A 57,671-nucleotide genomic window follows, 5' to 3' on the forward strand; every position below is an offset into this window, starting at 1 on the left:
GCCAGATCAATGAACTCGTTGATTTTTCATTTATTATAGACGAATTAAAATCAAAATACTGTTTGGATAATGGTCGAAATGCGATTCCACCAATTTTCGCTGTCAATCTTAAGCGGATATTAAAACTACTAAATGAAAAAGAGTAAGAAATAGACAATGAAATAAGGCACTTTCTGTTCAAATCGAACAGAAAGTCCCTTATTTTTATCTAAAAAATCAACTCGTCATAAAAAACGTAAGTTTTTCAGTGCCCTCACTTTTTTGTAGGCCTATTTTTTTGTAGAAGTATATGGCGAAATAATAATAATATGAAAAAAATAATCATAAATATTATGAAGATGGTCAGCATATTCATAATGCCAGACTCCAAGGATAATAAGGATTGGGGTGTTGTGGACTTACTAAATAAAATACCATTTAAATAGTTTACTGTGTGACCATTACTACCGCCAGAAACAATCAATGTTAATAATTTTATTGTAATCAGCCAAATTGTACTAATTAAAGCAAGTGCAAAGCAATTTAATTTTGAATAGAATAATGTCATAAAGTGGAGCTCCTCTACTAGCGAAGGGAATTAGTCACGCATGTTTTTTTTCATTAATAAGGCAATTTGTTGTTCGTTGTCAAAAGGCGATTTACATAGTTCTTCAATGACATTTTGACGACGTAGTGCGCTATGATTTTGGCTAAGCTTATCGACACCAATCATTTGTGTAATCTGCAATTTAAAAGCAACGATTCCTTGGCTTAGGTTAGTCATCACTTTGTCAGTCAATGCCGTCAGTTTATAGGGACTATCCGCTGGCTCATATTTTTTAACGATGGTAGCCAACTCAGCATAAACATCTGTAGGTTTTTCAATGAGCTCTAGTTTACCATAGACATGAGCAGCAACATAATTCCATGTAGGAACTGCTTGAGATGTTTCGTACCAAGAAGGTGAAATATAGCAATGAGGTCCTTGAAAAATAGCGAGAAAAGTCTGACCAGCGGCATTTTCCCATTGATCATTTGCTAAAGCCATATGGCCAGTTAACGTATTTTCTTGACGATTTAGTAATAAAGGTAAATGCGTTGCAATCGGTAAATCTTGCTGTTGCGAAATAAGGGTAGCAAAACTATTTTCCTCAATAATAGCATAAATTCTTTCATTATTTGTAATCGTAAATTGTTGTGGTGTAAACATAATGTCTGTTCTCCTTCCTCTAGTAATAGCATCTATTAAATAATCAGAATAGTTGTTAAAAAACCCTTAGAGCATATGAAAAGCTACTAAGGGTTCTGTTCATCATTAAAGTTTTTTGACGTAAATCGATTTAATATAAATAACGCCATGACTATCTGTTTTACCTTCAATATCGTGACCAGCTACATCCACGAAGCGAATATTTTTGACTTTTGTACCCACTTTTAGATTGGACTGGGCACCTTTTAAATTCAAGTCCTTTGCGACGATAATTGTATCACCTTCTGCAAGAGGGTTACCAACGCTATCGCGAATAATACTTGCCTCAGCAGCTTCTTTTTCTTCGTGAGCTGTCCATTCATTGCCACATTCAGGGCAAACAAATACTGCACCATCCTCGTATGTATAGGCTGATTGACATTGTGGACAATTTGGGAATTGATCCATTTTTATTACCTCCAATTCAGTCGTAATCCTCTCTAGCTTGCCACAAATAGTCTATTAAATCAAACATCCAAATAAAATAGTGGGAATATGATATTAATAAAATACTTTAAGCTAAAACTGTTTTAGTTTAATGTAATCAAATAAGCAGCTGAGAATAAAGATATTAGCGAAAAATTTGTATATAAATGTCATTTATAGTATATTTTATACAATCATTTTTTTAGTAAAAAACAAAATAGAAAAATGAGAAGTCTACAAGAGGTTAGAGAGAGAAGAATAAATAATTTTGGCAGTAAAAAATGCCTCAAAATCTTGTGATGATGGATGATTTGATTGCTAATTGAAGAAATATTTGCAGGTATGGACTATAGGAAAAGACCCTTTTTTGACGCAGACAGCAGATCGTTATTTGGAACGTAAATTGTCGATGAATACTTGAAAATAGTAAATGTAAAGTTAAAAAGCGACTCATTGAAAAAACGATAAGTAAAAATATCTGAATATTCGGTTTAATTAATGAAAATAGAATAGAAAGGACAGTGGGAAATGGCTTTTATTTCAAAAGAAATGGCATATTGGCAAGCAGAAAAAGATTCTGCTATGCCTTTATTGACAATGTCGATTGGGGATTATTTTGATCAACAAGTAAACTTGTTTGCAAATGAGGTCGCAATTATTTTTGAAAAAAATGAGTTATTAAACATTGAGAAAACAAACTGGACATATGAAAGATATCATAGGGAGGTACAAACATTAGCTAAAGGGTTACTACATAAAGGGTTTATAAAAGGGCAACATATAGCAGTTTGGAGTATTAATAGACCGGAATGGATCATACTGCAATTTGCGTGTGCCAAAATAGGTCTCGTATTGATCACATTAAATCCAGCCTTACGAAGAGATGAAATAAAATATTTATTACAAAAAAGTGATGCTACAGCTATTTTTATTAATTCTTCTTTTGCCGGAAGGGATTTTTTAGAGGAGGCTCTCGTTATCCAACAGGAATTACCTACTCTAAAACAAATAATTACATTAGATAGAAAAGTAAATCCAGCTATTTATTGTATTGCTGATTATCAAAAAATAGGAAGTAATAACTTAGATAAAGAACTTTTAGCGGTACAACAAACAATTACTTCGCAGGCTATTTTTGAAATTCAATTTACATCAGGCACTACTGGTTTTCCGAAGGGTGCGTTATTAACGCATTTTAATGCAATTAATAATGCCTATTTATCTATGAATTACTGGCGTTTGAATGCTAAAGATGTTTTTTATTCTCCTCTTCCTTTATTCCACACGGCTGGAAGTATTCTTGGGTTAATAGGAGTGTTATCAAAAGGTGCTACCTACTTGTCTCAGCCATTTTTTCAAGCGACTGAGGCGATTGAGTTATTAGAAAAAAATAAGGCGACGATTATGTCGGGTGTGCCTACAATGTTGCAAGCCATTTTACAACAATTGCAGGCGATGAATAAAAAAATGAATATTCCATTGTTTATTAGTGGAGGTGCTCCTGTGCCGCAAGTATTGATGGAACAACTTGAGTTTCAGGTGAATTCAATTGGTGTTGTACTTATGGGTATGACAGAAACAAGTCCTGTATTTTCTGCTACATGCAAAGAAGATTCACAAGAAAAACGATATATTACGTCAGGAAAAGCCTTACCTTATACAAGTATTCGAATTGTAAATCCACAATCAGGTGAAGTGATAAAACAAAATGAAGTGGGAGAAATTGAAGTAAGTGGTTATATGGTGATGAAATCGTATTATCGTGATGTGGAGGAGACAAAGAAGGTACTGAGTGAGGATGGTTGGCTGAAAACAGGTGATTTAGGGATTTTGGATACAGATGGTTACTTGAATGTCATCGGACGATTGAAAGATTTAATTATTCGGGGAGGTGAGAATATATTTCCTAGAGAGGTTGAAGATTTTTTACTAACATGTACAAGTATTGAAGAAGTACAGGTTTTAGGAATACCTGATGAATATTATGGAGAGGTACTTGTAGCCTATATTAAAACATTTGATAAAACATTAAATGTACATAAAGTGAAAAAATATTGTGAAGAAAAGATAAGCCATCAAAAGATACCAACATACATATTTTTTATAGATGAATTTCCAAAAACCGCAAGTGGGAAAATAATGAAAAAAGTTTTACGGGATCAAGCTATCAAAAAAATAGCGGAAAATGAGGTAGAAAAAAATGACGTTTGAAACACTGTTATTTGAGGTGAATCATAGTGTAGCGACAATAACATTAAATAGACCTAAACTAAGCAATTCTTTGACTCGGGAGCTCTTATATGAATTAGAAAATGCAATAAAACTTGCGGATGATTCAGATGATGTAAAAGTAGTGTTATTAAAAGGTGCCGGTAAAAACTTTTGTTCTGGCTATGGATTAGATTGGTCGACTGCAGATGAAAAAAAAGCACAACAAGAAGCTGATGACGTTTGGGATCCTATTAAAGATTATAAAATGATTAATAAATATACCGGTGCGATGTTAAGTCTCTATAAATGTACAAAGCCAGTAATTGCTCAAGTGCATGGCTTTGCAGTTGGCGGGGGAGCAGATCTGGTATTATGTGCTGATATTATCATAGCATCAGATGATGCTCAGTTTGGTTATCCGCCATCGCGAGTTTGGGGAACGCCAACAACTGCAATGTGGGCAATTCGGTTAGGTATAGAAAAGGCAAAAAGATTTTTATTTACAGGAGATGCCATTACTGCTTCAAAAGCAGCGGAGATGGGGATGATTTTAGAAAGTGTGCCACCAGAAAAATTGAATGATACAGTGCAAGATTTAGTAAATAGAATTACCTTACTTCCAATGAATCAATTAATCATGATGAAACTCTTAATAAATCAAATGTATTCACATATAGGTATGGAGAATACAACTGTAATTGGAACTTTATTAGATGGTATTGCTCGCCATACTCCAGAGGGGGTCGCCTGGCGAGATGTGGCTGTTGAAAAAGGAGTGAAAGAAGCATTAAGGCAAAGAGATGAACCTTTTGGTGATTATAGTCAAAGACCACGTTAAGACCATTAAAAAGGAGTGAAGTTAATAACTATGCGTCTAAAAGATAAAGTAGCGATTATTACAGGGGGAACTGGGGGAATAGGGATTGCAACAGCGATTCGTTTTGTGGAAGAGGGGGCATCCGTGATATTAGCGGATCTTGATGAGGAGAAGGGCAAGCGCGTAATAGCTGAATTGGCATATGGTCAAGAAGTTATACAGTTTATGGCTGTTGATGTCACAAATGAAGAAGCAGTGGAAAAACTGATGGTGCAAACACTTAAATTATTCAATAAAATTGATATTATTGTGAACGGAGCGGGGATCAATCAACAAGAAATGCTCATAGAAAACCTGACATTTCCTAATTGGCAACATATCATAGCGGTGAACACGACGAGTATATTCTTTATGATGAAACATGCCTTACCTCATATGGAAGCAGGAAGTGCCATCGTAAATATTGCAAGTATCGCAGGCATGAAAGGCCAAAAACTTGTAGCAGCGTATACGGCATCAAAAAGTGCAGTGATTGGGCTGACGAAAGCGACGGCAACTGAATATGGGCGTAAAAATATTCGCATAAATGCTGTTGCACCTGGAGTGATTGACACGCCTATGGTTGATGAATGGAAGGCGACAGATAAATGGCCTATTTTATCAATTGCTAATGCGTTGAAACGACTCGGTAAACCGCGTGAAGTAGCCCACACAATTTTATTTTTGGCGAGTGAAGAAGCTTCATTTATTACTGGTGAAACAGTGGTGGTTGATGGTGGTACATTAAATATATAATACGATGGAACTGGAGAACTGAGGTACTCCAGTTTTTTATTTGGAAAAAAATAATAAACGTGTAAAATAACAGTTACAGGAGGTGCTATGATGACGTGGAATTATAAAGATGGGCTATGGATAGTCCTTTCAAGTATCATTTTAGTACTTGTAACGAAGCTAGGCGATTTAGTATTTTCAACGAACAATATGGTGTTACTATTAAATGTCGATTTCATCTTTGGTGCGCGCCCTATCTCTTTTGCAGAAGAATTTTTATATCACTTGCTGACATGTGTAATCCTCTATTATCTACTAAAATACATTGCTTATTATTGGCCAAAACTCTACAATGCTGCACTAATAAGTGTCCTTTTTATGACGAGTGCACTGTATTTTATACTGAGCAATAGCGCAAAATATACAGTAATTACACCAACTTTAAAAGGGTTTGTCCTATGGGTTATCGCACATATTATTTACATCATATCGGTGAATCGTATGTTGAAAAGACAATTGAAAGGAAGAACATAAGATGCCAATATATAATAAATTAGTGAGAGATCAAATAATAGAAATTATTGATAACACAGGAAAAAAATCAAACAGTATGATTTTATCATCGGAAGATCATTTGGATTTTATCAAAGAAAAATTATTCGAAGAAGTGGAAGAATACAAAGCAACGACTAATAAAGTTGATGCAATTGAGGAATTAGCTGATATCTTGGAGTTGATACACGCGGCTTTGCAGTGTGAAAATAGTAATTTTGAAGAATTAGATCAAGTGAGAATAATAAAAAAAGAAAAAAAGGGCGGTTTTAATAAGGGGATTTTCTTAATTGATGTAGTTGATTAGTCAAAAGGGGTGTATTATGAATCAATTTTTACATTATGATGAATCATTGGAGTCACAGTTTCGTGCTATCTTTCTGTTTGGACGCAATGAAGCGACTTATAAATTTGCTTTAGCCAAATCGATTCTCGAATTGAGTGCTGGCAAAAAGAGCTTTATTTCTTTGCAGGAGTTATCACCAATTTTCACAAAACATATGTTAGAGCATAGTAATTCAGGAAAAATCCAAACTAAAAGTAAATCATCACGTTATATTCAAGCACTACAACTTTATAATCAGCAGCAAATTACATATGATCAGCTTATGCATATTACAGAACATAATGCATTCGCAAGCGTAATTGATGCTTTTCACCGTATACCAAATAATGATTCGAACAAGCACTTTTTTGAAAAAGATGTAGTAGGAAGAAAAAATGGCATTCAATTGACCGATGAGCTATTCAATTTGAATTCGAGCGTCCAATTTCGCAATTTGAGTGACGAAGTCGAAGGACGTTGGAATTTAGTTGAAGCAGCTTGGTCAGAAAAAGATAGACATTTTGAAGTGCGTTATGATCATCAGTTAGATGAATTATTTTTATTTAGAAAAACGACAGCGCAATCCTATATGCAGTCACATTTGCGTACATCATTAACAGCGGTTCGCAAACCGTTAAATGGCTATCAAAAAGGAAAGTGTTTTTATTGCTATAAAGCGATATCTATCAACAGCCATGATCCAAATATATGTGATGTTGATCATTTTATTCCACTGTCAATCCAATATACAACGGAGAAAAATTTAGAACTGAACGGTGTGTGGAATTTAGTGTTGAGTTGCCAACAATGTAATCGTGGTGATGATAATGGCAAATTCGCTCGGCTACCATTAACCACATTTTTAGAAAGATTAGTAAAGAGAAATGAATATTATATAGAAAGTAATCATCCATTAAAGGAGATGATTATTGCTATTACTGGGCATACCGTTACGCGGCGTTTGGCCTATTTGAAGACTGTTTATGAATATGCACAGTCAGTAAGAGCCGCTAATTGGCAACCTAAAGAGCAATATGATAGCGGTTTTTAAAGAAAAGAGGCATTGTAGATGACACAGTGGAATCCGATGAAATATTTGCAATTTGAGCAGGAGCGTACGCAGCCGGCAATTGATTTGCTCCAACGGATTAGGGAACATCAACCACGGAAGATTATTGATCTTGGTTGTGGCCCAGGAAATAGTACAGCGATGTTAGCACAATTTTTTCCGCAAGCTACTATTGTGGGTGTAGACTATTCGGCGGAGATGATTGCCGAGGCACGAAAGGTTCACCCTGAATTAATTTTTCAACAATGTGATGTGAGCACGGAACTTGCAACATTGGATACGGATTATGATCTTGTTTTTTCGAATGCTTGCTTACAATGGATTCCCAGACATGAGGAGCTGATACCGCAGCTAATGGCTTGTTTGAATGTGGGTGGGGTATTGGCCGTGCAAATACCAAATAACCGACAATCGGCATTGTATCAAGCGATTGATAACATTGTTGCGCAACCTACTTGGGCTTTCCAACAGGATTATCTGGAAACCAATGAAATAGGCACAGTTGACCAGTACTTTGAGTTATTAAGTAAGTGTTCACAGCAATTTGATATTTGGCAACAGCTTTATTATCATCGTATGACGGATCCTATTGAACTGATAGAATGGGTAAAGTCAACGCGATTACGTCCTTTTCTCGCTCAATTAGCGAGTGAACGACATGAGGAGTTTATACATGCTATTTTGCAACAAGCTGCTAGTCATTACCCACCGCATACAAATGGGCAATTATTATTTGAATTCAAGCGTTTATTTTTTACGGCAATAAAATAAGTAGACCTAAAAAGGCGACCATTCTGTCGTCTTTTTTTTTGTTTCTTTTTTCACTATATATCCACTGGCGAGATATGTTTCATCGAAAAAAAAGATGTTTATGCTTATTTCATAACATTCTATGTTAGTTATCGATTTAGCCTTTAAAAGCTATTAAATAAAGTGTTTAAAGCGTTTTTTATATACAAATCACCTAACATGAAAATGTTTTCTCTTATTTTTCTTTATTATCTATATAGCAATGAGATAGTATAGATGCTGATTTGAGCTAATAACATACCATATATTCATATACAGCAAGTAATTTGATGTAATTATAAAAAAAATAAAAAAATTATTAATTATAAAAAAAGTGAGGTTTTATAAGGTTTTAACATTAAATGTAAGCGTTTTAAGGTGACGCAGATAATGAAATATTCAGAAAATAAAGTTGACGCCAGAAGAAAGTCATGTAAAAATATGAAATATAAGTTTTCGTGTTAGGAAATCTAACATGTTAAAAATGAACTAATGAAAAGGGGTTGTTAAAATGGATGTAGATATCATTTTTTTAATGAATAGTCTTTGGACGATGCTTGGAGCAATTTTAGTCATTTTTATGATTGCAGGTTTTATTATGTTGGAGGCAGGATCTACTCGAATGAAAAATGCAGGACATGTTGCTGGTAAAACGGTGTTCACATTTGGATTAGCTTCATTAGTTTACTGGGCCGTAGGGTATGGCTTCACATTTGGTTCAAATGCCAATTTCTTTGTGGGTATGACAGATTTCTTTTATGCAGGTGATCAAATAAAAGATGCGACTTTATCGACAACCGTTTTCTTTTTATTCCAATTAGCCTTCGCAGGAATTTCTGTAACTATCGCATTAGGCGGTTTTGCGGAACGAGCAAAATTTTCGGTGTATGTGTTATTCACAATATTATTCGGTGTATTAATCTATCCAGTTATCGCGCATTGGGTATGGGGTGGTGGTTGGTTGGCAGAGGATGGAGCACAGGATTTTGCTGGTTCCACAGTTGTTCATTTAACAGGAGCGATGGCTGCATTAGCGGCGACAATTCTTTTAAAACCACGTATTGGTAAATTCAATAAAGATGGTTCTTCCAATAATATTGCAGGACATAATCAGGTGTATACGACATTAGCGGTGTTAATATTATGGGTTGGGTGGTTTGGTTTTAACGCTGGTTCGACAGTATCAGTAGATGGCGCATTCTTTGGTTATGTGGCAATTAATACAAATTTAGGAGCGGCAGCTGGTGCAGTCGCAGCAACGTTAATATCATGGGTTGTTTTAGGTAAACCAGATATTCCAACTATTTTAAACGGTGCATTAGCAGGTTTGGTAGCTATCACAGCATCTTGTGCATTTGTTGATGTATGGGCAGCAGTTGTTATTGGTTTTGTAGCCGGAATCATTTGTTTCTATTCAGTGCGCTTCTTTGAAAAACGTCGTATTGATGATCCCATTTTTGCTTTATCAGTGCATGGTATGCCGGGGATTTGGGGTACAGTATCTACAGGATTCTTTGCGACAAGAGAATTGGCAACAGTCGGTAAACCAGGGTTGTTTTATGGTGGTGGTTTTGACCAACTTTTCGTCCAAATTATTAGTGTAGTGGCATGTGGTGCCTTTGCTTTTGTAGGTTCATTTGCTATTTTATATCTCTTGAAAAAAATTATGGGTACATTGCGTGTAACAGCGGAAGAAGAGATTTTAGGATTGGACTTAAGTGAACATGGTAGCTTTGGTTACCCGGAACAAATGCAAGTAAATGAACAAGATCCACATGCAACAAATACAGGAAGATAAGGAAGTGACTGCATGAGCTCACAAGGCAATGATTATGCGCTCATTTCACAATGGAAAAAAGAAGCATTTTCAGAAGATATGGGGATTCATTCGATAAATTGCATGTTTGATCGTTTGCTTACACGCGTCATGGAAGACGCATTAACTAAAATGTTACCGCAGCAACCACCTTGCTCGTTTGCATGGTTCACAATGGGGAGTAGCGGACGCTATGAACAAACATTTACGAGTGATCAAGATCATGCTCTTATTTATAAGGAAGAAGGACATGAATTATTTTTTCTAGCATTAGGTCAACATTTAGCAGATGCTCTACATTTCTTAGGTTATATGTATTGTCCGGGAAAGGTAATGAGCAATAATGTGCAATGGTGTCGTTCAGCCAATGCTTGGACAGAACAAATTCTGCAATGGCAGCAATCCGATCATATAAAAGCAATTCGTTATTTACAGATCGTATTAGATGCTCGATTTATTTATGGCGAAGCGTCACTCGTTGCAATGCTACGCCAGCAATTACTAACGGGTGATCGTCAAGTGATTGAAAATTTGGCGATGAATATGTCTTTGATTAAAAGAGGATTAACACCGGTTGGCGCATTCGTAGTAGAACGTGTTGGTCCTTATCGTGGAATGCTCGATTTTAAAAATACAATTTATATTCCATACGTCAATTCGATTCGACTATTGAGTGTCCTTGAGGGCATCGATGATACCATGACAAAACAACGTATTCAAAAATTACAGCCAAAATATCGCGCGTTATTTAAAAATTATCAGCAGCAATACGATATAATTATGGGCTATCGAATGAATGAAAAATCATTTATTGATATAAAAAAGGCAGATAAAAAAGAATTAAAAGAGTTGATTCGTTATGTTAAAAAATTACATGATTATGCTATAAATCGAATAGGAATTAGGTGTTGAAGATGAATTTTGAAGGCTTTTCTCAAATGTTTAATGGTGTGATGAATCGCAATAGTATGAATCGGATGCATGAATTACAGTCGAAAGAACAAATAGCGTATTTACGTAGATTAGATGCTAGTATTCGTTTAGATCGAGATTTCTCTAGACCCTTTGATGAAGTAGAGTTTGTAGTATTTGATTTAGAAACAACAGGTTTCGAACCGGTAAAGGGAGATGAAATAGTATCTGTCGGTGCGATTAAAATAAAAGGCAGCGAATTATTATCTGCACAATTTTATTCCTTATCAAAAATTCAAGGCTGGATTTCACCAAAAATTGAAGCGTTGACGTCGATTACGAATAAGCAGGTTGCCAATGCCTTACCTGCTAAAGATGTTCTCGATAGTTTTATACATTTTATAGGAGAGAGTACATTAATTGCGCACCATGCCAAGCATGAACGTGATTTTATGGATAGCTATTATAAGAAAATCTATCAAAAGAAGTTTATTCATCGCATCGTAGATACTTCTTTTCTATTAAAAGTGACAGGGATGAACAATCCCTATTGCACATTAGATGAGGCATGTCAGACATTAAATATACCAATTGAAAATCGGCATCATGCTCTTGGGGATGCTGTAATGACGGCAAAAGTATGGACATCATTAATTGGGCGATTACAAGAGCAGGGAATCGAAAATTTAGAGCAATTATATAGTCGTTTTGCTGAAATGTAGTGATTACACTTACTTATTGCTATGCATACTCACCAACAATAAACTATGATAAAGGATGAGTATGACAATCGAAAAGGAGTGTATAATTATGTATCGTAAAATAGAAGATTTTCAACAAGACTGGGCAGTTTCTTCAAAGGGTACGTTAAAAGCAATTCAAGCGCTAAAAGATGATAAATTAGATCAAGCAATCGTTGAAGGGCATAATACATTAGGTTGGTTAGCAAAACATTTAATCGGTTCGATGAGTAGTTTTGGTGGATTGGTTGGTTTTAATATTCCAGCACCTACAAAAGAAACAGCACCAAAAACGGTTGATCAACTAGTGGCGATGTACGAAGCAAGTGCTGCTGCAGTTGCTGAGCAAGCGAAGACATTGACAGATGAAGATATGACGAGAAATGTTCAATCATTTAAAGGTGAAGCGTCAATTGGGAATATTCTTCGTGGTATGATTGACCACCAAACACATCATAGAGGTCAAATGACAGTATTGATTCGTCAAGCGGGTCTTGATGTTCCAAGCGTTATGGGGCCTACAAAAGAAATGTCTCAATAGTAAGGTGTACATGGTGGGTAATCCATCCTAAGTTATACAAAACAGGTCGTCATGAACATTCATGACGACCTGTTTTGTATTTATAAATACCAAATCTGTGCATAATACGTTAGTGATCAACGATAATAATTGAGCAAAGCAGCTAACTGCATCATTTTTTTCGTACCAACTGAAATACTAGTATAGGGTATGCCATTCAAAGAATAGGAACGGTAGCCAACATAAAAACTACCTGATTTGAACAGTTTGATTTTCTGCCCATAAGCTGTCAGATAAATCGCTTTGCCATATAATTTCTGCATTTGAAAATCAGTTAAAGTTCCACGATATATTTTAGAAATCAACTGTGTTTTTTCTTTATCAGCAATAAAATATTTCGTGCTACCACTGGCAGTATGATATTGTAGAAACCCGTATTGTGTAGCGTCGATTTTTGAATAATAGAAAATGGCACCTTCCCCATTTATACGCTCTCCAGGTACTGCTTTTCGTAGATTTGTATAGTATTTCCCTACATAACCAATCGTATTGGGTAAACGTCCTTTAGCCGTTTGTTTTTTTAACAATGTGTTCGCTGCCAACGACTGGGTATCGGTAGGTGATGCTGCTTGCACATTGGCGGAAAAAAGAAAAAAGCAGAAGGGAATCAAAGTGAATGCAAGAAAATGTTTCAATAGTATACACTCCTTATGTCGGTTGTATCCTACCATTTCCTTATTAAGTAAAATATAAACAACTGAAGTACTCTTGCTACTGTTGCTCCATAAATTGTACTAATGTATTAAATGTGTGTTGAGCTTCTGGTAGATCCATCATAAATTGATATTCATGGCCCAAGATTGCTTCGTCTAATGGATAGAAAACTTCTTCAACAGGAATATCATAGCTTTGCAAAATAGCACTGAGCTTTTTACCTTGATTTTCAAAAGAACCGCTATTGCCATCTGTAATAAATGTTGGCACAAAATGTTCTGAAATTTGATCGGTCATGGATGCAAGGATTGTCTGGTCAGATTGCTGCCAATTACGTTCACCAATATATGCCCATGCGACGCGGTCTAAGAAGAAGCTAATTACTTTATTGTCACCAAGATTATTAAAAGCTGTTAAATCATAAGGTCCGCAAAATAATAACGCGGCTTTAATCGTATTTGGTGGTATTTTTTGTGTCATTTGAGTGGCGGCAGCATAATCGTCATCTACTTGTATATTAATATATTGGCTCGCGATTTGCGCTCCTGCTGAATCCCCAGCAATATATAAATTATTGATGTCAAGTTGATATTTTATGGCGTTTTTTACCATGAAGGCATAAACTTCATCCATTTGTTTTAGGGGCGTTGGGTATTTAGCGCCGGGCGCAAGCTCATAGTTCATATTTACAACTGCATAGCCTTTCGCAGCGAGTTGCACAGCGTACTCTGTAACGTCTTTTTTATCGCCGCCAACATAGGCGCCACCATGTACCCATAACACAACAGGAACAGGATTTGTGTGATTTTTGGGAACTACAATGTCGAGGGTGCCGTCCTTATATTTGGATGTATAGCTAATATCGTTAAGTTGTCTTGTGTTTTTGACAATACTGTCATAGTCTGGCGCTTTGACAGCAACACCATCTTTGAATAAATAGTTAATAAGTAGGGCTGCAGGTTTCGGTGAAAAATAAATAAATGCAGAAGCTGCCAATAATAATAGTATAATGATGGCAGTGATTTTTTTGAAAAGCTTCATGTGGCAACCTTCTTTCACAGAATTGGATTGTTTTTTCCTATTATGCCATAATCTTTTAAAAGGAGCGAATGAAGTTTTATTCACAGTAAACAAGAGAGAAGAGGTGAGGGAAAATGGTTAAAAGAAAAAGATTATTACTAGGCGTGCTCATAGTATCACTAATAGAAATTATATATTTTTACTTTATGGGTAAAAAATTCGTCTATATGAATGGTTTAAAAGAAGTAATTGAAATTGTTATTATTGGAAATATTGCATTTTTCGTCGCTTATTTCCTTCTATTGGAACCAAGTAATTTCAGAAAAAAATATATATTGCTCATAATAGCGTATGCATTATTGATTATTGCGCCATTCGTCTATCATTCGAAGATGCCGAGTACAACATTTGAAGAAGCACAAAAATTAATTATGCGCACTGAAGGTGGTAAAGTGGTAAAGGATCGTGACTACACGACGACCATTAAAACATATGAAGGTAATGAGGTATACTTGATTGCTTTAGAGAAGAAAAGTACGGTGAAACGCTTTGCTTTTGATGCGGAAAACCAGCGCTATTATCCATTTTCAAATTAAAGAAAAGAGCTGAAAATTATGGTAAAACATTTATTTGAACTGCAAGCTACATGGCCAGGTGGTCGCAATGACATCGGCGAAATAACTGCGGGGAATTTACAGACGAAAATATCGATTCCTCCTGCAATGGATGGTCCTGGCATTGGTACGAACCCTGATGAAATGTTACTTGGTGCAGCAGCCACCTGTTATTTGATATCGTTAGCAGCAATGCTTGAACGTGCGCATATTACACCGCAGTCCCTAACACTGACATCAGATGGCATCGTTGATGTAACAAATGGTGTTTTCACATATGAAAAAATCATTCATCGACCTGTCATCGTATTGATGGACGATGCTCCTACTCGTGAAAAAACAATGGCACAAAAATTAGCTGAAAAAGCGGAAAAAACATGTATGATTTCGAAGGCTATTGCAGGGAATGTCGCCATAGAACTAGATGTAACAATTCGTTAATTGGCAACAGTTCATCATGTAAGTGATGAACTGTTTTTTTGTGTCGATCGAGATGCATGATATACTAGAGAAAATAGTTTTGAAGGAGAATTACATGACACAACCACATATAATGCTTGTCGATGGCATGGCGTTACTATTCCGTTCTTACCACGCGACAGCGCCAATGAATCAATTTTTTAGAAAGCAAGACGGGACACCGACAAATGGTGTACAAGGTTTTGCTCGTCACGTATTAACGGCACAAGCTTTAATGAAACCAACGCATTTAGCTATTTGCTGGGATATGGGTTCAAAAACCTTCCGCAATGATATATACGATGGCTATAAAGCAAATCGTCCGGCACCTCCGGAAGAAATGTTGCCGCAATTTGATATGGCACGCGAAATTTCTGAAATGATTGGTTGGAAAAACTTTGGTTTAAAAGGGATGGAGGCAGATGACACAATCGGGTCTCTCGTAGAAAAATGGAAGGGAGAAGCACAAATTACAGTCGTTAGTGGTGATCGTGATTTATTGCAGCTATTAAACCCAACAACAACCATAGCTTTAACAAAAAAAGGTTATTCTGAATATAATCCCTATACGCTGGAACGCTTTCATGAAGAATATGCTATTCGCCCAGAACAATTTGCAGATGTGAAAGCATTTATGGGCGATTCAAGTGATGGTTATCCAGGTGTTAAGGGGATTGGTCCTAAAACAGCCTTGCAGCTCATCCAAAAACACGCTTCTGTACAAGGTGTAATCGATGCAATTGAGCAGCTAACAGCTGGGCAGCGTACGAAGATTGATGCGGACCGAGAGATGTTGCAAATCTCTTTAGAGTTGGCACGTATTAAAACAGATTTGATAATTGAAGCAGCAATTGATGATTTACGTTTACCACTTTGGGATGCGGCAAAAATGAATCACTTAATCGTTCAAGAATACGGCCTTGTTGCAAGGCATGCCACGTCATTATTTAAATAAATGAATAGAAGCCACAATCTACAGTTCCGGTAGATTGTGGCTTCTATTTGCTTACGATTTGATCTCCATACGGTCTAGGACAAAATGATTGAAGTCAGCTGCATCGCCTTCTTCGATAAAACTCATAATGCTTGTTTCGCCGTTGCAAGTTAGTGTAAGTATGATCGTTTGATCTTCGGTTAAATCAACTGCTTCTAGTTTATAGTAATCAAATGACGTGACTGGTTGTTCCATGTCGTTTGAGAAAAAACATAACCGCTCATTTGTTGCGCAAAGAATCCCTTTTTTAGGTGTACTATTAACGGCTGTTAGCTGTTGATACATACCTAGAATACTTTTTTGAATGCGTTCGCCACTATTAAGATGTGGTTGGAGTAGTGATACTGCTTGTTTGATGTTATTCAATGAACTCACCTCTTATATCCTATTTATATATTCATATACCTTTATTTTACTTATTTTAAACATTGAGGGAGAATTATACAATCAAAAACGAGCAAATACTGGGAATTTCAAGTATTTGCTCGTCCATTATTGCAAAAATGACGCATTTTTTCGTGAACATAGGTCATAAAATGAATGGGACATCCTTCTTCAATAGAAGAAAAGGAATGTTTGACACCATTTATAAAAAAGATTAATTCTCTAAAATTCATAATCTTGTTGCGATGATAAATGGCTTCAATTGCTTTGTAAGGATATTCGATTAAATGTGTATGCGTAAAATGAAAGATGCGATGATTTGTTGCAATTAATAGTGCATTTTTTTGAAGAGGAGAACGTTTGGAACAATTTGAATAATCTCCACGAACATAATTTTCAATTAGTTCGTTAGGTAGTAACTTCGCGAATATTGTTTGTTCTGCTTCTTGAATCGACACCATTTGATCAACTCCTAAAAAAGTATATTTTAGTTATATACCATTAGAAGAAGATATTGAAACGGGTTGAAGGCGAATTAAAGTTAGTGCGTGTGCATTGTCACGAAATGGAATCCGATGAAGGGTACTCGCGCCATTAGGTGTACCTAAGTCTTCAACGATTAGGTGAAGTGTATGTTCGAGCAGTTCGTATCCGACGACAACAACCCAATGATAAGCAAAGTAGGGACGTCGCCAAAACTGTAAAGTGCTATAACGGTCAAATTTTGCGAGAACGGGGAGATCAAAAGATAAATCACTCAGCATCTCTACAACACCAATCTTAGCGCTATGCCAGGATTCACCTAATGCTTGTTTGGCACGTCGTAACAGCATTGTGCTACTCAAACCAATTGCTGTACAAAACAGTGATTGGTAGAGTTCATCAATCGGCGGATAGTGCCCATCATAAAATGCCATAATGGAGGCAACAGCAGTTGGACCACAGGCAGAAGAACGTCTATTTTTTTGTATAGCAGCATCATATTGACAAAGGGCTTGAAAAGGAATTGATGTCATACTATATGTTGTGCAATTGTATAATTTGTATCTTTTACCAACTGTTCAACTGCAGCGCGATAGGTTGGGTAGGCATCTATTTCAATAGTAAAACCAGCACGTACGAGTTCGAAAACTAATTCTGGTGAAAATCCACAGTATAATGTACGAATACCTAATAATTTCAATAGTTCATTTAGATTTTTTAAGGAGGCGGAGAATTCGGATAGTTCAATGAAACGATAATCTTTTAAAGTTTGCCCTGTGAAATCGATAATAATAGAACGAACATCACGATTTTTCACGATTTTTGCATAGAGTGTTTCATCGATTAGTTGGATGCGTTCTTTGTAGATATGCCCTGTTAGTGGCATAAGTAAAGTATGGGGCATCACAGACTCAATAATAGGAACAGCCATTTCATTTAACACAGTTCTATAGGTCATTACTTCTTTTTCAAGTTCTTCAATTCTCTTTTCAAGTTCTGCAGACATAAGTCACGCTCCTCTAAATAGTTTCTCTATTCAGTATAATAGAAGATCGAATAGTAGAGAAACTTTAAGTGACAGCCATTATTTTTTAGGGCATAGAAAAACCCCCAATAAGTAGACGTTTGACACTAGCTAGCTAAAAGATATGCCTGTCTATTTATTGAGGATTCAATCATGTTAGTTTTTTAAACCTGTGTTTTTAAGAAATCAGTTACTTGTTCAGGTGATTTTGCATTTGCACTATGTAAATGTGCAAGTTTTTCATTGTCTTTAAAAATTAATAGACTTGGAATCCCCATGACATCGTATTTTTCTGCGATTTCAGGTAGTTCATCGCGGTTTAGTTCATACCAGTCAAATTGGTTGTACTCTTCAATGATTGGGTCGATGAACATATTCATACGTGTACAATCTGGGCACCAGCCCGCATAGAATTTCACAAGCACTTTTTCACCTGATGCAATTAGTTCATTAAATTGTTCATTTGTTGTAATAGTTTTCATTATAAATCCCTCCTAGAATGTTAGTTTACAACCTTTTGACGTAAAGTCCTAGCAAGTTGTTTCGAATTGTAGGGATAAAAGGAAAAAGTGTTTTAAGTAGCGGAAAAAGAGTTTTATTAGAAAAAACATATTTATTCGTTGCAATCGGTTTCACGATATTATAAAATAACATTTATAAAGCCATTGGCTATTTTTTTTAATAAAAAAATGAATGATTATTCATTCAAGGTTGGAAGGGGCGAGTTGTTCATGGTAAGAAATATTAAGAAAGCAGCAGTTCTTGGTTCGGGTGTCATGGGATCAGGCATTGCAGCACATCTTGCAAACTGTGGAATTGAAACTTATTTATTTGATATTGTACCGCCAACAGTAACGGCGGAAGAACAAGCGAAAGGGTTAACGCTTGATCATCCAATGATTCGCAATAAGTTTGCACATACAGCAGTACAAAAATTACTGAAGCAAAAACCAGCACCACTAACTACAAAACGCAGTCTTAATCTTATTAAAACAGGGAATTTAGAGGACGATCTTTCAAAACTATCAGATGTTGATTGGGTAATTGAGGTCGTAACAGAAAATCTGGAGATTAAACAATCATTATTCGGAAAAATAGACAATGTGCGCAAAGCAGGCACGATTATTACATCAAACACATCTGGCATTAGCATCAATGATATGGCAGAAGGTCGCTCGGAAGATTTCAAAAAACATTTCCTGGGTACGCATTTTTTCAACCCGCCAAGATACTTAAAGTTATTAGAAGTAATTCCTTCTAACGATACGGCACCGGAAGTAATCGACTTTATGAAAGCCTTCGGTGAAGATGTGCTCGGCAAAGGGGTGGTTATTGCTAAAGATACCCCCAACTTTATCGCCAATCGCATTGGTACTTATGGTCTCTTAAAAACGTTGCAAGTGATGCAGGAAAAAGGCTATTCAGTAGGGGAAGTCGATTCCGTGACGGGTCCATTAATCGGCCGTCCTAAATCAGCGACTTTACGCACATTGGATGTTGTCGGTTTAGACACATTTATCCATGTAGCAAAAACAGTTTACGATAAAACAGCGGGTGAAGAACAATTGGTTTTTAAAACACCAGATTTCCTAGAAAAAATGGTGATAAATGGCTGGCTAGGAGCTAAATCAGGTCAGGGATTCTTCGTTAAAAAGGGCCGTGAAATTTTAGAGCTAAACCTGCAATCATTTGAATATGAAGCGGCCAAAAAATTACAAAGTGCTGCAATTGAAATGGCGAAACAACAAAAAGGTCTTGGCAATCGGGTCAAAGCTTTAGTCTATGCACAAGATCGTGTGGGGGAATTGTTGTGGAATGTCCTTCTGCCTACACTAGTATACTCAGCTGAACTGCACGGTGAGATTGCGGATGATATCGTATCGATGGATGAAGCAATGCGTTGGGGTTTTGGTTGGGCACAAGGGCCATTTGAGGTGTGGGATGCCATTGGTGTTGAAAAATCACTGGCTAAATTAGCTGCTGACGGACAAGCTATTCCAGCATTTGCTCAAGGTTTGTTAGATAAAGGGTTTAGTCATTTTTATAAAGAAGTAGATGGTGTACCTAGCTATTATAATGGTGAAGATTATAGCCCAATCGTGAAAAATGATAAGGAAATTGATTTGAAGCGTTACAAAAAAGAACATGGCGTATTAAAAGCCAATTCAGGTGCAAGTGTCATTGACTTTGGAGATGGTGTTCTGCTACTAGAATTCCATTCAAAATCAAATTCTTTAGGTCTTGATAGTATGCAAATGTTATCGGATGCGATGGACTTATTAGATCAGTCAGATGACTACAAAGGTTTGGTCATAGGGAACCAAGGTAAAAACTTCTCAGTTGGTGCTAATTTAGGCATGATCTTAATGGAAGCACAAGACGATAATATCTTTGAATTAGACTATATTATTCAAAAATTCCAACAGGGGACATTACGCATAAAATATAGTGATAAACCAGTTGTGGCAGCGCCTTTTGGCATGACATTAGGTGGTGGAGCAGAGGTGTGTTTACCAGCTGCACATATTCAAGCAACGACAGAAACATATATGGGCTTAGTAGAAGCAGGCGTTGGATTACTACCTGGTGGTGGTGGAAACAAAGAGCTATATATGAAACATATTAAAGGATTACCTGTAGGTGTTGAAATTGATTTAATCAATGTTGTAACAAAGGTTTTTGAAAAAATTGCAACGGCGAGTACATCAACTTCGGGTGAAGAAGCACGCGACGCAAACTTCCTCAACTTTACGGATGGTGTTAGCGTTAACGCGGATCATCAGTTATACGATGCAAAACAAGCGGTTTTAGGCTTAGTGAAGGCGGGCTATAAAGCACCGATTCGCGCAAAAGTCCCTGTTGCAGGAGAGCCAGGATATGCAGCGATGTTACTTGGCGCAGACGGCTTATTAAAATCAGGCTTTGCTTCACCATATGATGTAGAAATTGCGAAGAAGATTGCAACGGTATTATCAGGTGGGAAAATCCCTTATGGCACATTAGTTGATGAGCAATATTTATTGGACTTAGAACGTAAAGCATTTTTAGAGTTAGTGGCACATCCAAATACGCAAGCACGTATGCAACATATGCTTGTAAAAGGAAAACCATTACGTAACTAATTGATAAAATGGGGGGAATCAACATGCGTGAAGCAGTAATTGTCGCTGGTGCTAGAACACCAGTCGGAAAAGCCACTCGAGGTTCACTAAAAAATGTTCGTCCAGATGATCTCGGTGCATTAGTCGTAAAAGAAGTATTAAAACGCTCTAATTATACAGGTGAAGTGGAAGATCTTATTATAGGTTGTGCGATGCCAGAAGCAGAGCAAGGTCTGAACGTGGCAAGAAATATTGGCGCATTAGCTGGTTTACCAGATACGGTATCCGCTGTGACAATCAATCGATTCTGTTCGTCAGGTCTTCAAACAATTGCCTATGCAGCTGAACGTATTATGTTGGGACATGCAACAGCCATTATTGCAGGAGGCGTGGAATCGATGAGTATGATTCCAATGACGGGAAATACAATTCGTCCAAATGCCAAATTAGCTGAAGAAGCACCAGAGTATTATATCGGTATGGGACATACTGCAGAAGCAGTAGCCAATAAATACAAGATTAGTCGTCAAGAACAAGATGCCTTTGCGACACGCTCACATATCAATGCAGAAAGAGCGATTCGTGAAGGACGTTTTGATGATCAAATTGTGCCGGTTGATGTCGTGGAACGTTCGGTTACTAGTAACAATGAATTAGTAGAAAAAGCATTCACTTTTAAAATGGATGAAGGTGTGCGTGTAGGGACATCTCCTGAAACATTAAGTAAGTTACGCCCAGCATTTAATGTTAAAGGAAGCGTGACAGCAGGTAATGCTTCTCAAACATCCGATGGTGCAGGAGCGGTACTCGTAATGGATCGCGAAGAAGCGGAAGCGCAAGGTTTGAAACCGATGGCTAAATTCCTCGGTTTTGCTACGGGGGGCGTACCACCGGAAATTATGGGCATTGGTCCGGTTGTGGCTGTGCCAAAAGCGTTGAAAATTGCGGGTTTATCAGTTGAGGATATTGATCTTTGGGAGATTAATGAAGCTTTTGCCTCACAATCAGTACAGGTTGTAAAAGAGCTAGGTATCGATTTAGAGAAGGTCAATGTCAATGGTGGTGCAATTGCACTTGGACATCCATTGGGTGCAACAGGAACAATTTTAACAATTCGCTTACTACATGAATTGAAGCGTCAAAATAAAAAATATGGTGTTGTAACAATGTGTATCGGTGGTGGTATGGGTGCTGCTGGCGTTTTCGAAATGCTTTAAAAATAGTTGAACATATATTGAGGAGGAAATAAAATGACAGAAAACACAATGGGACAAACGATTAAAGGTGGCAGCTTTTTAACGGAAGATATCGATGCAAGCCGCGTATTCACGCCAGAGGATTTTTCAGATGAGCAGTTAATGATCGCAAAAACGACCGAAGACTATGTTCAAAATGAAGTATTGCCATTAGTGCCAAGTCTTGAAAATCATGAATTTGAAAACTCCGTAACGCTATTGAAAAAAGCAGGGGAATTAGGTTTATTAGCAGCCGATGTGCCAGAAGATTATGAAGGTCTTGGCCTCGATAAAATTTCTTCTGCATTAATTACAGAAAAAATGGCACCAGCGGGTGGTTTCTCTATTACACATGGTGCACATGTAGGAATCGGATCATTACCAATCGTATTATTTGGTAACCACGAGCAAAAGGCACAGTATTTGCCGAAGTTAGCATCAGGCGAACTATTAGCTGCGTATGCACTAACAGAACCAGGTTCAGGATCGGATGCACTGGGAGCTAAAACGGTTGCGAAATTAAATGAAGCAGGTACACACTATGTATTAAATGGTGAAAAACAATGGATTACAAACTCAGCATTCGCAGACGTATTTGTAGTTTATGCGAAAATCAATGGTGATCAATTCTCTGCTTTCATTGTAGAACGTGAGTATCCTGGTGTATCTACAGGTCCAGAAGAGAAAAAAATGGGTATCAAATCATCATCCACTCGTACATTGATTTTAGAAGATGCACAAGTACCGGTAGAAAATCTATTAGGTGAAGCAGGTCGTGGACATATCATCGCGTTCAATATTTTAAATATTGGCCGTTATAAATTGGGGGTTGGCTCAATTGGTGCTTCAAAACGTGCAATGGAGCTAACTATTCCATACACAAATCTCCGCAAACAATTTAAAACACCAATTTCTTCATTCAATTTAACAAAGGAAAAATTAGCGACCATGGCGGCACATCTTTACGCATCTGAATCACTCATCTATCGTACAGTTGGTTATTTCGAAGATAGCATGAGTCGTCTATCAGATGAGGAAGCAAAAGATGGTAAAATTGTAGCAGCTGTAATTGCTGACTATGCAATTGAATGCTCAATCAACAAAGTATTTGGTTCAGAAACATTAGATTATATTGCTGATGAAGCAGTACAATTACATGGTGGTTACGGTTATATGGCTGAATATGAAGTGGAGCGCATTTATCGTGATTCACGTATTAATCGTATTTTCGAAGGTACAAATGAAATTAATCGTTTGATCGTACCAGGGACATTTATGAAGAAAGCGATGAAAGGTGAATTACCACTATTGCAACAAGCACAGGCATTGCAAGGTGAATTATTAGCTATGATGCCTGCAGAAATCGGCACTGAGCCATTAGCACAAGAGAAGCATCTTGTGAAAATGGCGAAGAAAATTGCATTGCTTGTAGCTGGAACAGCAGCGATGAAATTCGGCGAAAAGCTGGAGCAAGAGCAAGAGGTACTAGTGAATATTGCTAATATTGCCAATCAATTATTCGCTATGGAATCGGCTGTTTTACGTGCTGAAAAAGCAATCCAACGTGATGGGGTAGACAAAGCATCACAAAAAATTCTCTACAGCGAAATTTTTGTCCAAGATGCATTTGTGGAAATCGAAAGAGAAGCGAAAGATACGCTATTAGCAGCAGCAGAAGGCGATAATCTCCGTATATTATTATCTGGTGTCCGCAAATTAGCACGTAATACGCCGTACAATTTAATTGCTAAAAAACGTGAAGCTTCTGTTAAATTAATCGAAGCAGAAAAATACGTCGTTTGATCAACTGATGATGAGTCATCTGAGCTGTCCAAGTGGGCAGCTTTTTTTGTTCTCTACTATATTTATTGTAGTTTTCAAACACTACCACCTTTGTTCGACGCTTTTCGCGAACTTGTGGTAGTTAATGCAAAAAAGCACAATGCCACCAATACGGCTGCCTAAAAACGGGCAGTTAGAGAGTTTAAATAGCTTTTTAGAAGGTATTCATCATAAAACAAAGATTTTAAACCGCCATGTATTTGGATGTAGACGTGTGATGTGGAAAATCCAAATCACGCCACCCCAATAGTTGACGTAGAATTTTTTTAGTTAAAAATAATACACAATAAAATGTATAAAACATGAAGAAATGTTTTATACATTTTATTTGACTCACTTGCTCGTTTTTAATTTATATCTACTTTTTATGATAATATTTTGCTTTGTTTATTTTTAAAAGTCTTTAGAGTAGCGAAGTAGTTGGGGGTTCAACAATATAAAATGATGCAATAAAAAGGCAACAAGTAAATTTACGTAATTCAAAGTAAAATTGTACTACCTATTTTTACTAATATGATGCTAAAGTTGCGATATAAGCACTATCAAGATGGTGGAAAATAAATAGAGTGTATTTTTACTGAAATAATAAAAAATGCATGTTTATTCGTTAATAGGTATATTATACTCTGTTTATTTATTCGGACGATTAAGACCTAAGTAGAAAGTGCTGTAATACTACTTTTATAATCCGATATAAAATGTATAATAGTCCAATATGCATGACCAAAGGGAGAATAAACAATGATTCAACAAATAACTTCAGTTGGCAATGAGTCAACTTCACATGACAATATAAATAATGCGATCGATGAGCATTTAGCGGTAATACGTTTTGATTTAGAACGTACGATTGTTTATGCTAGTGAACAATTCGCTCAAACGGTGGGTTTTACAGTACATGATTTAATCGGACGTAAGCACGAAGAGTTATGTTTTGATGAATTTTCACAAAGCAGAAGTTATGCATCTTTTTGGCGTAACCTTAAGAATGGTAAAAGTTATCAAGATAAAATTGAGCGCCGTCATAGAGATGGTAGTAGTGTGTGGTTAGAAGCAACCTATTTACCCATAAAAAATAATCGCAATCGGGTTACGGGTGTTATGAAAATTGCTTTTGATATAACGCAACGTAATAATGAGGTGGTCGATCTTGCTGCTGCATTGAGAACAATGTCATCAGATTTGACTGTATTGTCTAATGAAGGCAAAAAACATGCTAGCCTATTAAGTAATAATTTTAATACCGTTATATCGATTTCAACAGATAATCAACAGTCGGTAAAACAGCTTATTGCTAAAACTGTTGAAATCCAAGAAATTGTTCAAACGATTTCTTGGATTTCAAAGCAGACCAATTTACTTGCTTTAAATGCAGGAATCGAGGCAGCAAGAGCTGGTGAGTCTGGTCGAGGTTTTAACGTAGTAGCGCAGGAAGTTCGTAAATTATCATCGCATGTAGATCATTCTATCACGGATATTCGTGCGATGATTACAGATCTTACCAAACAAATAGCGGGCATAGAAACAGGTGGCGATGCTATTTCTAAAACAATCGATGATAATAAAGAGTATATTGATCGCGTACTAGCGGATTATAATTCAATGGATGAACGTGCGAGCCAGCTCAATGACAAGACAGATCATTTTCAAGCGATTTTAAAATGACTGTCGTCATGCAAACGGTGATTGTATTATGACAATCAACCTCAAGCTTGCAAGAAAGCTATTAATTCTTTTACAATAAGCTTAAAATGATAGATTGGAGCGACTAAATATGACAGTTCAGGTTTACCACTATCCAAATTGTACATCATGTAAAAAAGCACTATCTTGGTTGAAATCTGAAGGGGTAGATATCGAGGCGAGAGATATCGTAAAAGAAACACCAAATAAGGAAGAAATGACGACTATTTATCAAGCAAGTGGTCTACCTTTGAAGAAGTTTTTTAATACGTCGGGTATGAAGTATCGAGAACTTGCTTTAAAAGATAAATTAGATGAGATGTCAGACGACGAACAGCTTGACGTGCTTGTTTCAGATGGTATGTTAATCAAAAGACCTATTGTATTTGACGGAAAAAAAGTTACTTTGGGCTTTAAAGAACAAGACTTTATTGATAATTGGAAAAATAGCTAATTAAACTTGTCTTTGCATTGAAAATATGTAACACTATAGTTGAAATGACTATACATAACATATTTCATGGAGGGGTTAATAAATATGAGTATTCCAACTAATTTACGCTATTCAGAAGATCACGAGTGGGTTCTTCAAGAAAACGGTACAGTCCGTATCGGTATTACTGAATTTGCACAATCAGAGTTAGGCGACATTGTTTTTGTTGAATTACCAGCAGTAGGGGATGAGTTAAAAATTGCTGAGCCATTCGGTAGTGTCGAGTCTGTAAAAACGGTTTCTGAATTATATGCACCTGTATCAGGTAAAGTAGTGGCAGTAAATGAAGATTTAGAAGATAGCCCAGAATTCGTCAATGAGTCACCTTATGAAAAAGCATGGATGGTTGAAGTAGAACTATCTGACGAATCACAAATTCAAGCATTATTAACAGCAGCACAATACGAAGGCGTAGTAGCAGAGTAATTGCTCTAGTCTTTTTCAAGCCACTCCTAGCGGGTGGCTTTTTTATGTAGATTATTTTTCTTCGTATCATGAAATGTGATCTACAGCAAAGTATGTTCTTATTTACATATTCTTTACAATCAATAAGTTTAAGAAAATCAACGAAATATGGTATAAATAGAATAACAGCATAAACTTGTTAAATGAGTGATTTGACTAGTGGAGGGATGCCCTATGATAACCGAAAAAGTGATTATTGTAGAAGGTCGGCAAGATAAGTTACAGTTATTGCCGATTTTTGCTGAACCAATCGAGATTGTTTGTACAAATGGTACATTTAGTCAGAGTCGTTTAGAGGAATTATTGCAACCATATGAATACTGTGAGGTGTATGCATTCTTTGATTCTGATAGGGCAGGGCAACAGCTTAGAAAGGTATTTAAGCGTCATTTTCCAGAATCTAATCATTTATATACACAGTCGGTGTACGGTGAGGTAGAGCGTACGCCAAGACGGTATTTAGCAAAAGTATTACAAGATGCAGAATTTGCTGTTAAAGAAGGATATTTATTAGGTAAGGGATGACATGATATGAAAGAATGGACGCGTAGACAGTGGGAGAAAGAAGTCGCTGAAAAAGAAAAGACAGCATTTTATTTATACACGCCAATGTGTGGAACTTGTCAGGTAGCATCACGAATGATGGAAGTGACGGAGCAAGTGATGACTGATTTGCCGATTGGTAAAGCAAACCTCAATTATATGGAGCAATTAGCTTTTGATTATGAAATTGAAAGTGTTCCTTGTTTGATCATCACACAGGGGGGAGAAGTGAAGGAAAAAATATATGCCTTTCAATCCGTACCGCATTTATTCGATGTTTTATCAAAAAACTATTGACGTTAACATATCCGAGTGGTAAAGTATTTTCAATAACTAATTAAATAAAGTCGTTACTCTTATTTAGAGCGGTGGAGGGAAGTGCCCTACGAAGCCCGGCAACCATCACATTTGTGAAATGGTGCCAAATCACACAAGGTTTAGCCTTGGGAGATGAGAGAACGGTTTGTCATATTTTGCGTATGATTAAACCCTTCTGTCACTCAATGACGGAAGGGTTTTTTACGTAAAAAGAAACAGTAAGGTGGGGAAATAATGATTCAGTTGGATAAAGTGACGAAGCAGTTTAACACTGCAAATGGAACGCTCACTGCTGTTGATAATGTCAGTTTATCTATAAATGATGGCGAGATTTATGGAATTATCGGCTATAGTGGAGCAGGTAAAAGTACGATGATTCGCCTATTCAATGGTTTAGAAAAACCAACCTCAGGTTCGATTATCGTCAATGGTGCGAATATTACAGAAATAAAAGGTGCAAAACTTCGTGCTGCACGCCATAAGGTTAGTATGGTATTCCAACATTTTAACTTATTATGGTCTCGGACAGTAGAAGAAAATATTGCCTTCACTCTTGAAGTGGCAGGTGTGAAAAAAGAGCAGCGTCAAGTGAAGGTAGCTGAATTGATTGAACTAGTTGGGCTGCAAGGGCGTGAAAAATCATATCCATCACAATTATCAGGTGGTCAAAAACAACGTGTTGGTATCGCTAGAGCATTGGCCAATGAGCCGGAAGTGCTTTTATGTGATGAAGCGACATCGGCTTTGGATCCTGAGACAACCGATGCTATTTTAGATTTACTTGTCAGCATTAACGAAAGACTGAATATTACTATCATTTTGATCACGCATGAAATGCATGTTATTCGTAAAATCTGTAATCGTGTGGCGGTAATGGAAGAAGGTAAAATTGTCGAAGAAGGAGACGTTTTACAAGTTTTTGAGTCACCGAAAGCCGCCGTTACGCAAAAGTTTGTGCAACAGGTTATTGAAACATCTGGTCAAAAAGAATCCATCAAACAGATGCAAGAACAATTTCCGGATGGTAAGCTGATTAAATTATTCTTTGTGGGTACTGCAACGGAGCGACCAGTGATTACGCAACTGATCCGCAAGTTTAATGTAGAAGTTAATATTATTGATGGTAATATTTCACCGACGAAAAGCGGCGCATATGGCACTTTAATCGTTCAAATAAATGGTGTGGATGATGACGTTGAAAAAGCAGTAAACTATTTAGCTGCACAAGGTATTAAGTCGGAGGTGATCTCACATGACTGAAGAACAAGGGTTATTTCCACATGTAGATTGGCAAAGAATGTGGGAAGCAATTGTTGAAACACTATATATGACTGCTATTTCAACAGTGCTTACTTTTATCATTGGCTTAGCATTAGGGATTCTATTGTTTCTCAGTGCACCACATCAACTATGGGCAAATAAAATTGTCAATTTTTTAACAGGTGCACTTGTTAATATATTCCGTTCGATTCCATTTATCATTTTAGTTATACTACTGATTCCATTCACGAGCTTTATTATGGGATCGATACGTGGTCCAAATGCTGCGTTACCAGCGTTGATTATTGGTGCAGCACCATTTTATGCACGTATGGTATTGATTGCGCTAAGAGAAATTGATAAAGGGGTTATCGAAGCGGCGCGCTCAATGGGCGCAACAACAGGTACGATTATTAGAAAAGTACTGATTCCAGAGTCGTTACCGGCGCTTATTTCAGGTATAACGGTTACTTCTGTAGCCTTGATAGGTTATACCGCGATGGCTGGTATTATTGGAGCAGGTGGTCTTGGTGATTTAGCGTTCATAGATGGCTTTCAAAGATCGCATAATGATGTAACATTTGTAGCAACGGTATTTGTTCTAATCATTGTATTCATCTTCCAATTCATAGGGGATACAATTACTACAAAAATCGATAAACGATAGTGAGAATAGGACAACATTAAAAAATAATTGAAATGGGGAAAAAATTCATGAAATTTTCTAAAAAATTAGCGGCAGGTTTAGTGACAGCTGCCCTCGTATTAAGTTTAGCAGCATGTGGTTCGAAAGATGATCAAGCTGGAGATTCAAAAGAAACAACACTTAAAATTGGTGCTTCAAATGTACCTCATGCAAAAATTCTTGAAAAAGCAAAACCGATTTTAGCAAAAGAGGGAATCGATTTAGAAATTGAGACATACCAAGACTATGTATTACCAAATAAAGATTTAGCATCAAAAGAATTAGATGCTAACTTCTTCCAACATATTCCTTACTTAGAGTCGCAAATTAAAGACAATGATTATGATTTTATTAATGCAGGTGGCGTTCATATCGAACCAATCGGTATTTATTCTAAAAAATATAAGTCGCTTGATGAACTTCCAAAAGGTGCGACAATTATCATTTCAAACTCAGTATCTGACCAAGGACGTATTTTACAATTATTAGAAACAAAAGGCTTGATTACGCTTAAAAAAGGAATTAATAAATCTGAAGCAACTGTAAAAGACATTGAATCAAATCCAAGAGAGCTTAAAATTGATACGAAAACAGCACCTGAAATGTTAGTGCAAATGTACAAAAACGAAGAGGGCGATGCAGTAGTCATCAACTCAAACTATGCAATTGATGCTGGTTTAACACCAACTGAGGATGCTATTACTCTTGAAGATGCCGAATCACCATATGTGAACGTAGTAGCAGTTCGTAAAGGGGATGAAAATAGTAAAGCAATCGTTGCTTTGTTAAAAGTTCTTCATTCTAAAGAAATCCAAGATTACATTAATACGGAGTGGGCAGGTTCAGTCGTTCCAGTCAATAAATAAAATCTATTCAACATAATGAATCATAATAGGTAGATATAGGTAGTACAAAAAAACCGCGAAATCAATATTTCGCGGTTTTTTATATTTAAATGGAAGTTTTATTTGAATTGAGTTAAGCGTGAGAAAAATTCTCCTACGAAATCCATGAAAATGTTTTCTGAAGGAGCAAGGTCACGATTAATCGGGTAGATTATACCAACATTTCGAGTGAAGGTGGGCGATTCTAATGCTAAACGTACCGTACGTCGTGGTGTGGCATCATAAAAGGCACTTTCAGGAAGAAGTGTGACACCTATTCCTGCAGCTACTAAACCTTTTAGTGCATCCATATCTTCTCCGACAGAACTGATTTGGGGTGTAAAACCGACAGATTTACAGGCGTCAACTGCGACTTTGTTTAGTATATAACCGTCAGGGAAAAGTACAAAAGGTTCATTTCTTAGGTCGGACAACATGATGTTTTTTCTATCGGCTAAGGGATGAGATGCTGGTAATAGGGCAGATATCCCCTCAGTGAATAGTATTTTAGTTGAAATTAATTCGTCATTTTTCGGTACAGGACCTAAAAATGCTAGATTTAATTCTCTTGTCTTCACGGCGTTAATTAAATAACGGTAAGAACCTTGGCGTAGATTAAATTTAACGTTTGGATGCTCTTTTTTAAAAGCAGAGATAACAGTTGGTAATAGAAAGCTGGCCAAGCTTGTCGGAAAGCCGATTTTTATCGTACCTTGTTCGGGATCTAAGTATTCATCAATTTGTTTTGTAGCAAAATCGATTGCCTCTAAAGCAATTAATGAATGTTCTAAGAAGACGCGACCTATCGGTGTCAGTTTAACATTTCTACCGACGCGCTCAAATAAATCCGTACCGAGCTCGGACTCTAAATTAGCGATTTGTCTGCTGACAGCTGATTGTGCAACATGTAAAGATTCGGCTGCTTCTGAAATATGTTCGCGTTCTGCAACAGCCACGAAATAGCGTAGTTGCCTTAATTCCATATGAAGTCATCCCCTATTCATCTAATATCTAGATTGATTATATATAAAGTATATATTGTTTGTATTGATTTGTGAATTTAAAATAAGTAAACACAGGGGAGGAATTTTCATGACATTTAAAAATTTTCCAAAAAAACAAGGATTGTATGCTCCAGAATACGAGCATGACGCGTGTGGGATTGGTTTATACGTGAACTTAAAAGGGGTAGCAACACATGACATTGTCGTGAAGGGACTAGAGATGTTATGTCGCTTAGATCACCGTGCAGGACGTGGTAGTGATGGGCAAACCGGGGATGGTTCGGGTTTGATGGTACAACTCCCAGATACATTTCTACGTGAGCAACTAACAGAATTTACATTACCTGTCAAAGGTCAATATGGTGTCGGTATGCTATTTTTTGATGAAGATGAGCAGCAACGCGAAGAAATTGAAATGAAAATGAATGAATTAATTGTTGATGCGGGACAGGTTTTACTAGGATGGAGAACTGTGCCTGTTGATTCATCTTCTTTGAGTGAAACAGCTAGAGCAACTGCACCCACAGTTCGACAAGTATTTATTGCAGCAAAAAATGTCACGGATTCCTTACATTTCGAACGAAAACTTTATATTATTCGCAAGCAAGCAGAGCACTGGGCAAAACAACAACAAAAAACATTCTATTGCGCAAGTATGTCGAGTGAAACAATGGTTTTCAAAGGCTTACTTACACCGCAGGAAGTAGCAATATTCTATAAAGATTTACAAAGTAAAACATTCACATCAGCCTTTTCAATGGTGCATTCTCGTTATAGTACGAATACATTTCCCTCATGGGAGCGTGCACACCCAAACCGCTATATTATCCATAATGGTGAAATTAATACGCTGCGTGGTAATGTGAATTGGATGAACGCGAGGGAGCAACAATTTGTCTCGCAAGCATTTGGTGAGGATCTTCAAAAGCTGTTGCCAATCATTGACCAGTCGGGTAGTGATTCTTCAATTTTAGACAATGCTTTTGAATTTTTCGTCCTAGCAGGTCGCACACCGGCCGAAGCAGCGATGATGATGATTCCAGAGCCATGGACTGAAAATCCTCATATTTCTCCTGATAAGAAAGCTTTTTACAACTACCAAAGTTCGCTGATGGAGCCATGGGATGGGCCAACTGCAATTTGCTTTACTGATGGTAAACAAATTGGTGCAATTTTAGATCGTAATGGTTTACGTCCAGCGCGTTACTATGTAACAAAAGATGATTATATGATTTTTTCTTCTGAAACAGGTGTCGTTGATATCGACGAAAAAGATGTAGCATATAAAGATTCTTTAAGCCCAGGTAAAATGTTGTTAATCGATTTAGAGCAAGGGAAGATTATTGCTGATGATGATTTGAAACATGAAGTGGCAACTGCTCAACCTTACGCAGCGTGGTTAGAAAAAAATAGGATGACATTAGCGCTACAAAAAGAACCAAAAGTCATAATCGACAATTTACTCAGCGTACAAAAAATCAATGGGTACACATTTGAAGATGTGCATAAATATATCGTGCCAATTGTAGAAGAAGGCAAAGATCCATTAGGTTCAATGGGGAATGATTCACCATTAGCTGTATTGTCTGATAGACCGCAGTCATTATTTGTCTATTTTAAACAACTCTTTGCACAGGTAACAAATCCTCCAATCGACTCGATTCGTGAACATATTGTAACATCTACGATGACGATGCTTGGTGCGGAAGGAGATCTTCTTCATCCGAGTGAGAAAAATAGCAGAAGAATTCAACTAGACTCACCTATTTTGACGACGTCAGAGATGCATCAAATAACAGGACAACAACAATTCAAGTCACGTACATTATACGTTGAAATGTCTGAAGATTTAGATAGTGCTTTGAAAATGATTGCTCAGCAAGCTGATGGAGCTTTACAAGATGGCGTTGAGCTAATCATTTTATCTGATCGTCAAAGGACTGACGAAATGACTGCAATGATTCCGATGCTACTTGTAGCGAGTAGCTTACATCAACATTTTGTGCGTCAAGGTAGCCGTACAAAAATAAGTATCATTGTAGAAAGTGCTGAAGTGCGGGAAGTACATCATTTTGCAGCATTAATCGGCTTTGGTGTCGATGCGATTTATCCATATATAGCATATGCAACAATTGAAGAAGCAATTGATGCGAATTATATAAGCTATTCAGTTGATGAAGCCGATAAACGATACCGTCATGCTATAGCACAAGGCATCGTTAAAGTAATGGCTAAAATGGGTATTTCAACTGTTCAAAGTTACAGAGGTGCTCAGATTTTCGAAGCAGTTGGTATTTCACAACAAGTAATCGATGCCCATTTTACAGGTACAGCATCTCAACTTGGTGGGATTAATTTAGCAACAATTCAACTAGAGGCACAAAAACGTTTTGACGAGGGCATAGCTTTACAAACAGATGGTTTACTAGCCGGAAGTGATTTCCAATGGCGTGCCAATGGAGAACATCATGCCTTTAACCCAAAAACAATCCATACACTGCAATGGGCTGCGCGTAAAAATGATTTTGGTTTATATCATCAGTATGCGGAGATGGCTAATGAAGAAAGAATCGGTTTTTTACGTAATTTACTGACATTTAATAAGAAAAGACAGGCGGTACCACTTGAAGAAGTAGAATCGGCACATTCGATTGCCAAGCGTTTTAAAACAGGGGCTATGTCATTTGGTTCCATATCAAAAGAAGCGCATGAGGCGTTAGCAATTGCGATGAATCGACTAGGTGCTCGTAGTAACTCAGGTGAAGGTGGGGAAGATGCTGCACGCTTTGTAAAAGATGACAATGGTGATTGGCGTAGAAGTGCCATTAAGCAAATTGCTTCTGGTCGCTTTGGTGTGAAATCGCATTATTTAGTGAATGCAGAAGAACTGCAAATTAAAATGGCACAGGGTGCAAAACCAGGAGAAGGTGGTCAATTACCGGGCAATAAAGTATACCCATGGGTAGCGAATGTTCGGGGGGCCACGACGGGCGTAGGGTTAATATCGCCGCCACCACATCATGATATTTATTCGATTGAAGATATGGCAGAGTTAATTCATGATTTAAAAAATGCGAATCCAGCAGCGCGAATTAGCGTCAAACTTGTAGCAAAAGCAGGGGTTGGTACAATCGCATCCGGCGTAGCGAAAGGAGCGGCAGATGTCATCGTCATCAGCGGGTATGATGGCGGCACAGGGGCATCGCCAAAAACAAGTATTAAACATACGGGTCTACCATGGGAACTTGGCTTGGCGGAGGCACATCAAACGCTGATGCTCAATAAGCTACGTGATCGTGTCACGCTGGAAACAGATGGCAAGTTAATGACGGGGAAAGATGTTGTGATGGCAGCGTTGTTTGGCGCAGAGGAGTTTGGCTTTGCAACAGCACCACTTGTTGTCCTTGGTTGCGTTATGATGCGTGCCTGTCATTTGGATACTTGCCCAGTAGGGATTGCAACTCAAAATCCTGCATTGCGAGATAAGTTCACAGGTGACCCTCAGCATATCGTTAATTTTATGTTATTTATTGCCGAAGAAGTACGTGAGTATATGGCGAAGCTTGGTTTCAGAACATTTGAAGAAATGGTCGGTCATACGGAGGTGCTCGAAGTATCTACCAGAGCACAACAACATTGGAAAGCTAGTCAATTAGATTTATCGAAATTACTTTATCAAGTAGATGGACAAAAAACGAAGCAAATACAGCAAGATCACAAATTAGATGACTCGTTAGATAGACGAGAATTATTGAGAAAAGTTGACTATGCTATACAAACGCAGTCACCTGTTGAAGTATCAACAACAATTCGCAATACGGATCGCGTTGTAGGTACGATAATTGGTAGTGAAATTTCGAAACGTTACGGTGAAGTGGGCTTGAAGGAAGATACGATTAAGCTACGTTTCACAGGTTCAGCTGGCCAAAGTTTTGGAGCATTCATACCAAAAGGAATGACGCTGTTTGTTGATGGTGACGTGAACGATTACTTTGGTAAAGGCTTGTCAGGCGGTAAAGTGATTGCTAATGCCCCTATAAAAGGGAAAGAAGAACATAATATTATCGCCGGTAACGTTTGTTTATATGGTGCAACAAGTGGTAAAGCCTTCATAAATGGTCGCGCGGGCAATCGATTTGCAGTACGTAATTCGGGTGCTAATATTGTCGTAGAAGGCATTGGTGATCATGGTTGTGAATATATGACAGGTGGCAATATTGTTGTGTTAGGTGAGGTGGGTAAGAACTTTGGAGCGGGTATGTCGGGTGGCGTAGCGTATGTGTTGCCAAGCGACGAGCAGCACTTTAAAGCTTCTTGTAATATGGAAATGATTGGTTTTGAAGAGCAACTGACAAAACAAGATGAAGCGTTACTGCACCATTTAATAGAAGAACATTACTTGTTTACTGAAAGTACAAAAGCAGCAACTATTTTGGAAAATTGGCAGACGTATAAGCAGCAGTTTATCAAAGTAATTCCTGGGCATTATCAAACAATGTTAGTGAAGATAGAAGAATTTGAAAAACAAGGTTTGTCAGCAGATGAAGCTTCTATGAAAGCGTTCCTAGTGGAAACAGCGAAGTAATTCAAACGATATGGAGGGGTTCCAAATGGGTAAAGCAACTGGATTTATGGATTTTAAAAGGCAGAAGGGGAAGGAACAACCACCGCTTCAAAGATTGAAGGATTTCGGCGAGTACACTTCACGCTTAGAAGATGAAGAGCTATCGAAGCAAGGGGCTCGTTGCATGGATTGTGGTACACCATTTTGTCATATGGGTATTGAAATACGAGGTATGGCCGCGGGTTGTCCGATTCAAAATGTGATTCCAGAGTGGAATGATCTTGTCTATAAAGGGCAATGGAAAGAGGCGTTACAACGTCTTCAAATGACGAATAATTTCCCGGAATTTACTGGTCGAGTTTGCCCGGCGCCTTGTGAAGGTTCATGTACTTTAGCGATTAGTGATCCAGCGGTAGCTATTAAAAGTATTGAACGGTCGATTATTGACAAAGGATTTGAAAATGGTTGGATAACGGCACGTATCCCTAAAACACGCTCAAATTATCGTGTAGCCGTAGTCGGATCGGGTCCGGCTGGATTAGCAGCTGCCGATCAACTAAACCAACAAGGACATCGTGTGACGGTTTTAGAGCGTGCTGATCGTGCAGGTGGTCTATTAATGTATGGCATTCCTAATATGAAACTGGATAAATATATTGTTAAACGTCGCGTCGATTTATTGGCTGAAGAGGGCATTACCTTCTTATTAAATACAGAGGTGGGTAAAGATATTACACATGCTCAACTAAAAGAAACGTATGATGCGATTATTTTATGTGTTGGTTCAACTGTTCAGCGTGTTCTGCATATGGAAGGTAGCGATGCACAAGGTGTCATACCCGCGATGGATTATTTAAACGGCACAACCCAAAGCTTATTGGATGGTGTAACGGCACCAATCAATACAAAAAATAAACATATTATTGTTATTGGTGGTGGTGATACGGGTGCGGATTGTGTAGCTACAGCGCTTCGTCAAGGTGCCAAATCAGTACATCAATTTGGTAAGCATCCAGCCTTGCCAAAAAAACGTGCAGCAGATCAACCATGGCCCGCGGATCCACAGGTCTATAAATTGGATTATGCGTATGAAGAAGCAGCAGCCAAATTCGGTAGTGATCCAAGGGAGTATTGCATTCAAACGACAAAAATTGTTGCGAGTAGCAATGGTAAATTGAAGGAATTACACACGATTCAAATGGACAAAATCACCAATGATGAAGGGTATATCTATTTCGAGGAAGTACCAGGTACAGAAAAAGTATGGCCGGTAGATTTTGTGTTTGTTGCAATTGGTTTTGATGGTGTTGAACAATCGATTGGTGAACACTTTGGTGTCAAAGTGTTAAATAATCGATTATATGCGACGATGAAAAATTATGAAACAAATACGGCAGGTGTTTTTGCAGCGGGTGATGCAAGACGTGGGCAAAGCCTTATCGTATGGGCAATTAGAGAAGGTAGAGAAGTAGCTGCTCAAGTGCATGGATTTTTGGAAGAAAAAAATATAAAAGCTCTTGCATAGTAAAAAAATGACAGGCTATATGAGAATTTTCTCATTTAGCCTTTTTTTTTCTGTAAAAATTGTTATTATTAATAAATGAGGTTCGTAAAGCTAGCTATCATTTATTCGGTTTTTACTATTTCAAGTGTGAAAACTATTCTCAATTAGAAAATGTTAATGAAAATGTCCTTGCAGTGAGAACGACAATGGGAGGAATGACTTCATCTAGCGTAGTGAAAGAATTTTTATTGAGATGATAATGAATATCAAATGAGTTGCTTATGAATTTTATTTGAGTTAAGATTAGAATGATATTAAATTAGAAATGGGAAACCATTCGAATAATTAGACGGAGGTAATTGAATGTCAACTTTAGTAATTAAGGATCTTCATGTCTCAATTGAAGACAAAGAGATTTTAAAAGGTGTTAATTTAACACTAAATACGAACGAAATCCATGCAATTATGGGACCAAACGGTACAGGTAAATCAACTTTAGCGTCAGCTATCATGGGTCACCCAAAATACATTGTCACTTCGGGTTCTATTACACTTGATGGTGAAGATGTACTTGAAATGGAAGTAGACGAACGCGCTAAAGCGGGTCTATTCCTTGCTATGCAATACCCATCAGAAATTTCTGGTGTTACAAACGCAGACTTCTTACGCTCAGCAATCAATGCTCGTCGTGAAGAAGGCGATGAAATTTCAATCATGAAATTCATCCGCGAATTAGATAAAAAAATGGACTTCTTAGAAATGCCTGAAGAAATGGGTCAACGTTATTTAAATGAAGGCTTCTCAGGTGGGGAAAAGAAACGTAACGAAATTTTACAATTAACAATGATCAAACCAAAATTCGCTGTTTTAGACGAAATTGACTCAGGTCTTGATATTGATGCATTAAAAGTTGTTTCTAAAGGCATCAACGAAATGCGCGGAGAAGGTTTTGGTTGCTTAATGATTACGCATTACCAACGCCTATTAAATTACATCACACCTGACTATGTTCACGTAATGATGCAAGGTAAAGTAGTTAAATCTGGTGGTTCTGAATTAGCACAACGTTTAGAAGCAGAAGGTTATGACTGGATCAAGCAAGAACTAGGTATCGAAGACGCAGAAGAAATTACTGAGGCATAAAAAGGAGGACGAGCAAACCATGACGGTTGAAACAAAATTAGCGATTAGCGCTCAAGATGTACGCTCTTTCTCAAAAGCCCATAATGAACCACAGTGGTTGACTGAGCTTCGTGAACGTGCTCTTGCAAACGTAGAAACATTAGATATGATAAAACCTGATAAAACAAATGTGAGATCTTGGAACTTTTTCGATTTCCCACAATTGAATGTTGAAGGTAAAGTGGTGACTTCTTTAACAGAGCTACCTGCAGAAGTACAAGCAATTGTTGAAGAAACACAACAAACACTTTATATCCAACATAACAACACAGCTGCTTATTTAAAAGTATCAGATGAACTAAAAGCACAAGGTGTTATTGTTACGGATCTATTTACAGCCGTACAAGAACACAGTGATTTAGTACAAAAATACTTTATGACGGAAGCAGTAGAAGTGGACGAACATAAACTAACTGCATTGCATACAGCATTAGTAAACGGTGGTTTATTCGTCTATGTACCAAAAGAAGTGAAGGTTGTTGAGCCAATTCAAGCTGTATTCTTTACAGATCATGAAGATACTTCATTATTCAACCACGTATTAATCGTAGCTGATAATTTCTCTGAAGTAACATACGTTGAAAATTATTTATCAATTGGTGCTGCTAAAGGTTTAGCAAACATCGTTGAAGAAGTAATCGTCAACGATGGCGCAAAAGTAACATTTGGTGCTGTTGATACTTTAGCTGAAGGTTTCACTACTTACGTGAATCGCCGAGGCGAAACAAAACGTGACGCATCACTTGATTGGGCTCTTGGCCTTATGAATGATGGCGATACAATTTCTGAACATATTACGCACTTACGCGGTGACGGTTCTTCAGCTGATGCAAAATCAGTTGTTGTTGGTCGCGGTAAGCAAAGTCAAAACTTCACAACTGAAGTTCGTAACTGGGGTAAATCTTCAGACGGTCAAATTTTAACGCATGCAGTAATGAAAGATTCATCTCGTGCGATCTTCAACGGAATTGGTAAAATTGAACATGGCGCAACGAAAGCAAATGCAGAGCAAGAATCACGTATTCTTATGCTTTCTGAAACGGCTCGTGGCGATGCCAACCCAATCTTATTAATCGAAGAAGATGATGTAACAGCAGGACACGCTGCTTCAGTAGGTCGCGTAGATCAACTACAACTTTACTACCTAATGAGCCGCGGTATTTCACGCGAAAATGCAGAACGTCTTGTAATCCACGGATTCCTTGAACCAGTTGTAAGTAAGCTTCCAATTGCTAGCGTACGTAAACAACTAGTCGAGGTCATCGAAAGGAAAGTTAAATAATGATCAAAGACGACATACGTAGCTATTTTCCAATTTTAAACCAAGAGATTAATGGTAACCCACTTGTCTACTTAGACAGCGCGGCTACATCTCAAAAGCCAATTCAAGTAATTGAAGCGCTTAAGAAGTATTATGAATTTGATAACTCAAACGTTCACCGCGGTGTTCATACACTCGGTAATCGTGCGACGGATGACTATGAAGGAGCGCGCGAAAAAGTGCGTAAATTCATCAATGCGAAGTCAACGGAAGAAATTATATTCACACGTGGTACAACTGCTGGTTTAAACATGGTCGCTTCAAGCTATGGTCGTGCAAATGTGAGTGAAGGTGATGAGATTGTTATCACCTATATGGAACATCACTCCAATTTGATCCCATGGCAGCAGCTTGCTAAAGCAACGAATGCCACTTTGAAATATATCGATATGGAAGCAGATGGAACATTATCAATGGCAGCGATAAAAGCAGCGATCACAGATCGTACGAAAATCGTTTCTGTCACATATGCTTCCAATGTCTTAGGTACAATCAACGCAATCAAAGACATCGCTAAAATTGCTCACCAGCATGGTGCAGTGATGGTAGTCGATGGCGCCCAGGGTGTTCCACATATGACGACGGATGTACAAGATTTAGATTGTGATTTCTTAGCATTCTCAGGACATAAAATGTGCGGACCGACTGGAATTGGTGTATTATATGGTAAAAAAGAGCATCTTCTAAACATGGAGCCAGTCGAATTTGGCGGTGAAATGATTAACTTTGTAGGTCTACAGGATTCAACTTGGGCTGATCTTCCCGCGAAATTCGAAGCGGGTACACCGGTTATTGCCGGTGCAATTGGTCTTGGTGCAGCAATCGACTTTTTAACTGATATTGGTATGGATAATATTCTTGCTCATGAGCATAAATTATCTCAATATACATTTGAAAATCTTTCAAGCATCGAAGGACTGACAATTTACGGTCCTCAAGATCCTTTAGCACGTACCGGTTTAGCGACATTTAATATCGATGATGTTCATCCACATGATTTAGCAACTGCTCTTGATAGCAGAGGGATTGCTGTTCGTGCAGGACATCATTGTGCTCAACCATTAATGAAGTGGTTAAGCTGTGTAGCAACTGCCCGTGCAAGCTTCTACGTTTATAATAACGAAGAAGATATCGACAAGTTAGCAGAAGGCGTGCGCTTTGCGAAGGAGTATTTTGCAAATGTCTAATTTAGATCAACTATATCGTTCAGTAATTATGGACCATTATAAAAAACCGCGTAATAAAGGTCAGCTCGAAGGCTCAAACGTAGCAATCGATATGAATAACCCTACATGTGGTGACCGAATCCATCTCACTTTACAAGTGGATGACAACATCGTAACAGATGCGAAATTTGAAGGAGAAGGCTGTTCTATTTCTATGTCTTCTGCTTCAATGATGACGCAACTGATTAAAGGGAAAACAACTGAGGAAGCGTTAGCGTTTGCTCAAACATTCTCTGAAATGATGCTAGGCCAAGAGCATGATGAAGATATGGACCTTGGTGATATTGAAGCACTTTCGGGTGTAGCTCAATTCCCAGCACGTATCAAATGTGCAACACTTGCTTGGAAAGCGATGGAAAAAGGTATTAACAAAGAAGGCTAGTTTTCACTAGAGCTTGCACTAAAAACTAAGCGAAGAACGGAGGAGAAATGATGGCTAAAAATATGCCAGAAATAAGCGATTATGAGTTTGGTTTCCATGATAAAGATGTGTCTATTTTCCGTACAGAACGTGGACTAACTCCAGCGATCGTGAAAGAAATTTCTCAAATGAAAAAAGAACCACAGTGGATGTTAGATTATCGTCTAAAATCACTTGAGATATTCTATTCAAAACCAATGCCACAATGGGGTGGAGATCTATCAGGTTTAAACTTTGATGAAATTACGTATTATGTAAAACCATCTGAAGGAACTCAAAAATCTTGGGATGAAGTACCTGAAGAAATCAAAGCAACATTTGATAAACTTGGTATTCCTGAAGCTGAACAAAAATACCTTGCAGGTGTTTCTGCACAGTACGAATCAGAAGTTGTCTACCACAATATGAAAGTTGAACTTGAGGATATGGGTGTAATCTTTAAAGATACTGACTCAGCTCTAAAAGAAAATGAAGATTTATTCCGTGAGTACTTTGGTAAAACAATTCCAAATACGGATAATAAATTCTCAGCACTTAATTCAGCAGTATGGTCTGGTGGTTCATTCATTTACGTACCAAAAGGCGTAAAATTAGATACACCGTTACAAGCATACTTCCGCATTAACTCTGAAAATATGGGTCAATTCGAACGTACGTTAATCATCGTTGACGAAGGCGCTTCTGTTCACTATGTTGAAGGTTGTACGGCTCCTGTTTACACATCGAGCTCCCTTCACTCAGCAGTCGTAGAAATTATCATCAAAAAAGATGCGTACTGCCGTTACACAACAATCCAAAACTGGGCAAACAACGTCTACAATCTTGTTACTAAACGTGCTGTATGCGATGCCAATGCTACTATGGAGTGGATTGATGGTAATATCGGTTCTAAATTAACAATGAAATATCCAGCTTGTATCCTTAAAGGTGAAGGCGCTCGTGGTCTTACATTGTCAATTGCCATTGCTGGTCGTGGTCAAAACCAAGATACTGGTGCAAAAATGACTCACTTAGCACCAAACACATCTTCAACAATTGTATCAAAATCAATTTCTAAACACGGTGGTAATGTAACTTACCGTGGCGAAGTTAAATTCGGTAAAAAAGCACTTAATGCTCGTGCAAATATCGAATGTGATACATTAATTATGGATAACGAATCGACATCGGATACGATTCCATACAATGAAGTAATGAATGATCAAATCTCTTTAGAACATGAAGCAAAAGTTTCTAAAGTATCTGAAGAACAATTATTCTACCTAATGAGTCGTGGTGTTTCTGAACAAGAAGCTACTGAAATGATCGTTATGGGCTTCATCGAACCATTTACAAAAGAATTACCAATGGAATATGCCGTAGAAATGAACCGTCTAATCAAATTTGAAATGGAAGGTTCAATCGGATAATCTGAATAGTTAAAACTAAAACCCCTCCACAGTTACTGCTGTGGAGGGGTTTTAGTTTTATTATATATGTTGGGGCATCGAAAAAACTCCTATTTTAGATATGTAGAAATAGCGAAAGCTTTCCGCTGACAAATAGTAAGCAATCCTCGTCATTTTGTAAATCATGATGAATTTACCTAAGATAGGTAGAAAAAAGCACAGGTTCACCAAATCTTCTATACTTCAAATGGCTTTTTAGAACGATTTAGAGCGAAAATTTTATTACTAGTAATGTATAGAGAAGTTGGTTTACATCTGGGCTAAATGAAAAAAGGAGAATGACATTAAAAATTCAATGTCATTCTCCTTAATAATTGACCAAGAGCCATTTTTCAGTTGGTGATTTCACCACGGTTTTCAATAGTATAAGTTGTAGTACTAAATCAGTTTACTTTCGATAAAGCTACGGCGACTTTCTAAAAAGGGTGGGAGAAAGAGCGGCAATTCGTCAAAATTTGTAGAAGTTAGTGATTGTTTTGTAAAATTAGTTTGTTCGGTTGCGACCTCTATTAATAAACTATTTGGTTCGCGATAATATAAAGATTTAAAGAACTCACGATTTTTAATGCCGGAATAATGAAAGTTTTTACGCAGAATTTTCTTTTCAATAGCGAGTAGCTGATTTTCATTTGTGGCATTCAAGGCAATATGTTGTATCGCACCACTACCCATTTCTTCCAGATTACGCAAGCGATCTTCTACTAAATGTAACTGTTGTCCAAAAAGTGCATCTGCTTTTGATAATACGGTTACCGTGTGATGTTGATCTTCAAAAATATCAATTACCTCTAAATCAAAAATCTCTTTAAAAGACTGTGTGGACGCCTTTGAATAGCGTACACGACAATGAACAGCCTGAATACCAAAAATGGCATGGTCTTCAGGAATTTCGTCACTTATAAGAGGATAGTATTTTTCAGTAATCTCTTTAGCAACAGGTTGTAAACCAAGTAAAACACCATCTGCATCTTCAAATCGTAAAATTTTCGTGTTATGATATTCTTCAATCTCACAATTAAACACGTCAGCTTGACGTAGTCTTTTTTCCCAAAAAAGAAGAGATTCTTCGCTAGGTACGGCAAAAATTGTGCGTTCCAACGAATTTGTACCATATTTTTTTTGAGTGCCTGATTTCATCTCGAAGACACTAAATTCTGTACCAGGACGCCCCGTTGTATCACCAAAAAATAAGTGATACATTTCCAAATCATCTTGATTGACCGTTTTTAATAAAAAATCTAAACCTAGTAATGTATGATAAAATTCAAATGAAGCTTTGCTGTCTCGATTAATAACAGAGACATGGTGGATTAGTGGACTTGTCATAATGCACAACCTTTATAATAAAATTTGGAGTGATGTAATTGTGAATTATTTTAGCATAGAAAGCATGAAAAGTGAAAATTTCGTACTTTTCCATGGTACAGGTGGCAATGAGTTTAGTCTTTTGCAAATTGCTGGAGATCTTAATCCTGAAGCAGGTATCATTTCTTTTATAGGAGATGTTGGTGAAGGAGTGGAACGTCGTTTTTTCAAACGGCTAAAGGATGGTCAATTAGATCGTCAAGATTTTGAAAAACGTGTAGACCTATTTTTAGCACAGTGGGATAAACTTGCTATAGAAAATAGTATATTCATTGGTTATTCAAATGGTGCAAACTTTATTTTAGGTATTTTAGAAAAAAGACCGGATCTTGCGAAACGCATTTTACTACTGCATCCATCAAATTTAGGTTATACATTTGCAGGGACATCGAATAGTGAAATTATTATGACGACGGGTGCTATGGATGGATTAGCAGTTCCAGGTGATGTGATGAAGCTATCAAAACAGCTGGCTGAATATTTTCCACAAACAACATTAAAATTAATAGATGGTGGGCATGAAATAACAAATGCTGAAATCGATTATCTACAACAAGTAATACAATAGAAGAAAATCAAAAAAGCAGCTAAACCCGAAAGGGGTTTAGCTGCTTTTAGCTATTTTTAGAATGTTTCAGATGTTGTTTTAGATTGCATATGAAGTGTTAAGTAATCAGGACCACCAGCTTTAGAGCAAGTACCTGACATATTGTAACCACCGAAGGGTTGATAGCCTACGATAGCACCTGTGCAGCCACGGTTGAAGTAAAGGTTACCAACAAAGAAGTCGCGTCGGGCTTGTTCGATGTGCAATGGATTAGTTGTAATCACAGCACCTGTTAAGCCGTACTCTGTATTGTTTGCAATAGCGATTGCTTCATCGAAATCAGATGCTTTGCAAAATGCAACAATTGGTCCAAAAATTTCTTCTTGCATGACACGTGATTTTGGTGCCACATCGGCAACGACTGTTGGGTTTACGAAGTACCCTTTCGAGTCATCTGCGGTCCCTCCGACAGCAATTCGTCCTTCTTCTTTTGCAATATCAAAGTAAGAAGTTACTTTTTTGAAAGCAGCAGCATCGATGACTGTTGCCATGAAATTATCTGGATTAGTCGGATCACCAATCGTTAATTCCTTCGTTAATTCAACTACGCGATTCAATACTTTATCGTATGCGGAGTCTACTACGATGACACGTGAACAAGCAGAACACTTTTGACCAGAAAAACCAAATGCCGACTTCACAATTGCTTGTGCAGCTAGTTCATGGTCTGCTTCTGCATCGACAACAATCGTATCTTTACCACCCATTTCAGCGATGACGCGTTTGATCCAAATTTGACCTGGATTGACTTTAGCGGCACGTTCGTTGATACGAAGTCCTACGTCACGTGAACCTGTGAATGATACGAAACGAGTGCGTGCATGGTCGACTAAATAATCGCCTACTTCAGCACCAGAACCTGGAATATAGTTTACGACACCAGCCGGCAATCCTGCTTCTTCTAATGCTTCCATAAATTTATATGCGATAACGGGTGTAGTAGAAGCTGGTTTTAGTAGTACGGTGTTTCCTGTCACGGCTGCTGCGATTGCAGTACCAGCCATAATAGCGAATGGGAAATTCCAAGGAGAAATAATGACACCAACACCTAGTGGAATATAACCGAAGCGATTGAATTCGCCTGGACGAGAAACAACTGGTTTACCTGCAGCTAATTCAAGCATTTGGCGTGCATAATATTCGAAGAAATCAATCGCTTCGGCAGTATCTGCATCCGCTTCAACCCACGGTTTACCTGATTCTAGTGTTAACCAAGCATTGAATTCAAATTTACGGCGTTTAACAATGGCAGCTAATTTGAAAATGATATCAGCGCGTACAGCTGGATCTACGTTTTTCCAAGTATTAAAAGTACTATCTGCAGCTTGCATTGCTTGTTCAGCTAATTCTTGATTGGCTTTTGACACAGAACCAATTATCTCGGTTTTGTTTGCTGGGTTATAGGATACAATTTTATCGTTGGTCGTAATACGTTCTCCACCAATAATTAGTGGATAGTCCTGCCCTAGTTCTTGCTGAGCTTTGGCAAGTGCCTCTTTGTATAGTTTACGATTTTCCTCTAGTGAAAAATCAGTTAGTGGTTCAGTTTGGTATGGAATCATTGTGTGTGCCTCCTAATAATAAGTATGTGCCAAATAATTTGGCATGTAATATTTTAGTACATAACTAATAATGCAATATATTTTTGCATAACACAAGTGAAATCTGAAAATTTGAATAAAATTTTGTAAGCGTTTGCTAAAATAAGACATCATATTTCAAAAAAACAAGATGTAAGGTAAAATGGAATGAGAGGTGTAGCTATGACAGAACAGGCTTTAAGCGAGATGTATAAATTTATAACGGATCATGTAGCAATAGGCATCCATGCAATTGATAAAAATGGTCAAACCATTATTATCAATTCCAAAATGAAAGAGCTAAAAGGAATAACAGATGATGATGCACAGCAAAAAATAATGTCATCGATGAATGATAGTTATTTATATCATGTGCTGAAAACAAAAAAAGCGATGAAAAACGTCAAGCAAACGCTATGGAATCAACTTGGAAGTGAAGTAGTATTACGATCAGATATCACACCAATCGTAGCGAATGAACACTTGATTGGCGTGATTGAGTTTGCACAGGATATCACGGAGCGTGAGTTATTAGCTTATCAACCGTTGCGAAGGTATGGGCAACCTCTAACATTCGATATAATTACAGCCGTATCACCAAAAATGAAAACCGTAATTCATCGTGCGCGCATGGTGGCATTAAATAGAGAGCCGGTATTATTATATGGCGAATCAGGAACAGGTAAGGATATGGTTGCTGAGGGAATCCATCATGAACTGATACCAAAAAATGAGCAATTCATAACATTATTGTGTCGACATGATGAGCAGGCCGTATTGGAACAATTGATAAAAGTAATTGATACAAAAGAACAGACTACTTTATTTTGTGACCGTATTGAGTATGTATCATTGGATATGCAAGAGAAAATGTTAGAACTATTTCATGCCCACTATACGGAGCATATTTTTATTGCGAGTGTTGGGGAAGATCCTATTGAGTTAATTGCTAAAGGACAGCTTCTAAAGGAGTTGTATTATTTTTTCGCTTCGGTGACAATTCATGTGCCGTCTTTAAGTGAGCGTAAAGAGGATATTACACCGTTTGTCTCTGATTATTTCCGACGTTATCGCCAAGATACCGGCAGTAAACTAAAAGGTTTATCAGAAAAGGTTGACATGTTATTTGCCCAGTATGATTGGCCAGGGAATTTAAAAGAACTAGAAGTGTTACTTGATACGATTACCGCATCACTATCCAATGAACAGATGATTGAATTTGATATGTTACCTGTTTATTTTAGATGGAAAATGCAAAATAATAAGTTGGAAGAAGCACAAAAACCGCAATTTTTAGCAGATGCGAGTAAGGATATCCAACCTTTACAGTCATTTATGCAAGAAGCGGAGCAATATTATTTGAAAAATGCTTTAGAAATGTTTGAGGGTAATATTTCTCAAACAGCTAAAGCGTTGGGACTAAGCCGCCAAAGCTTACAATATCGCTTGAAAAAATTTAGTGAATAAGAAAAGGAGTCGCTGCGAATTTATGAGCGACTCCTTTTCTATTATTTTGTACGTTTTGATAAACGGCCGAGCAAGAAAGCACCAGCTGTAAGACCAATTGCAATATTCGTTTTTTTAGTAAACACTTGTTTTGTTATAAGTGCCATATTTTGCGGACGCTCAGCTAAGCGACGCATGAAGTAACCATACCAATCAGAACCAAATGGTACATATACACAAAAGTGATAGCCTTCTTTTGCTAATGCTTGTTGCATGTCTGTACGGAAACCATAAAGCATTTGGAATTCGAATTTATCTTTATCGATCGCATGTGTTTCCGCGAATTTTTTAACGTGGTTGATGACATGATGATCATGTGTTGCAATTGATGTGAAGGAGCCATTTAATAAATGATATTCAATCAAGCTAATATAATTAGCATCAATAGTAGCTTTGTCTTGATAAGCAATTGTACTTGGTTCCTTATAGGCGCCCTTTACGATACGTAAACGGAGATTTTTATATTTTTCAATATTTTCGATGGATTCGAGGAAATAAGCTTGAATAACGGTGCCGATATTATTGTATTTCGCATTAATAGTTTCCATAAGCTCAAAAGAATCATGCAAACGTGCATAGTTTTCCATATCAAAATTAATGAAATTATTATAGTTAGCAGCAACTTCCGCAATATCCATCAAATTGTCTAAACAAAAAGCTTTATCAATATCGAGTCCAAGTTGTGACGGTTTCAATGAGATATGAGCATCGACTCCTGAGTTATGTATGGCCTCGATCATATTGATAATTTGTTCTTTAGCAGCAAGTGCTTCGCTCTTTTCAAAAACAAATTCGCCGAGATTATCGACTGTACAAGAAATACCCTGCTTATTGAGTGCTTTGATACTAGCGATTGTTTCTTCAATCGTTGTACCTGCAACAACATGTTGTGCCCCCATTTTCAGACCGTATTTTTTTGCTGCCTCGTTTAAAACTTTATTTTCCGAAAGTGCGATGAACATATCACGTAATGCCATTTTTTTTTCCTCCTCGTAATTATGAGATTTATTGCAGAATATAGTATTTAATTTTAAAAAGCAATTGTGGAATTCTTATTTTAGAATATTTAATCGATTAAAAACCTTATGATGTAAGCGTTTGCTTCTGTTAGAAAAAAATTTTATTTACTGAATAAACAATAAAAAAAACCTAGCGATAAAATTTTATCGTTAGGCAGACTAATCACTGAGGAATAGCCATATCGATATGTGGAATACCGTCTTCTTCATAAACAGTTGATGTCGCAATGAAACCAAAAGAACCATAGAATTTTTGTAAGTGACTTTGGGCAGATAACATGATTTTGGGACTGCTGCTTTCCATCGTATGAATATGTTCAAGCGCTGCAGTCATTAACTTTTGACCTATTTTTTTTGCGCGATAATTTGGATGAACAATGACACGACCTATACGTATACCAACAGGATCTTCAATAATTCGACAGTAGGCGATAAGATGATTGTCATCATCCTTCATTTGAAGATGTTGACAACTTAAATCATCATCATCAATTTCTGGATAAGGGCATTGTTGTTCTACAACAAAAACATCAACACGTAGTTTAAAAATGGCAACAATTTCCTGCGGTTCTAATTGTTGCAGTGTAGTAGTTTTAATGTTCATGGTAAACCTCCTAGCATGAATGTAAAAAAATAATTATTATGGATTCTTGTCGTAAATATACTATATATCATAACTACCACTTTATACATATATACGCTTTATTATGCCATTTTTCTGCTATTTAATACAAGTATTATGAATAAGTTATGCGTAATAGTGTAATAAAAAATAGGGTGGATAGATTAATGCTACGTAAAAACTATTTTTGTTAATTTTATGCAATTGACATTGATAATCGTTATCAATAGAATGAAGAGGAATGAAATATGAGGAGGAAATTACTATGTATATGGTATCAAATACAATTCAAGTTTTAGAGGGATATGGAGATCAAATTTTAGAGCGTTTCAAAATTCGCCAAGGTATTGAAGATATGCCTGGTTTCAAGGAATTAAAAGTCTTAAAATCTTTAGGAAAACAAGGCTATGATGAAGTATTGGTACACACTGTATGGCAGGATAAAGCGGCATTTGAAAACTGGTTCTCATCTCGTGAATTTCATTTAGCACATAGAAAACCTGCACGTACAGAAACGGGTGAAAAGATGGTTGTTAGCAATTCAATCGATCATTATGAAGTAATTGTAGAAAGTGATACAACATTGGCAGTTGGTTATGTTGGCTAAAAAACTTGTTTTCATATTGTTCACAGCCATACTATTTCTGACATTCAATTTCAATGTATCGGCAAAGGACCTTGAAACGGGTACATATTCAGTTGATTACACTGTATTAAAAGAAGGCGAGTCAAGCACATCTATTGCCAATGATTATTTCATCAAACCGGCAAAATTAATTATAAAAGATACTAAACCATATATTGAAATTATAATTGGTAAAAGTAATTGGACAAAAAAAGTAACAATAAATAAGTCAAAAGAATATCTTGTCAGTGACAATGCTGATAAAGATCAACGTACTGTTCAATTTGCACTAAAGGATATTTCTGAAAAACAGCAAGGTACTGTAGATGTTTATATTGATGAAGAAGTAGATGGTGAAGACTTCCTTTACGATAATAGCTATGGTATTCAGTTTGTATTTAAGGAAGAATCGATAAAAAAACTGTCGTCTACTCCGGATGAAGTAAAAATTGAAGTGAAAAAAGAAAATAAAAAAAATGAGACGACCTTTGCGATGCGAGGGCTTGCTTATGGCTTAATAGCTGTAGTAGTACTTGTATTTGCGCTGGTGATTATCAGACGAATGAGAGGAAGAAAAAAATGATTAATTTTAAAGGCTATTTTTTATCGGCGGCAGCAGCTGCTTTGATTGTATCTTCAGCATGTTCAGTGAATGCTTTGGCGATTGATTCGACAAAGCAAACGGCAAATGAACAAACAGCTAAAGAAGTAAATAAAATCGCATTAGGCTTTCATGTATACAAGGCAGAAGATTTAACAGAAGTATCGAGTATGGGCCGTGCAATGGACTTAATGTCTCAAGTGGAAATAACATCTGATGGTAAAATATATGCTTATATGACAATTAAGAATGCGAAAATTTGGAATTCTTTCAAAACAGAAGTAAATGGTGTGATGGTAGAAGCAGAAAAGGTTTCTGAAAATCGAGAAGCGGATACAGCGGTCATGAAAATTCAAGTGCCTTCTTTATCAGCTACCATTAAAGCAGATATCGAAATTCAAGCCCAGTCTACGATGAAGCATACTACATTCATTAAATTTGAGGCAGAATCTAAAGAATTCAAAGTATGGAATGATAAACAAGCGGCAATTTCTTCGATGTCTAGCTATATGACAGCCCCTGCTTATGTCACGACAGTTGATGGCAAAAAAATTGTACTATTAAAAATTACTGGTACAGATATGTGGAAATCATTTCAAACAGAAGTAAATGGTGAATTAGTAGAAGTGACAACCATTTCGGAAGATCAAGAAGCACATACGAAAGTTGTCAGTTTTGAAATCCCTTCCTACGATGTTTTAATCAAAACCGCATCCCATATTAGTGTGCCAAATATGTATGACATGACCCATATAACCTACTTAGATTTTAATAATATTGTGAAAACGACACCGCCAGTTGTTCTACCACCGGTCGTGAAACCAGTCGATCCCAATAAAGTAATTAGTTCTATAAAATACAACTATGCATTAGTAACAAAGTCGAAAAAAATGAATTCAGCAGTCAATAAATATATGGCTAAGCCAATAAAAATTGAAAAAACAAAATCAGGCAAATACTATGCAACAGTTAAATTGAAAAATGCTGGCTTATGGAAATCAGTAAAGACGGATGTCAATGGTAAAATGACAGCAGTGAAAATAGTATCAAGCGATGCAAAAGCAAATACTAAAACAGTGAAATTCCAAGTGAAATCACCAAAAGCAGTTACAAAAACAACTTTTACAATCAGCGCTAAAGATAAAAAAAATGCTGGGAAATATACCAATTATATTAAGGTAGGAAGCGTTTATAAAAAGCCAGCGACAGTAGTTTCTACAAAAAAATATAATTATACAGCGTTAAAAGATACAAAAAAAGGAACTTCAGCTACGAATGCTTATATGGTAAAACCAGCAACAATTATGAAGATGAGCGATGGTAAATACTATGCGACTGTCACGATTAAAAATGCGAGCTGGTGGAAATCATTTAAAACAGATGTAAACGGTAAAATGACGACAGTAAAAACAGTATCAACGAATAAAGCTAAAAATACTAAAGTCGTGAAATTCCAAATTGCTTCACCTACAAAACAAGTAAAATCGACAATTCATATTAAAGCAGCTTCTGCAAACTATGAAGGAAAATATACGAATTACTTGAAATTTGGTAAAGAAGTAAAAAAGTAAAGCAGGTTTCGAACAAAACAAAAACATCAAAAAAGAATTTTACAGTGCAAAAAGGAAAAGGTTCTGCAAAATCTATGATGGATCAGTATGTAACGAAACCAGCCACTATACAAAAAATTGGTAGTAAAACATATGTCAAAATCACTTTAAAAAATGCGAGTTGGTGGAAATCGTTTAAAGTGAAGCAGGGGAGTAAATATGTAAATGCTAAAGTAGTGAGTAAAGGGAAATCTACTCGAACAGTGATGTTCCCAGTTAAAAGCCTAAAAAAAGCCACTTATGTAAAATTACATGTTGTTATTCCGAGTATGAAGTACAATAATAAATATACAACGAAAATTGTATTTAAATAACAAAACGAGAGATAGGGTGAGAAATCGCCCTATCTCTTATATGTAGGAGGAAGTAAAAATGAAAAATATCCGACTGCTCATGTTGTTAACGGTTATTTTAATCATGACTGCATGTAGCGCAAAAGGGCAACCAGAAGGAGAGAAAGGTGAACGTATCATAGCGACAACGGTTGCTCTAATGGATACAGCAGCAAAATTAAATATCGAGTTGGCTGGTATACCGACAACATCAAAAGATATTCCGCTCATGTATAAAGACGTGCCGGAAATCGGTGCCCCCAAAAAACCAAATATGGAAAGACTGCAGTCGCTCAATGCAACAGATGTTCTTAGTGTGACGACGATTAAACCCGAAATGGATAAAGCGATGAAGGGGAGTAATATCCCGACGACTTTCTATGACTATAATTCAATCGCTGCAATGCAAAAGTCAATTACAGCAATGGGAAAGGATTTTAACCGACAACAAGAAGCAGCAAAATTAAATAAGATTTACGACGATAAAATTGCAGCTATTCATAAAAGAATTGCTGGTCAAAAGAAACCCAAAGTCATTATCTTACTCGGCGTTCCCGGTAGTTATTTAATTTCTACTGAAAAATCGTTTTATGGAAATTTAGTGGAATTAGCAGGTGGCATTAATGTTGTAAAAGCTAATCAGTCGGATGAAGAGTTTATCGCCTCTAATACAGAAAGTTTATATAAATTACAGCCAGATATTATTTTGCGTGCTTCTCATGGTTTTCCAAAACAAGTAAAAACGATGTTTGATGAAGAATTTAAAACAAATGATGTTTGGAAGAACTTCGAAGCAACAAAAGCAGGTCGCGTCTATGATTTGGATGAAAATCTATTTGGTATCACAGCAAATATTAACGCAGATGAAGCATTAGAAGAACTATACAAGCTTTTATATAAGGAGTAGTAAAACATGAAGAAAATTTGGATATCCTACATAATAATGGTCATCGTCCTACTAATTATTATTTATGCTTCCGTTATAGTGGGTAGTATAGATATAAAATTCATTGACCTTGTAAGAGGCATCTTTGGTCACATGAACGGACAAGTAACCGTTGTTTATAACTTGCGTCTTCCCCGTGTTCTAATTGCCATTTTTGCAGGCGCATCATTAGCATTAGCAGGTGCTTTATTACAGGCTGCCATAAAAAATCCTCTTGCAGATCCAGGGATTATTGGAATCACATCAGCAGCTATGCTAGGTAATGTTGTCGTCATCAATTTCTTACCTCATTTATTTTTCTATTCACCAGTCTTTGCCTTTGCGGGTGGTATGCTAGCATTTGGTATCCTTTATCTTGTGACGAAAAAATATGATATGTCACCAGTCTTTGTTCTATTAGTGGGGATTGCATTAAATGCGATATTCACTGCTGTTATTAAAGTATCAGGCGTTACGGCTATTCACTTTACAGAAAGTACAGGGTTGAGTATGAAAACATGGGATGATGCCAATTTACTACTACTTTTTAGTACAATTGGTATTATCATTGCTGTATGTTTAGGGCCACTTTGTAATATGCTTGGTTTAAGCGACAGAACGATTACAAGCGTTGGGTTTCCAGTTGGAAAAGCCCGCTGGATTATTATCGTTGTAGCCGTATATTTGGCCAGTATTTCAACGGCAATTGTCGGATCAATTGCTTTTATTGGCTTACTCGTACCTCATATATCACGAATGATTGTGGGTGCTGATTATAAAGTATTGCTTCCCTTTGTTGCATTATTTGGTGCAGCGTTATTGCTTGTAGCTGATACACTTGGTCGGACGGTTGTACAACCATTTGAAATTACTGCATCGGTTATTATGTCATTAATCGGTGGACCATTCTTAATACTACTAATAAGAAAGTTTGGGAAAATTTATGGACATTAAAAATTTGTTTTTTTCATATCATGCCAAAGAACCTTTTATCGCAATTGATGAACTTAAAATAAGCGAGGGGAAAATCACCACAATCATCGGCCCCAATGGTTGTGGCAAATCAACATTATTAGCGTTGATTGCGCAACAATTAACGTATACTGCGGGTGAGATTTATATCGAACAACAAAATATCAGTAGGTTATCACGCAAAGAATTGGCAAAAAAATTGGCGATTGTCTATCAACAAAATGAGGCACCTGAGCAATATACAATTCGTGATTTAGTGAAGGTTGGTCGTTATCCATACAGAAAAGGTTTAAATAGTTTAAGTGCAGATGACCTTACTGCAATAGATAAGGCAATTGAATTGACGGGTTTGGTAGCATTACAAGATCAGCGTCTGGCAGAGTTGTCAGGTGGTCAACGTCAAAGGGCTTGGATTGCATTAGCTTTAGCGCAAGAAACACAGTATCTATTATTGGATGAACCAACAACGTACTTAGATTTACATCATCAATTTGAGATATTGGACTGCATTGAGAAGTTGAATAAAAATGCTAATATGACAATCATTATGGTGTTGCATGACTTAAACCAAGCATTTCAATATAGTGATGAAGTCATTGTAATGAGTAAAGGAAAAATAATAAAATCTGGACAACCAACGGTAACAATGTCTGAAGAATTAATAAAAGGAATATTTGGTATAAATGTACAAATTATTGAGGATATCGAGAAAAATAAGCATATTTTGCCATTGAGAAAATAATGTAGAAAAATAAGATTAAATAAGTTTATAGTAATTTGATTATGGGAATAGGTAACATATCTTATAATATTCAAAAATGCTAAGATACAATATGACGATGGTTAACCGACAATATTGTTAACTAATTAGATGCAACTCTTAGGTATTCTTGATAAAATTATGATATTATTTATTTGAGAAATATTTTATGGACAAGACAATATTTTCATATGGAAGGATGAAGGATTTTATGTTGAACTTTCAAAGATCTGAGCAACAAATAATCGTTTCAGATTTAGAACTTTCAAAGGACTATTATTCTACGATTTTTGGGATTAAGGGGACTGATTCTAAGTTTATTGACGAGCAAAAAAAATTAGCATTAACACTAGTGCAAGCTGCAGATGTTTCTGAAATTCATCCGAAGAAATTGTTGCCAGAAGTTTATGGATTTGTCGACACAGTTGAGGAACTCTACTCGCTTTACCTAACCTACAGAGAAAATGGTGCATTATTTGCATTTAATCCGCGTGATACATATGACAATGGTCAAAGAGCCAAGGAATTTGCTATTCGAGATTTAGACGGATATATTATCGCGTTCAAAACAATGTCACCAAATAATGACGAATCATTCGTAAAATAAACTGAAATGACGTAATAGTCGTTTGTTATGTATAAATTATAAATAGATAATCTTGCACCTACAAGTTGGTGAGAGAGTATCTATTTTTTTATATGCTTTTAGTTTTACTTAAAAATAATATTATCTAATCTATTAACTAAAAAAATGAATAAAAAGACTGTTTAAAATAATAAATAGTCAAATTGTAGTAGATACTTTTTAGTCTTTGCTAGCATATGATAAAATAACGATAGAGGTGAGCATATGATACAAATCGGTTTAACTGGCTGGGGAGATCATCCTGCTGCCTACAGTAAAACAACAAAATCAAGTGATAAACTTTTTGATTATAGCGGTCATTTTCCAATCGTGGAATTGGACACTTCTTTTTACGCTATACCAAGTGAAGCAAATATAAAAAAATGGATTAAAAATACGCCTGATGGATTTACCTTTGTCATGAAAGCTTATCAAGGGATGACAGGACATTTACGAGAAAATCTACCATATACGACGAAAACAGAGATGTTTGATGCATTTAAAGTAGCAGCGGATATATTCTATGATCAGAAACGTTTAGCGATGATTCTCGTTCAATTTCCACCTTGGTTCGATTGTCAGTATAAAAATGTGCAATATATTCGCTATGTGAAGGAACAATTGGAGAAATATCCGATCGCGATTGAATTTAGAAATCGTACTTGGTTTAATGAACAATTTAAGGCCGGAACACTCGGGTTATTAAAAGAATTGAACATTACGAATACGGTATGTGATGAGCCCCAAATTGGAGAAGGATCCATTCCTTTAGTTGCGGAGGTGACAACAAAATCTGCACTTGTAAGAATTCATGGTCGCAATGTTCATGGATGGAGAAATCCTGGTAATGCGGAACAATGGCGTAAAGTGAGGTTTTTATATAACTATAATGATGAGGAGCTTCTCGAACTAAAAGAGGTGGTCGAGATGTTACAAAAATCTGCTGATCATGTGTATGTATTATTCAATAATAATTCGGATTATGATGCATTTCCAAATGCTAAGGAGCTTAAAAGGATGTTAGCAATAAAATTTGAAGGACTATCACCAAAACAATTAGATTTATTTGGAGGGGGAGAATTTTGAGCTATACAATCATCGTAGTTTTTGGACTATTATCAGGTATTATAGGTGCTTTAGTAGGGTTGGGGGGAGGAGTAATTCTTGTGCCAGCCTTATTATACTTTGGTATAACATTGGAACTGATTCCTTCATTAACGACACAAAACATCGTTGGCTTGTCCGTAATAATGATGATTTTCGTCGGTTTATCTTCGACTTTATCCTATGTAAAATCAGGAACTGTTGATTATAAATCGGGGCTTATTTTATTTGCGGGAAGCGTACCTGGAACATTGGTGGGCGCTTATATTAGTAAATATTTAGATGTCCCATCTTTTAATTTGTACTTTGGTATTTTGCTTGTTATTATCGCAATTATTTTAATTTTTAGAGATCGTTTTAAACCAATC

The 57,671-nt window shown here is 36.9% G+C and carries 58 protein-coding genes, 2 pseudogenes and 1 riboswitch (1 of these 61 running past the window's edge); of the genes and pseudogenes, 45 read left to right on the top strand and 15 right to left on the bottom strand.

Going from position 1 to position 57,671, the window contains the following annotated elements; all coding sequences use genetic code 11:
* Positions 1–95 (top strand): annotated as a pseudogene (locus tag DEX24_RS17945) (transposase); the annotation flags it as partial.
* 158 nt (positions 96–253) lie between these two features.
* Here DEX24_RS17945 and DEX24_RS13580 read toward each other — a convergent pair.
* The 3 genes from DEX24_RS13580 to DEX24_RS13590 form a co-directional block, all read right to left on the bottom strand.
* Positions 254–547 carry a hypothetical protein gene (locus tag DEX24_RS13580; RefSeq protein ID WP_109306958.1) on the bottom strand — a complete coding sequence of 98 codons (294 nt, stop codon included), beginning with the start codon at positions 545–547 and terminating at the stop codon, positions 254–256.
* Positions 548–577: 30 nt separating this feature from the next.
* Positions 578–1,189 carry an FMN-binding negative transcriptional regulator gene (locus tag DEX24_RS13585; protein WP_109306959.1) on the bottom strand — a complete coding sequence of 204 codons (612 nt, stop codon included), beginning with the start codon at positions 1,187–1,189 and terminating at the stop codon, positions 578–580.
* 105 nt (positions 1,190–1,294) lie between these two features.
* The gene (locus DEX24_RS13590) at positions 1,295–1,636 is read right to left on the bottom strand and encodes a zinc ribbon domain-containing protein YjdM (RefSeq protein ID WP_109306960.1); all 342 of its coding nucleotides are present in this window, start codon (positions 1,634–1,636) and stop codon (positions 1,295–1,297) included.
* Positions 1,637–2,182: 546 nt separating this feature from the next.
* On the opposite strand from DEX24_RS13590, the gene DEX24_RS13595 reads away from it, so the two are divergent.
* The 11 genes from DEX24_RS13595 (at position 2,183) to DEX24_RS13645 (ending at position 12,200) form a co-directional block, all read left to right on the top strand.
* Complete coding sequence (locus tag DEX24_RS13595; protein ID WP_109306961.1) at positions 2,183–3,865, top strand: AMP-binding protein; 1,683 nt, start codon at positions 2,183–2,185, stop codon at positions 3,863–3,865.
* Positions 3,855–4,703 carry a crotonase/enoyl-CoA hydratase family protein gene (locus DEX24_RS13600; RefSeq protein WP_109306962.1) on the top strand — a complete coding sequence of 283 codons (849 nt, stop codon included), beginning with the start codon at positions 3,855–3,857 and terminating at the stop codon, positions 4,701–4,703. The genes DEX24_RS13595 and DEX24_RS13600 overlap by 11 nt, the downstream gene beginning before the upstream one ends.
* A 30-nt stretch (positions 4,704–4,733) precedes the next feature.
* A complete protein-coding gene (locus DEX24_RS13605; RefSeq protein ID WP_109306963.1) occupies positions 4,734–5,477 on the top strand; it encodes an SDR family oxidoreductase in 744 nt (247 codons plus the stop codon).
* A 90-nt stretch (positions 5,478–5,567) separates the two neighbouring features.
* Positions 5,568–5,990, top strand: a complete 423-nt coding sequence (locus DEX24_RS13610) for a hypothetical protein (RefSeq protein WP_109306964.1) — start codon at positions 5,568–5,570, stop codon at positions 5,988–5,990.
* A gap of 1 nt (position 5,991) precedes the next feature.
* Positions 5,992–6,315: a nucleoside triphosphate pyrophosphohydrolase gene (locus DEX24_RS13615; protein ID WP_109306965.1), complete on the top strand. Its 324-nt coding sequence runs from the start codon at positions 5,992–5,994 to the stop codon at positions 6,313–6,315.
* A 16-nt stretch (positions 6,316–6,331) separates the two neighbouring features.
* Positions 6,332–7,384, top strand: coding sequence for an HNH endonuclease family protein (locus DEX24_RS13620; RefSeq protein WP_109306966.1), 1,053 nt, complete (start codon positions 6,332–6,334; stop codon positions 7,382–7,384).
* Between the two features lie 18 nt (positions 7,385–7,402).
* Positions 7,403–8,173 (top strand): methyltransferase domain-containing protein, encoded by a 771-nt coding sequence (locus DEX24_RS13625; RefSeq protein WP_109306967.1) that lies wholly within the window; start codon positions 7,403–7,405, stop codon positions 8,171–8,173.
* 529 nt (positions 8,174–8,702) lie between these two features.
* On the top strand, positions 8,703–9,989 hold the full coding sequence (locus DEX24_RS13630) for an ammonium transporter (RefSeq protein ID WP_109306968.1): 1,287 nt from the start codon (positions 8,703–8,705) through the stop codon (positions 9,987–9,989).
* Positions 9,990–10,001: 12 nt separating this feature from the next.
* Entirely contained in the window at positions 10,002–10,919 is a 918-nt protein-coding gene (locus DEX24_RS13635; RefSeq protein ID WP_109306969.1) for a DUF294 nucleotidyltransferase-like domain-containing protein, read from the top strand.
* A gap of 2 nt (positions 10,920–10,921) precedes the next feature.
* Complete coding sequence (locus tag DEX24_RS13640) at positions 10,922–11,641, top strand: exonuclease domain-containing protein (protein ID WP_109306970.1); 720 nt, start codon at positions 10,922–10,924, stop codon at positions 11,639–11,641.
* Between the two features lie 88 nt (positions 11,642–11,729).
* On the top strand, positions 11,730–12,200 hold the full coding sequence (locus DEX24_RS13645) for a DinB family protein (RefSeq protein WP_109306971.1): 471 nt from the start codon (positions 11,730–11,732) through the stop codon (positions 12,198–12,200).
* 116 nt (positions 12,201–12,316) lie between these two features.
* Here DEX24_RS13645 and DEX24_RS13650 read toward each other — a convergent pair whose 3' ends face one another.
* Both DEX24_RS13650 and DEX24_RS13655 read right to left on the bottom strand, forming a co-directional pair.
* Positions 12,317–12,874 (bottom strand): hypothetical protein, encoded by a 558-nt coding sequence (locus tag DEX24_RS13650; protein ID WP_109306972.1) that lies wholly within the window; start codon positions 12,872–12,874, stop codon positions 12,317–12,319.
* Between the two features lie 76 nt (positions 12,875–12,950).
* Positions 12,951–13,934 carry an alpha/beta hydrolase gene (locus DEX24_RS13655; protein WP_109306973.1) on the bottom strand — a complete coding sequence of 328 codons (984 nt, stop codon included), beginning with the start codon at positions 13,932–13,934 and terminating at the stop codon, positions 12,951–12,953.
* 113 nt (positions 13,935–14,047) lie between these two features.
* Here DEX24_RS13655 and DEX24_RS13660 point away from each other — a divergent pair, with 113 nt between their 5' ends.
* The 3 genes from DEX24_RS13660 to DEX24_RS13670 all read left to right on the top strand — a co-directional run bounded on the left by DEX24_RS13660 (position 14,048) and on the right by DEX24_RS13670 (position 15,941).
* A complete protein-coding gene (locus tag DEX24_RS13660; protein WP_109306974.1) occupies positions 14,048–14,509 on the top strand; it encodes a hypothetical protein in 462 nt (153 codons plus the stop codon).
* Positions 14,510–14,527: 18 nt separating this feature from the next.
* Positions 14,528–14,968, top strand: a complete 441-nt coding sequence (locus DEX24_RS13665; RefSeq protein ID WP_109306975.1) for an OsmC family protein — start codon at positions 14,528–14,530, stop codon at positions 14,966–14,968.
* A gap of 94 nt (positions 14,969–15,062) precedes the next feature.
* Positions 15,063–15,941, top strand: coding sequence for a 5'-3' exonuclease (locus DEX24_RS13670; protein WP_109306976.1), 879 nt, complete (start codon positions 15,063–15,065; stop codon positions 15,939–15,941).
* Between the two features lie 51 nt (positions 15,942–15,992).
* Here DEX24_RS13670 and DEX24_RS13675 read toward each other — a convergent pair whose 3' ends face one another.
* The 5 genes from DEX24_RS13675 to DEX24_RS13695 form a co-directional block, all read right to left on the bottom strand.
* Complete coding sequence (locus tag DEX24_RS13675) at positions 15,993–16,346, bottom strand: PH domain-containing protein (RefSeq protein WP_109306977.1); 354 nt, start codon at positions 16,344–16,346, stop codon at positions 15,993–15,995.
* Positions 16,347–16,453: 107 nt separating this feature from the next.
* Complete coding sequence (locus DEX24_RS13680; RefSeq protein ID WP_109306978.1) at positions 16,454–16,825, bottom strand: PH domain-containing protein; 372 nt, start codon at positions 16,823–16,825, stop codon at positions 16,454–16,456.
* A 30-nt stretch (positions 16,826–16,855) separates the two neighbouring features.
* Complete coding sequence (locus tag DEX24_RS13685; RefSeq protein ID WP_109306979.1) at positions 16,856–17,380, bottom strand: C39 family peptidase; 525 nt, start codon at positions 17,378–17,380, stop codon at positions 16,856–16,858.
* Positions 17,377–17,853 carry an STAS domain-containing protein gene (locus tag DEX24_RS13690; RefSeq protein ID WP_109306980.1) on the bottom strand — a complete coding sequence of 159 codons (477 nt, stop codon included), beginning with the start codon at positions 17,851–17,853 and terminating at the stop codon, positions 17,377–17,379. Before DEX24_RS13690 ends, DEX24_RS13685 begins: the two co-directional genes overlap by 4 nt.
* Positions 17,854–18,035: 182 nt before the next feature.
* Positions 18,036–18,353 (bottom strand): thioredoxin family protein, encoded by a 318-nt coding sequence (locus DEX24_RS13695; protein WP_109306981.1) that lies wholly within the window; start codon positions 18,351–18,353, stop codon positions 18,036–18,038.
* Positions 18,354–18,602: 249 nt separating this feature from the next.
* Between DEX24_RS13695 and DEX24_RS13700 the strand changes: the two genes are divergently transcribed.
* The 11 genes from DEX24_RS13700 (at position 18,603) to DEX24_RS13750 (ending at position 30,362) form a co-directional block, all read left to right on the top strand.
* Entirely contained in the window at positions 18,603–20,993 is a 2,391-nt protein-coding gene (locus tag DEX24_RS13700; RefSeq protein WP_109306982.1) for a 3-hydroxyacyl-CoA dehydrogenase/enoyl-CoA hydratase family protein, read from the top strand.
* Between the two features lie 23 nt (positions 20,994–21,016).
* Positions 21,017–22,189, top strand: coding sequence for an acetyl-CoA C-acetyltransferase (locus tag DEX24_RS13705; RefSeq protein ID WP_109306983.1), 1,173 nt, complete (start codon positions 21,017–21,019; stop codon positions 22,187–22,189).
* Between the two features lie 33 nt (positions 22,190–22,222).
* A complete protein-coding gene (locus DEX24_RS13710) occupies positions 22,223–24,010 on the top strand; it encodes an acyl-CoA dehydrogenase family protein (RefSeq protein ID WP_109306984.1) in 1,788 nt (595 codons plus the stop codon).
* A gap of 780 nt (positions 24,011–24,790) precedes the next feature.
* Positions 24,791–25,714, top strand: a complete 924-nt coding sequence (locus DEX24_RS17720) for a methyl-accepting chemotaxis protein (RefSeq protein WP_109306985.1) — start codon at positions 24,791–24,793, stop codon at positions 25,712–25,714.
* Positions 25,715–25,823: 109 nt separating this feature from the next.
* Positions 25,824–26,186, top strand: a complete 363-nt coding sequence (locus DEX24_RS13720) for an arsenate reductase family protein (RefSeq protein WP_109306986.1) — start codon at positions 25,824–25,826, stop codon at positions 26,184–26,186.
* A gap of 84 nt (positions 26,187–26,270) precedes the next feature.
* Positions 26,271–26,651 (top strand): glycine cleavage system protein GcvH, encoded by a 381-nt coding sequence (gene gcvH / locus DEX24_RS13725; RefSeq protein WP_109306987.1) that lies wholly within the window; start codon positions 26,271–26,273, stop codon positions 26,649–26,651.
* A gap of 213 nt (positions 26,652–26,864) precedes the next feature.
* Complete coding sequence (locus DEX24_RS13730) at positions 26,865–27,215, top strand: toprim domain-containing protein (RefSeq protein ID WP_109306988.1); 351 nt, start codon at positions 26,865–26,867, stop codon at positions 27,213–27,215.
* Between the two features lie 6 nt (positions 27,216–27,221).
* Complete coding sequence (locus tag DEX24_RS13735) at positions 27,222–27,530, top strand: thioredoxin family protein (RefSeq protein WP_109306989.1); 309 nt, start codon at positions 27,222–27,224, stop codon at positions 27,528–27,530.
* Positions 27,531–27,586: 56 nt separating this feature from the next.
* Positions 27,587–27,690: riboswitch (SAM riboswitch) on the top strand.
* 95 nt (positions 27,691–27,785) lie between these two features.
* Positions 27,786–28,811, top strand: a complete 1,026-nt coding sequence (locus DEX24_RS13740; protein WP_109306990.1) for a methionine ABC transporter ATP-binding protein — start codon at positions 27,786–27,788, stop codon at positions 28,809–28,811.
* The gene (locus DEX24_RS13745) at positions 28,804–29,478 is read left to right on the top strand and encodes a methionine ABC transporter permease (RefSeq protein WP_109306991.1); all 675 of its coding nucleotides are present in this window, start codon (positions 28,804–28,806) and stop codon (positions 29,476–29,478) included. Before DEX24_RS13740 ends, DEX24_RS13745 begins: the two co-directional genes overlap by 8 nt.
* A gap of 47 nt (positions 29,479–29,525) precedes the next feature.
* Positions 29,526–30,362, top strand: coding sequence for a MetQ/NlpA family ABC transporter substrate-binding protein (locus DEX24_RS13750; RefSeq protein WP_109306992.1), 837 nt, complete (start codon positions 29,526–29,528; stop codon positions 30,360–30,362).
* A 98-nt stretch (positions 30,363–30,460) separates the two neighbouring features.
* On the opposite strand, the gene gltC is transcribed toward DEX24_RS13750, so the two are convergent.
* A complete protein-coding gene (gene gltC / locus DEX24_RS13755) occupies positions 30,461–31,363 on the bottom strand; it encodes a glutamate biosynthesis transcriptional regulator GltC (protein WP_109306993.1) in 903 nt (300 codons plus the stop codon).
* 109 nt (positions 31,364–31,472) lie between these two features.
* On the opposite strand from gltC, the gene gltB reads away from it, so the two are divergent.
* From gltB to sufB, 7 genes are all read left to right on the top strand, one after another.
* On the top strand, positions 31,473–35,969 hold the full coding sequence (gene gltB / locus DEX24_RS13760; protein WP_109306994.1) for a glutamate synthase large subunit: 4,497 nt from the start codon (positions 31,473–31,475) through the stop codon (positions 35,967–35,969).
* A gap of 25 nt (positions 35,970–35,994) precedes the next feature.
* The gene (locus DEX24_RS13765) at positions 35,995–37,473 is read left to right on the top strand and encodes a glutamate synthase subunit beta (protein WP_109306995.1); all 1,479 of its coding nucleotides are present in this window, start codon (positions 35,995–35,997) and stop codon (positions 37,471–37,473) included.
* A 342-nt stretch (positions 37,474–37,815) separates the two neighbouring features.
* Entirely contained in the window at positions 37,816–38,595 is a 780-nt protein-coding gene (gene sufC / locus DEX24_RS13770; RefSeq protein WP_109306996.1) for a Fe-S cluster assembly ATPase SufC, read from the top strand.
* 19 nt (positions 38,596–38,614) lie between these two features.
* The gene (sufD, locus tag DEX24_RS13775) at positions 38,615–39,916 is read left to right on the top strand and encodes a Fe-S cluster assembly protein SufD (protein WP_109306997.1); all 1,302 of its coding nucleotides are present in this window, start codon (positions 38,615–38,617) and stop codon (positions 39,914–39,916) included.
* On the top strand, positions 39,916–41,142 hold the full coding sequence (locus DEX24_RS13780; RefSeq protein WP_109306998.1) for a cysteine desulfurase: 1,227 nt from the start codon (positions 39,916–39,918) through the stop codon (positions 41,140–41,142). The genes sufD and DEX24_RS13780 overlap by 1 nt, the downstream gene beginning before the upstream one ends.
* A complete protein-coding gene (sufU, locus tag DEX24_RS13785; protein WP_281288179.1) occupies positions 41,129–41,563 on the top strand; it encodes a Fe-S cluster assembly sulfur transfer protein SufU in 435 nt (144 codons plus the stop codon). The genes DEX24_RS13780 and sufU overlap by 14 nt, the downstream gene beginning before the upstream one ends.
* Positions 41,564–41,613: 50 nt before the next feature.
* The gene (gene sufB, locus DEX24_RS13790) at positions 41,614–43,011 is read left to right on the top strand and encodes a Fe-S cluster assembly protein SufB (protein ID WP_109307000.1); all 1,398 of its coding nucleotides are present in this window, start codon (positions 41,614–41,616) and stop codon (positions 43,009–43,011) included.
* Positions 43,012–43,428: 417 nt separating this feature from the next.
* Here the strand turns inward: sufB and DEX24_RS13795 are convergent, their stop codons facing one another.
* Positions 43,429–44,376, bottom strand: coding sequence for a VOC family protein (locus DEX24_RS13795; protein ID WP_109307001.1), 948 nt, complete (start codon positions 44,374–44,376; stop codon positions 43,429–43,431).
* 40 nt (positions 44,377–44,416) lie between these two features.
* Between DEX24_RS13795 and DEX24_RS13800 the strand changes: the two genes are divergently transcribed.
* A complete protein-coding gene (locus DEX24_RS13800; protein WP_246131388.1) occupies positions 44,417–44,983 on the top strand; it encodes an alpha/beta hydrolase in 567 nt (188 codons plus the stop codon).
* A gap of 56 nt (positions 44,984–45,039) precedes the next feature.
* On the opposite strand, the gene pruA is transcribed toward DEX24_RS13800, so the two are convergent.
* Entirely contained in the window at positions 45,040–46,584 is a 1,545-nt protein-coding gene (gene pruA, locus DEX24_RS13805) for an L-glutamate gamma-semialdehyde dehydrogenase (protein ID WP_109307002.1), read from the bottom strand.
* Between the two features lie 201 nt (positions 46,585–46,785).
* Between pruA and DEX24_RS13810 the strand changes: the two genes are divergently transcribed.
* Positions 46,786–48,069: a sigma 54-interacting transcriptional regulator gene (locus tag DEX24_RS13810; RefSeq protein ID WP_109307003.1), complete on the top strand. Its 1,284-nt coding sequence runs from the start codon at positions 46,786–46,788 to the stop codon at positions 48,067–48,069.
* 41 nt (positions 48,070–48,110) lie between these two features.
* On the opposite strand, the gene DEX24_RS13815 is transcribed toward DEX24_RS13810, so the two are convergent.
* Both DEX24_RS13815 and DEX24_RS13820 read right to left on the bottom strand, forming a co-directional pair.
* The gene (locus DEX24_RS13815) at positions 48,111–49,085 is read right to left on the bottom strand and encodes a proline dehydrogenase family protein (protein WP_109307004.1); all 975 of its coding nucleotides are present in this window, start codon (positions 49,083–49,085) and stop codon (positions 48,111–48,113) included.
* 205 nt (positions 49,086–49,290) lie between these two features.
* A complete protein-coding gene (locus DEX24_RS13820; RefSeq protein ID WP_109307005.1) occupies positions 49,291–49,731 on the bottom strand; it encodes a GNAT family N-acetyltransferase in 441 nt (146 codons plus the stop codon).
* Between the two features lie 283 nt (positions 49,732–50,014).
* On the opposite strand from DEX24_RS13820, the gene DEX24_RS13825 reads away from it, so the two are divergent.
* From DEX24_RS13825 to DEX24_RS13870, 10 genes and pseudogenes are all read left to right on the top strand, one after another.
* On the top strand, positions 50,015–50,356 hold the full coding sequence (locus tag DEX24_RS13825; RefSeq protein ID WP_170112954.1) for an antibiotic biosynthesis monooxygenase: 342 nt from the start codon (positions 50,015–50,017) through the stop codon (positions 50,354–50,356).
* Positions 50,349–50,957, top strand: a complete 609-nt coding sequence (locus tag DEX24_RS13830; protein ID WP_170112955.1) for an NEAT domain-containing protein — start codon at positions 50,349–50,351, stop codon at positions 50,955–50,957. The genes DEX24_RS13825 and DEX24_RS13830 overlap by 8 nt, the downstream gene beginning before the upstream one ends.
* Positions 50,954–52,546: an NEAT domain-containing protein gene (locus DEX24_RS13835; protein ID WP_109307008.1), complete on the top strand. Its 1,593-nt coding sequence runs from the start codon at positions 50,954–50,956 to the stop codon at positions 52,544–52,546. The genes DEX24_RS13830 and DEX24_RS13835 overlap by 4 nt, the downstream gene beginning before the upstream one ends.
* A 41-nt stretch (positions 52,547–52,587) precedes the next feature.
* A pseudogene (locus tag DEX24_RS13840) lies at positions 52,588–52,899 on the top strand (NEAT domain-containing protein); the annotation flags it as partial.
* Positions 52,900–52,957: 58 nt separating this feature from the next.
* Positions 52,958–53,824, top strand: a complete 867-nt coding sequence (gene isdE, locus DEX24_RS13845) for a heme ABC transporter substrate-binding protein IsdE (RefSeq protein ID WP_109307010.1) — start codon at positions 52,958–52,960, stop codon at positions 53,822–53,824.
* A gap of 6 nt (positions 53,825–53,830) precedes the next feature.
* Positions 53,831–54,796, top strand: coding sequence for a FecCD family ABC transporter permease (locus tag DEX24_RS13850; RefSeq protein ID WP_109307011.1), 966 nt, complete (start codon positions 53,831–53,833; stop codon positions 54,794–54,796).
* Complete coding sequence (locus DEX24_RS13855) at positions 54,786–55,556, top strand: ABC transporter ATP-binding protein (protein WP_109307018.1); 771 nt, start codon at positions 54,786–54,788, stop codon at positions 55,554–55,556. Before DEX24_RS13850 ends, DEX24_RS13855 begins: the two co-directional genes overlap by 11 nt.
* A gap of 229 nt (positions 55,557–55,785) precedes the next feature.
* The gene (locus tag DEX24_RS13860; protein ID WP_170112956.1) at positions 55,786–56,181 is read left to right on the top strand and encodes a VOC family protein; all 396 of its coding nucleotides are present in this window, start codon (positions 55,786–55,788) and stop codon (positions 56,179–56,181) included.
* A 243-nt stretch (positions 56,182–56,424) separates the two neighbouring features.
* Positions 56,425–57,285, top strand: coding sequence for a DUF72 domain-containing protein (locus tag DEX24_RS13865; protein ID WP_109307013.1), 861 nt, complete (start codon positions 56,425–56,427; stop codon positions 57,283–57,285).
* Positions 57,282–57,671: the start of a sulfite exporter TauE/SafE family protein gene (locus tag DEX24_RS13870; protein ID WP_109307014.1), read on the top strand. The gene runs 432 nt beyond the window's last position; 390 of the gene's 822 nt are visible here — the first part of the coding sequence; it begins with the start codon at positions 57,282–57,284; the stop codon falls past the right edge of the window. The genes DEX24_RS13865 and DEX24_RS13870 overlap by 4 nt, the downstream gene beginning before the upstream one ends.

Source organism: Kurthia sibirica (assembly GCF_003143975.1).
Taxonomy (GTDB): Bacteria; Bacillota; Bacilli; order Bacillales_A; family Planococcaceae; genus Kurthia; species Kurthia sibirica.

Coding starts and splice junctions, on each gene's coding strand:
- DEX24_RS13815 (WP_109307004.1), bottom strand. CDS start 49,085: ATGGCATTACGTGATATGTTCATCGCACTTTCGGAAAATAAAGTTTTA.
- isdE (WP_109307010.1), top strand. CDS start 52,958: ATGAAAAATATCCGACTGCTCATGTTGTTAACGGTTATTTTAATCATG.
- gltC (WP_109306993.1), bottom strand. CDS start 31,363: ATGGAATTAAGGCAACTACGCTATTTCGTGGCTGTTGCAGAACGCGAA.
- DEX24_RS13695 (WP_109306981.1), bottom strand. CDS start 18,353: ATGAAAACTATTACAACAAATGAACAATTTAATGAACTAATTGCATCA.
- DEX24_RS13810 (WP_109307003.1), top strand. CDS start 46,786: ATGACAGAACAGGCTTTAAGCGAGATGTATAAATTTATAACGGATCAT.
- DEX24_RS13680 (WP_109306978.1), bottom strand. CDS start 16,825: ATGGTGTCGATTCAAGAAGCAGAACAAACAATATTCGCGAAGTTACTA.
- DEX24_RS17720 (WP_109306985.1), top strand. CDS start 24,791: ATGATTCAACAAATAACTTCAGTTGGCAATGAGTCAACTTCACATGAC.
- DEX24_RS13765 (WP_109306995.1), top strand. CDS start 35,995: ATGGGTAAAGCAACTGGATTTATGGATTTTAAAAGGCAGAAGGGGAAG.
- sufC (WP_109306996.1), top strand. CDS start 37,816: ATGTCAACTTTAGTAATTAAGGATCTTCATGTCTCAATTGAAGACAAA.
- DEX24_RS13710 (WP_109306984.1), top strand. CDS start 22,223: ATGACAGAAAACACAATGGGACAAACGATTAAAGGTGGCAGCTTTTTA.
- DEX24_RS13705 (WP_109306983.1), top strand. CDS start 21,017: ATGCGTGAAGCAGTAATTGTCGCTGGTGCTAGAACACCAGTCGGAAAA.
- DEX24_RS13750 (WP_109306992.1), top strand. CDS start 29,526: ATGAAATTTTCTAAAAAATTAGCGGCAGGTTTAGTGACAGCTGCCCTC.
- DEX24_RS13605 (WP_109306963.1), top strand. CDS start 4,734: ATGCGTCTAAAAGATAAAGTAGCGATTATTACAGGGGGAACTGGGGGA.
- gcvH (WP_109306987.1), top strand. CDS start 26,271: ATGAGTATTCCAACTAATTTACGCTATTCAGAAGATCACGAGTGGGTT.
- DEX24_RS13615 (WP_109306965.1), top strand. CDS start 5,992: ATGCCAATATATAATAAATTAGTGAGAGATCAAATAATAGAAATTATT.
- DEX24_RS13610 (WP_109306964.1), top strand. CDS start 5,568: ATGACGTGGAATTATAAAGATGGGCTATGGATAGTCCTTTCAAGTATC.
- DEX24_RS13670 (WP_109306976.1), top strand. CDS start 15,063: ATGACACAACCACATATAATGCTTGTCGATGGCATGGCGTTACTATTC.
- sufB (WP_109307000.1), top strand. CDS start 41,614: ATGGCTAAAAATATGCCAGAAATAAGCGATTATGAGTTTGGTTTCCAT.
- DEX24_RS13850 (WP_109307011.1), top strand. CDS start 53,831: ATGAAGAAAATTTGGATATCCTACATAATAATGGTCATCGTCCTACTA.
- DEX24_RS13640 (WP_109306970.1), top strand. CDS start 10,922: ATGAATTTTGAAGGCTTTTCTCAAATGTTTAATGGTGTGATGAATCGC.
- DEX24_RS13730 (WP_109306988.1), top strand. CDS start 26,865: ATGATAACCGAAAAAGTGATTATTGTAGAAGGTCGGCAAGATAAGTTA.
- DEX24_RS13700 (WP_109306982.1), top strand. CDS start 18,603: ATGGTAAGAAATATTAAGAAAGCAGCAGTTCTTGGTTCGGGTGTCATG.
- DEX24_RS13825 (WP_170112954.1), top strand. CDS start 50,015: ATGTATATGGTATCAAATACAATTCAAGTTTTAGAGGGATATGGAGAT.
- DEX24_RS13855 (WP_109307018.1), top strand. CDS start 54,786: ATGGACATTAAAAATTTGTTTTTTTCATATCATGCCAAAGAACCTTTT.
- DEX24_RS13835 (WP_109307008.1), top strand. CDS start 50,954: ATGATTAATTTTAAAGGCTATTTTTTATCGGCGGCAGCAGCTGCTTTG.
- DEX24_RS13820 (WP_109307005.1), bottom strand. CDS start 49,731: ATGAACATTAAAACTACTACACTGCAACAATTAGAACCGCAGGAAATT.
- DEX24_RS13865 (WP_109307013.1), top strand. CDS start 56,425: ATGATACAAATCGGTTTAACTGGCTGGGGAGATCATCCTGCTGCCTAC.
- DEX24_RS13735 (WP_109306989.1), top strand. CDS start 27,222: ATGAAAGAATGGACGCGTAGACAGTGGGAGAAAGAAGTCGCTGAAAAA.
- DEX24_RS13745 (WP_109306991.1), top strand. CDS start 28,804: ATGACTGAAGAACAAGGGTTATTTCCACATGTAGATTGGCAAAGAATG.
- pruA (WP_109307002.1), bottom strand. CDS start 46,584: ATGATTCCATACCAAACTGAACCACTAACTGATTTTTCACTAGAGGAA.
- DEX24_RS13630 (WP_109306968.1), top strand. CDS start 8,703: ATGGATGTAGATATCATTTTTTTAATGAATAGTCTTTGGACGATGCTT.
- DEX24_RS13590 (WP_109306960.1), bottom strand. CDS start 1,636: ATGGATCAATTCCCAAATTGTCCACAATGTCAATCAGCCTATACATAC.
- DEX24_RS13665 (WP_109306975.1), top strand. CDS start 14,528: ATGGTAAAACATTTATTTGAACTGCAAGCTACATGGCCAGGTGGTCGC.
- DEX24_RS13740 (WP_109306990.1), top strand. CDS start 27,786: ATGATTCAGTTGGATAAAGTGACGAAGCAGTTTAACACTGCAAATGGA.
- DEX24_RS13690 (WP_109306980.1), bottom strand. CDS start 17,853: ATGTCTGCAGAACTTGAAAAGAGAATTGAAGAACTTGAAAAAGAAGTA.
- DEX24_RS13580 (WP_109306958.1), bottom strand. CDS start 547: ATGACATTATTCTATTCAAAATTAAATTGCTTTGCACTTGCTTTAATT.
- gltB (WP_109306994.1), top strand. CDS start 31,473: ATGACATTTAAAAATTTTCCAAAAAAACAAGGATTGTATGCTCCAGAA.
- DEX24_RS13685 (WP_109306979.1), bottom strand. CDS start 17,380: ATGACATCAATTCCTTTTCAAGCCCTTTGTCAATATGATGCTGCTATA.
- DEX24_RS13625 (WP_109306967.1), top strand. CDS start 7,403: ATGACACAGTGGAATCCGATGAAATATTTGCAATTTGAGCAGGAGCGT.
- DEX24_RS13600 (WP_109306962.1), top strand. CDS start 3,855: ATGACGTTTGAAACACTGTTATTTGAGGTGAATCATAGTGTAGCGACA.
- DEX24_RS13780 (WP_109306998.1), top strand. CDS start 39,916: ATGATCAAAGACGACATACGTAGCTATTTTCCAATTTTAAACCAAGAG.
- DEX24_RS13585 (WP_109306959.1), bottom strand. CDS start 1,189: ATGTTTACACCACAACAATTTACGATTACAAATAATGAAAGAATTTAT.
- DEX24_RS13595 (WP_109306961.1), top strand. CDS start 2,183: ATGGCTTTTATTTCAAAAGAAATGGCATATTGGCAAGCAGAAAAAGAT.
- DEX24_RS13635 (WP_109306969.1), top strand. CDS start 10,002: ATGAGCTCACAAGGCAATGATTATGCGCTCATTTCACAATGGAAAAAA.
- DEX24_RS13655 (WP_109306973.1), bottom strand. CDS start 13,934: ATGAAGCTTTTCAAAAAAATCACTGCCATCATTATACTATTATTATTG.
- DEX24_RS13795 (WP_109307001.1), bottom strand. CDS start 44,376: ATGACAAGTCCACTAATCCACCATGTCTCTGTTATTAATCGAGACAGC.
- DEX24_RS13860 (WP_170112956.1), top strand. CDS start 55,786: ATGTTGAACTTTCAAAGATCTGAGCAACAAATAATCGTTTCAGATTTA.
- DEX24_RS13660 (WP_109306974.1), top strand. CDS start 14,048: ATGGTTAAAAGAAAAAGATTATTACTAGGCGTGCTCATAGTATCACTA.
- sufD (WP_109306997.1), top strand. CDS start 38,615: ATGACGGTTGAAACAAAATTAGCGATTAGCGCTCAAGATGTACGCTCT.
- DEX24_RS13720 (WP_109306986.1), top strand. CDS start 25,824: ATGACAGTTCAGGTTTACCACTATCCAAATTGTACATCATGTAAAAAA.
- DEX24_RS13620 (WP_109306966.1), top strand. CDS start 6,332: ATGAATCAATTTTTACATTATGATGAATCATTGGAGTCACAGTTTCGT.
- DEX24_RS13645 (WP_109306971.1), top strand. CDS start 11,730: ATGTATCGTAAAATAGAAGATTTTCAACAAGACTGGGCAGTTTCTTCA.